This window comes from Streptomyces venezuelae (genome assembly GCF_008642375.1).
GTDB classification, from domain to species: Bacteria; Actinomycetota; Actinomycetes; order Streptomycetales; family Streptomycetaceae; genus Streptomyces; species Streptomyces venezuelae_G.
In genome coordinates this window covers 1,702,177-1,757,573 of sequence record NZ_CP029194.1, presented here as the reverse complement: position 1 = coordinate 1,757,573, position 55,397 = coordinate 1,702,177, and the positions used below count along the sequence as shown (strand labels likewise).

Genomic DNA, 55,397 nt, shown 5'->3' with positions numbered 1-55,397 from the left:
GCCGCCTGCGAGGCCCTCGCGGTCTTCGACGTCCGCGAGGCACTCGGCAGCATCGGCATCCCCGCCCTCGTCCTCGTCGGCTCCGAGGACCAGGTGACCGGCCCCGCCGAGGCCCGCACCCTGGTCGCCGGCATCGCCGACGCCCGGCTCGCCGTCGTCCCCGGTGCCTCCCACCTCGCCCCGGTCGAGCAGCCCGCCGCCGTCACGGACCTGCTCACCGAGCACTTCGCGGGCACCGCCCAGGAGTCCAGCGGCACCCTGACCGTGCCGCCGATGCCCGCCGTCCCGGTCCCCGCCGCCGAGCCCGCCCCCGTGGCCGCGCCCGCCGAGCCCGAGACCGAGAGCCGGCCCGACCCCTACGAGACGGGCCTCGGCCTGCGCCGCGAGGTCCTCGGCGACGCCCATGTGGACCGGGCCCTCGCCGACGATTCCGACGGCGACCTCCAGGCACTCCTCACCCGCTACGCCTGGGGCGAGGTCTGGAGCCGCGAGGGCCTCGACCGGCGCACCCGCAGCGCCGTCACCCTCACGGCCCTCATCGCCGGCGGCCACCACGAGGCGCTCGCCGACCACACCCGGGCCGCCCTCCGTAACGGCCTCTCGCCCGACGAGCTCCGCGAGATCGTGCTCCACACCTCCGTGTACTGCGGCTTCCCGGCCGCCGAGTCCGCGCTGCGCGTGGTCACCCGCGTCATCCGGGAGGAGACGACCCCGCCCGCGTAACCTGGCCGCGTGAAGCTGACGAAGAAGTCCCACGCCTGCGTCCGGCTGGAGAAGGACGGACGGACGCTCGTCCTCGACCCGGGGATGTTCACCGAGGACGACGCGGTCCTCGGGGCCGACGCCCTGCTCGTCACCCACGAGCACCCGGACCACTTCGACGAGAGCCGGCTGCGCGCCGCCCTGGAGGGCAACCCGGCCGCCGAGATCTGGACGCTGCGGAGCGTCGCCGAACAGCTCTCGGCGGCCTTTCCCGGCCGGGTGCACACCGTCGGCCACGGCGACACGTTCACGGCCGCCGGCTTCGACGTCCAGGTCCACGGCGAGCTGCACGCGGTGATCCACCCCGACATCCCGCGCATCACCAACGTGGGCTTCCTCGTCGACGACGGCACCGTCTTCCACCCCGGCGACGCGCTGACCGTCCCGGACCGGCCGGTCGACACCCTGCTGCTGCCCGTCATGGCCCCCTGGAACAAGATCTCCGAGGTCATCGACTACGTCCGCGAGGTCCGGCCGCGCCGGGCGTACGACATCCACGACGTCTACCTCGCCGATGTCGCCCGGCCGATCTACGACCGGCAGATCGGCGCCCTCGGCGGCACCGACCACTCCCGCCTCGCCCCCGGCGCGTCCGCCGAGCTCTGAAGCCGGGCACGGAGACCGGGCACCGGGGCCGAGTGCTGAACCCGCCGACTGTCACACCCCGCCAGTAGGCTTGCGTCCATGCGCATCGCCACCTGGAACGTCAACTCGATCACCGCCCGGCTGCCCCGCCTCCTGGCCTGGCTGGAGAGCACCGGCACCGACGTGCTGTGCATCCAGGAGACCAAGTGCACCGCCGAGCAGTTCCCCACCGAGGAGCTCCGCGCGCTGGGATACGAGTCGGCGGTCAACGCCACCGGCCGGTGGAACGGCGTGGCCCTGGTCTCCCGCGTCGGCCTCGCGGACGTGGTCACCGGCCTGCCCGGCGGCCCGGAGTACGAGGGCGTGGAAGAGCCGCGGGCCATCTCCGCGACCTGCGGCCCGGTCCGCGTCTGGTCGGTCTACGTGCCGAACGGCCGCGAGGTGGCCCACGACCACTACGCGTACAAGCTGCGCTGGCTGGACGCGCTCAAGGCGGCCGTCGCGGACGACGCGGCGGGGGAGCGCCCCTTCGCCGTCCTCGGCGACTACAACATCGCCCCGACCGACGAGGACGTCTGGGACATCGCCGAGTTCGAGGGCCTCACGCACGTCACGGAGCCGGAGCGGGCCGCGCTCGCGGGCCTGCGCGAGGCCGGTCTGACCGACGTGGTCCCGCGCCCCCTCAAGTACGACCACCCGTACACCTACTGGGACTACCGCCAGCTGCGCTTCCCGAAGAACAAGGGCATGCGCATCGACCTGGTGTACGGAAACAAGCCCTTCGCCGAGGCGGTCTCGGACAGCTACGTGGACCGCGAGGAGCGCAAGGGCAAGGGCGCCTCGGACCACGCTCCCGTCGTGGTCGACCTCGACGTCTAGAGCGCCTCGCACACCCGCCGATCGCTCCCCGGGACACTTCGCCGCAGGTGAGGCCCGGGGCGCGCGCCGGGATGATCTCCGCGCGCCGGGTGGTCGACCCGCAGGTGACGGTGCGAGGCTGTTCGGATGAACATTCCGTTTCTGGACCACTGGCGCAAGCGTCATGAGACCTCGGACTCCGAGGGGCCGCTGGCCGCGGCCTTCGACCGTGACCCCGAGGGAGTGGGGGAGCTGCTCTCCGAGTGCGAGCTGCTCCGCGCCCGCGTCGAGGAGTCCGGGGTGGTGCTCGACGACAGCCCCCGCTCCCTCCAGGATCTGGACCAGCTGCCGCCCCGTTGGCGGGACGACCCGGAGGAGCTTCCCTGGATCGGCAACGACGCCGGTCTCTACCTCGGCACCGTGATCGTCCGTAACGTCCCCGGGGCCCGCTGGCAGGTCTGGCCCGGTGGCGGCCCCGTCGTGCGCCTCGCCTCGGGCCGGGAGATCCAGGTCGTCGAGGCCGGTCTCGACTGGGCGATGACCGGTGCGCCGGAGCTGTACCAGGTGTACGCGGAGTCCGCCGAGTACTGACCCGGCGCACCCCCCGACCCCTCCGCAGCCGTGCCGACCGCCACCCTTTTGCAGTAAATACGGCTTATTCCGGTTTCATGCGTGTCGGGCGTGAAGTCCCTTTTTCTGGTGGATAGTTTGCGCTGACCGCGACACCGCTGAGAAACGGGGCAGGGCAGCGTATGGCCGTCGTCGATCCGCTGATCGAACTGCGTGGCGTCAACAAGCACTACGGCGCGCTGCACGTCCTCCAGGACGTGGACCTCACTGTCGGCCGCGGCGAGGTGGTCGTCGTCATCGGTCCCTCCGGCTCCGGGAAGTCCACTCTGTGCCGGGCGATGAACCGGCTGGAGCGCGTCGAGTCGGGCGAGATCGTCGTCGACGGGCAGCCCCTCCCCGACGAGGGCAAGGCACTCGCCCGGCTGCGGGCCGAGGTCGGCATGGTCTTCCAGTCCTTCAACCTCTTCGCGCACAAGACCGTCCTCGCCAACGTCTCCCTCGCGCAGATCAAGGTCCGCAAGCGCAAGAAGGAGGAGGCCGACCGGCGTTCGCGCGAACTCCTCGACCGGGTCGGCCTCGCCGCGCACGCCGAGAAGTACCCGGCGCAGCTCTCCGGTGGCCAGCAGCAGCGCGTGGCGATCGCCCGTGCCCTCGCCATGGACCCCAAGGCCCTCCTCTTCGACGAGCCGACCTCCGCGCTCGACCCCGAGATGATCAACGAAGTCCTCGAGGTCATGCAGCAGCTCGCCCGGGACGGCATGACGATGGTCGTCGTCACCCACGAGATGGGCTTCGCCCGGTCCGCCGCCAACCGGGTCGTCTTCATGGCCGACGGCAGGATCGTCGAGGACCGCACCCCCGAGGAGTTCTTCACGAGCCCGCGCAGCGAGCGCGCCAAGGACTTCCTCTCCAAGATCCTCACGCACTGAGCGGGGCGGAGACCATGCAGCGTACGCACCGGACCCTCGCCGCGCTCGCCCTGCTCCTCGCCACCGCGGCGGCGCTCGGCGGCTGCGGCCGGCCGGGCAGCCCGCCCGTCAAGGGCCCGCAGCCCGACCGACTCCCCGTCTACCAGGTCCAGTCGGACTTCACCCTGCCCGGCTCGAGCACCTGGAACCGGGCGAAGAAGCGCGGCCGGCTCGTCGTCGGCGCCAAGGAGGACCAGCCGTACATGGGCGAGAAGGATCCTGCCACCGGCCGCTACTCCGGCTTCGACATCGAGATCGCCAGGATGATGGCGGCCTCCCTCGGCTTTGAACCGGCCGGCATCGACTTCCGCACGATCGCCTCGGCCAACCGCGAGACCGCCCTGCAGAACGGCCAGATCGACTACTACGTCGGCACCTACACCATCAACGACAACCGCAAGAAGCTCGTCGGCTTCGCCGGCCCCTACTACGAGGCGGGCCAGTCCCTCCTCGTCCGCACCGACGAGCACGACATCGACGGCCCCCAGGACCTCGACGGCAGGACGGTCTGCTCGGCCGCCGGATCCACCCCGTACCAGCGCATCGAGAAGGACTACCCGGAGGCCGAACTCGTCGCCTACGACACCTACTCCGTCTGCGTGGACAACCTCCTGACCTACCAGGTCGACGCCGTCACCACCGACGACACGATCCTCATGGGGTACGCGGCCAAGGTCCCCGACGAACTCAAGGTCGTCGGCGAGCCGTTCTCGAAGGAGCCGTACGGCATCGGCGTCCCGCACGGCGACAACGCCCTGCGCTTCGCCCTCGACGACGCCATCGCCGCCCACGAGAAGAACGGCGACTGGAAGAAGGCCTACGACGCCACCCTCGGCCTCTCCGGGGTCCCCGCCCCGACGCCGCCCGCCATCGACCGTTACCCGGCGAGCTGACCGGAGGAGCCTCCCGACATGGACGTCCTGACCGACAACTTCTCGCTCTACGGCGAGGGCTTCCTCGGCACCGTCGAACTGACCGTCTACGCCTCGGCGCTGGCCCTCGTCCTGGGCTTCGTCATGGCCTCCTTCCGGGTCGCGCCCGTGGGCTCCTTCCGGGTCTTCGGCACGGTCTGGGTCACCGTCCTGCGCAACACCCCGCTGACCCTGCTCTTCTTCGCCGTGATGCTGGGCCTGCCCCGCTTCGGGCTCGTCCTGCCCTTCGAGGTGTTCGCGGTCCTCGCGCTCGGCTGCTACACCTCCGCCTTCGTCTGCGAGGTCCTGCGCTCCGGCATCAACACCGTGCCGCGCGGGCAGGGAGAGGCGGCCCGCAGTCTGGGCATGACCTTCACGCAGACCCTCGGGGCGGTGGTCCTGCCGCAGGCCTTCCGCACGGTCATCCCGCCCATCGGCTCGACCCTGATCGCCCTCGCCAAGAACTCGGCGATCGCCGGGGCGTTCAGCGTCACCGAACTCCTCGGCACCTACAAGACGTTGAGCGAGCTCGGCTACAACATCGTCTGGGCCTTCGTCTGGATCGCCGTCGGATACCTGATCATCACCCTCACCATCAGCGCCCTCTTCCACGTCCTGGAGAAGCGCTGGGGAGTCGCCCGATGACCGAGTCCACCGCCCTCTACGACATCCCCGGACCGCACGCCCGGCGGCGTCACCTCCTCTACGGCCTCGCGTCCACCGTCGTGATCCTCGCCCTGGCCGGCTGGATCCTCTACCTTCTCTTCGACACCGAGCAGTTCACCTCCACCAAGTGGTCGCCCTTCCTGTACGAGGGCATCCAGGAGCTGCTGCTCGAAGGCCTCGGCAACACCCTCAAGGCCTTCGCCTACGCCTCGGTGCTCTCGCTCGCGCTCGGTGCGGTCCTCGCCGCCGGACGCCTCTCCGAGCACCGGGTGCTGCGGTGGACCTCGACGCTCCTCGTCGAGTTCTTCCGCGCGATGCCCGTCCTCGTGATGATCTTCTTCATCTTCGTGGCCCTGAAGGTCCAGCCGCTGCCCGCGCTCGTCGCCGGACTGACCCTCTACAACGGCTCGGTGCTCGCCGAGGTCTTCCGTACCGGCGTCCACGCCGTCGCGCGCGGCCAGGGCGAGGCCGCGTACGCGCTCGGCATGCGCAAGACGCAGGTCATGACGTACGTCCTCGTGCCGCAGGCGGTCCGCGCGATGCTGCCGGCCATCATCAGCCAGCTCGTGGTGGCCCTCAAGGACACCTCGCTCGGCTTCCTCATCACCTACGAGGAGTTCCTGCACGCGGGCAAGCTGATCGCGTCCAACCTCGACTACGACCTGCCGTTCATCCCCGTCGTGCTGGTCATCTCACCGATCTACATCGGGATGTGCATACTGCTCTCCTGGTTCGCCACCTGGGTGGCCCGCCGAGAGCGCCGCAGCCCGAAGACGAAGGCCGTGGACGTCGCGCCGGCCGAACCGGGAACGCTGCTGCCGGGAGCGCAGTAGCTGCTGTGAAGCCCTGCCCGCCCGGCAGCAGCCGGTGATCACTTCTCCCGCAGCGGTACCGACACGTACGACGGGTCGGCCGACGGGGAGGAGAAGGTCAGCTGCGCGCCGGTCGGGTTGTGCTCGATGTAGAGCGCGTCGACGGTGTCGACGACCAGGGCGAGGCGGTGGCCGGCCGGTACGTCGTACGCCGTGGAGAACAGCTCCAGATCGACGGTGAACGGCTGCCCCGGAGTCTTGCCGTGGAAGGTGTACGGGGCGTTGCTGACCAGCTTGCCCACGCCGAGCGGGCCCACGTCGTAGAGGTACGCGACGAGGGTGCCGCTCTCCTTCGTGGAGGTGACCGTGGTGTGCACCTTCGCCGTGCCGCGCACCCGCTGCGGGGTGGCGTACCGCTCGGACTGCCAGACGCCGGCGAAGGCGCGGGGGAGCAGGGGGACGGAGACGGTGGGCGGGGTGCGGAGGAACTGGTCCAGGAGGTTGGTCAGCAGGGTGATCCCGCCGTTGGCGCCCGAGTCCACGTTCGCCCAGATCCGCTGGGTGCCGCCGAGGTCGAACTTCCGCTGGTTCGCGTGGACCGACTTCCAGTCCGGGTAGCCCTCGTAGCCGCTCGTGGAGCGGGACTTGAGCTGGACGGGCTGCTCGCGGTCGATGCCGTTGTCGACGCCCTTGAGGTGGCGGTCGAACCAGCGGTGGGCGCTGGTCCAGGTGTCGTTGGGGAGTCCGAGGATGCCGGTGGCCTCGGCGGTGGCGTGGTCGCCGGGGCGGAACTCCAGCCGCTTGGGGCCGGTGAGCTTCTCGTAGAAGCTCGCGTACTGGTTGGGCGGGAAGATGGTGTCGCCCCAGGCGTTGCCGAGCATGATCGCGGCGCCGTTGGCGTTGATCCGGTCCAGGTAGGTGGCGGGGGACCGCTTGCGGCCCCAGGCGATCATCTCGTCCTCCTTGTCGAGGTTCGACGAGAGGAAGTCGCCCAGGATCTCCTTGAGTTCGGGGCCTGGCCGCCCGGTCAGGTAGCCGGCGCCGCCGAGCAGGGCGGCGGCCTGGAGGTGCTGGGTGCGGCCGCTGTAGATCGACTCGATGAGGTCGGCCCAGCCACTGAGGGCGGCGACGGCCTTGATCCGGGGGTCGTGCGCGGCGGCGAGCAGGCTGATCCCGGCGCCGTACGAGACCCCCGCCATGCCCACGTGGCCGGCGTCGGCCGGGGTGTTCGCCAGGGCCCAGTCGATGACCTTCGAGGCGTCGGCGACGTCCTTCGGTCCGGCGGTCTCGATCTCGCCGCCGGACTGCCAGAAGCCGCGGGAGTTGTAACTCACCACGACGTAACCGGAGTCGGCGAGCTTCTGGGCCTGGGCGAGGTACTCGATCTGGGGCATGGCCCAGCTCGTGGGCAGCACGATCAGGGGAAGGCGGGCCGAGGGGCCGGCGCCGGCGGGGGTGACGACGTTCGCCTTGAGGACGGTGCCGCCCTCCCCGGCGATGTCGACGAAACGGATGCCGGTGTCCGCGGCCTGGGCGGCGGGGGCCAGGCCGAGGGCCGTCCCGGCCACGAGAGCGGCCGAGACGGCGAGTGCCAGGGATGTGCGCACGGGTCACTCCTCACTGGGGGCACTGATGGGGGGCAGTGAAAGTGACCCGACGGTAGCCGTGGGGCCGTACCCGGGGTAACCGGTGAGTAAGTTACGTGCGGGTAACGATTGGGGTCGGGGTGGGGGCCTCCGCGTCCAGGAGGGCGACGGCTGCCAGGAAGTCGGCGTGGGCCTCCTCGTACCGCCCGACGGCCACGAGGAACGTCGAGCGGTCGGTCAGCGCGCGGACGCGCGCGCCCGGGTCCGCCGCCCGGCGACGGGCGCGCGCCACACCCCCGTCGCAGAGCCGACGGAGCGACTCCTCGAATTCCCGGGGGCGGCGAAGCCGGAAGAGTGCCGACCGGAGCGTCAGCCGGCGGTGGTCGAGTGGCGGGGTGTCGAGTGCCGGGTCGCCGCCCTCCGCCGCGCGTGCGGGGAGGCCGTCGAAGTGCGCCTTGAGGGTGTCGTTCGACCAGTCGCGGAGCTTATGGCCGAGTGGCGGCCCCGGCGCCTCCCGGGACCCGGCCGGCTCGACGGCCCGGCCCGACAGGGCGAGCAGGGTCGCCCACCGCGCGAGGAGGTCGCCAGGATCGCTCGAGCCGCCGTCCCGTGCGAGCCGGGCCAGGAGCGCGAGGACCTCCCGCCGGTCCGCGTCCGCCTCGGTACCGCGCCCGGCGGCGTCGAGCATCCTGGAGCGGTGGACCAGCGCCCACACCTGGAGGGCCCGTGGAGCCGAGCCCTCCTCGGCCTCGCGCCGGGGGCCGTCCACGGGCCGGGCGCGCACCTCCAGGGCCTCCTGGTGCCGCCCTGCGGCATCCAGCGCGGCGGACCACGCCACCAGGTCATCGGAGGAAGGCCCGGACCGCGCGGCCCGGGCGTCCAGCGCGCAGACGTCCGCCGCCTCGCTGTGCCGCCCCTCCTCGGCCGGAACCGCCGCCAGCCGGCCCCCGAACCCGTTCCTCGCCGCACCCCGAAGATCCAGACCGTGCCGCGCCACCGCGGCCAACTCCTCGCACACCGCCGGCCCTTCGGCGCGCAGTCCGAGGGCGAACAGCGCTTGCTGGTACGAGTGCAGGGGCCGAGCAGAGGAGCCTCGCCCCCTGCTGCTCGGAGGTGTCGAGGGCCCGTGCGGCCTCCACCTGCTCGGCGTGCACCACGATCCGAAGGTCCGGACGGTCCCGGAACCCCGGCTCGTAGCAGTACGAGGCCAGCGCCTGCACCAGCTTCGGGAGACAGGCGGCCGGGCTCACCTTCGCCAGTACGCGGTACGCCGGCGATTCCGGGAGCCGGGGACGGGCCGGACAAGGCCGGACGACTGCGCGATCAGTCCTACGAAGACCGCCCCTGAGCTGTCATGATGGACACGTCATCATCATCACCCTTGGACCACTCCTGACGGGAGGCGCGGTGGGGGACGCGAGCGAGGTGCCGGACGTCTTCGACCCGCGGATCTACGCCGCCGGGATCCCGCACGACCGCTTCCGCGCGCTGCGCGACCTCGCGCCCGTCGCCCGACAGGCGGAGCCGGAGATCCTGGGGTGGCCCGCCGGACCCGGATTCTGGGCCGTCACGCGGCACGCCGACGTCGTCCGGGTGCTCAAGGACTCCCGTACGTACTCCTCGTCCCTCGGCGCCACGCAGATCCGGGACCCCGACCCCGCCGACCTGCCGTTCATCCGTCGCATGATGCTCAATCAGGACCCGCCCGAACACGGCCGGTTGCGACGGGTCGTCAGCCGGGCCTTCACTCCGGGCCGCATCGAGCGGTTCGCTCTCACCGCACGGGAGCGGGCCCGGACACTCCTCGCGGAAGCCGTCGCGGTCGCGGAGGGTGCCGGTGGCGAGGCCGACCTCGTCCGGACCGTCACCGACGACTACGCCCTGCTCAACCTCACCGACCTGCTCGGCGTCCCCGCGAGCGACCGGGGACTGCTCCACGCCTGGACCGAACGCGTCATCGCCTACCAGGACCCCGACGAGCCGCCCGTCCTCGACGCCGAGGGACGGCCGGTCAACCCCCGGTCGCCCGCGATGCTCGCCGAGATGTTCGGGTACGCCCAGGAGCTCGCCGCGTACAAGCGTGCGCACCCCGCCGACGACGTGATGACCTCGCTCGCCACCTCCGAACTCGCCGACGCCGAACTGGAGATGTTCTTCTTCCTGCTGACGGTCGCCGGCAACGACACCGTCCGCAGCGCCGCCCCCGGCGGACTCCTCGCTCTCGCCGAACACCCCGGGGAGCAGGCCCGCCTGTGGGACGGGAAGGTCCCCATGGAGACGGCCGTCGACGAACTCCTGCGCGTGCACCCGCCCGTGCTGTCCTTCCGCCGGACGGCCGCCCAGGACACCGTGCTCGCGGGGCGGGCGGTCCGGTCGGGCGACAAGGTCGTCGTCTTCCATGCCTCCGCCAACCACGACGAGCGGGTCTTCGCCGCACCCCACCGCCTCGACCTCGGCCGGAGCCCGAACCCGCACGTCTCCTTCGGCGACGGACCGCACGTCTGCCTCGGCGCCCACTTCGCCCGGCTTCAGCTCCGGGTGCTGTACGAGGAGGCGCGCGAAGCCTGCGGAGGCGTGGAGCTCGCCGGGCCGCCCCGCAGGCTGGTGTCCAACTTCATCAACGGGATCAAGTCGCTGCCGGTGCGGCTGAAGGAGCCGACAGCGCGACCCGCGTGACGTCGGCGACGAGCTCCACGACGTCGGGGCCGTAGGCCTGCGAGTTGACCACCTTCAGGAGCAGTGCGAAGGAGCCGTCCGACCCGTACTTGCCGGCCAGTTCCTTGTGGTGGCGGGCCAGATGTCTCGCCGCGGCCTGATTGGTGACCGCGGCCTGGCCGCAGAGCAGGAACACGGGACGGACGCCCTCGCCGCGGGTGAGGCGGGCGAGGACGACGTACTCCCTCACGCCCCACTCCGGGCGGTAGCCCTCGCCCGCCACGGTGATCATCCCCCGGTCCTCGCTCGGTTCCTGCTCGACGTTCATCGTGAGTCCCGGCAGCAGGTTCGGCAGATGGGCTGCCATGCGCCGGTTGGAGTAGGGGCCGCCGATGCAGAACTCCGCTATCTCGCCCAGACCCTGACGGGCCGTGTCGTGCTGCACGATGCGGGGGCGTGCCCCGCAGTCCTTGACCAGCGCCGACAGTTCGAGCAGCGCCGAGACATCGGTAGCGTGCACGCCGCGCTCGCTGCCGGCCAGACGGTTCACCACGAGCAGGCACTCCGAGCCGGAGGGCAGGCCGAAGAAGGCCTGCTTGCGGCGGAGCCCCCGCCGCCAGAGGTACGTGCGGGCCAGCCATCCCAAGGAGGCGCTGACCCCGGTCGCCAGGACCCCGAGCACGATGTTCCGCACGTCTTCGTTCATGGGCGCGCATGCTATCGGCCGGACCGGCCCCTTGTTCGAGGCGGTCCTGACGGGAGGGGCGGAAGGAAGTTACGCTGCGCGGACGGTCGTTGACTGGAGGTTGCGCATGCGTCGATCCGCCGCCCGGAAGGTCTCCGTTCTCGCTGTCGCGGCGACGGTCCTCTCGATGGGCGCCGCCGCGCCGTCCCCGGCCCCGCCGGGAGCCCCGCCGGGACCGGGCAAGGAACCCGTCGCCGTCGGCCACGGCGGAGCGGTCGCCAGCGTCGACGCCGACGCCTCGGCCGCCGGAATCGAGATCCTCCGCAAGGGCGGCAACGCCGTGGACGCGGCCGTCGCGGTCGCGGCGGCCCTCGGCGTCACCGAGCCGTACTCCGCGGGGATCGGGGGCGGCGGCTACTTCGTGTACTACGACGCCAAGAGCCGTACGGTCCACACCGTCGACGGCCGGGAGACGGCACCCCGCTCCGCCGACGCGAACCTCTTCACGGAGAACGGCAAGCCGATCCCCTTCGAGGAGGGCATGACCAGCGGCCTCGGCGTCGGCACCCCCGGCACCCCGGCGACCTGGAAGACCGCCCTCGACGCCTGGGGCAGCAAACGCCTCGCCACCCTCCTCGCGCCCGCCCAGCGGCTCGCCCGCGAGGGATTCACCGTCGATCCCACCTTCCGCGCCCAGACCGCCGCCAACGAGGCCCGCTTCCGCGACTTCCCGGCCTCGTCCGAACTCTTCCTGCCCGGCGGACAACTGCCCGTGGTCGGCTCGGTGTTCAAGAACCCCGACCTGGCCCGTACGTACGAGACGCTCGGCCGCCAGGGCGTCGGCGCGCTCTACCGGGGGCCGCTCGCCCGGGACATCGTCGACACCGTCCGCACGCCCCCGGTCCGGGCGGGCGCCACCCGGACCGTCCGCCCCGGTGACCTGACGGAGCGTGACCTCGGTGCGTACCGCACCGAGTTCCGCAGGCCGACGAAGGTCGCCTACCGCGGACTCGACGTCTACGGCATGGCCCCGTCCTCCTCCGGCGGCACGAGCGTCGGCGAGGCGCTCAACATCCTGGAGGGCACCGACCTCGCCGCCGCCACCCGGGCCGGCTATCTCCACCGGCACATCGAGGCCAGCCGGATCGCCTTCGCCGACCGGGGCCGCTGGGTCGGCGACCCGGCCTTCGAGTCCGTGCCGACCCGCGAACTGCTCTCCCAGCGGTACGCCGACTCCCGCGCCTGCCTGATCCGCGACGACGCCGTCCTGACCAGCCCGCTCGCGCCCGGCGACCCCCGCGACCCCGCACCCTGCGCGAGCGGCGGCACCGCCGCCCCGACCACGTACGAGGGAGAGAACACCACCCATCTGACGGCCGCCGACAAGTGGGGCAACGTCGTCGCCTACACCCTGACCATCGAGTCCACCGGTGGCAGCGGGATCACCGTGCCCGGCCGGGGCTTCCTGCTCAACAACGAGCTGACCGACTTCTCCTTCGCCCCGGCGAACCCGGCCGTGCACGACCCGAACCTGCCCGGCCCCGGCAAGCGCCCGCGCTCCTCGATCTCCCCGACGATCGTCCTCGACGGGCACGACCGGCCCGTCCTCGCCCTCGGCTCGCCGGGTGGCGCGACCATCATCACGACGGTCCTCCAGACCCTCACCGGGGTCGTCGACCGGGGCCTGCCGCTCGTCGAGGCGATCGCCGCGCCCCGCGCCAGCCAGCGCAACCAGGCCACCACCGAACTCGAACCCGGCCTGTGGAACAGCCCGCTGAGGGCCGAGCTGGAGGGCATCGGGCACGCCTTCCGGCAGAACCCGGAGATCGGCGCGGCCACGGGCGTGCAGCGGCTGCCGGACGGACGCTGGGTGGCCGCCGCGGAGAAGGTCCGCAGGGGCGGCGGCTCGGCCATGGTCGTCCGGCCCGCGGGCGGCCGGTAGCGGCCTTCCGGCGGCCGACAGGGGCGCGCGTCCACTCGGCGCGCGTCCATGCGGCGCCCGTCCATGCGGCGCGCGTCCATGCGAGGTGCGTCCCGGCGCCGTGGTCCTGAGGGCGCGCGTCCTACAGGGCCGTGAGCACGCGCGGGCCGTCGTCCGTGATCGCGACCGTGTGCTCGGCGTGGGACGCGCGCGAGCCGTCGAGCGTACGGATCGTCCAGCCGTCCCGCGCCGTGTAGTGGTCGTCCGTACCGCCGCCGATGAGCATCGGCTCGATCGCGAGCACCATGCCGTGCCGCAGCTTCATGCCGCGACCCGGGCGTCCCTCGTTGGGGACGCCCGGGTCCTCGTGCATGGTCCGGCCGATGCCGTGGCCGCCGAAGCCGTCCGGGATGCCGTACCCCGCGCCCCGGCAGACCCGGCCGATCGCGTGCGCGATGTCACCGATCCGGTTGCCGACGACGGCCGCCGCTATGCCCGCCGCCAGCGCCTCCTCCGCCGCGGCGATCAGCCGCGTGTCCTCCGGGCGGGCCCGGCCGACCGTGAAGCTGACGGCGGAGTCGCCCGCCCAGCCGCCCAGGAGCGCCCCGCAGTCGGCGGAGACGAGGTCGCCGTCGGCCAGCCGGGTCCCGTCCGGGATGCCGTGCACGATCGCGTCGTTCACGGAGACGCACACGACCGCCGGGAACGGCACCGGAGCCCAGTCCGGGTGGTAGTCGAGGAAGGGCGAACCGGCCCCAGCCTCCGCCAGCACCTCCCGCGCCGCCCGGTCCAGCTCGGTGAGCGCGACACCGGGCGCCGCCTTCTCCCGTACGGCCGCGAGGGCCCGGGCCACCACCCGCCCCGACTCGCGCATCGCCGCCAGGGACTCGTTCGTCTTGATCTCCACCATGCCAATTACTATACCGGTATTAGAATGGCGTCATGGTGCGCACACCCCTGACCCCCGAAGAGCGCGAGCGCGGCGAACGCCTGGGCCTCCTCCTGCGCTCGGCGCGCGGCGAGCGGTCCATGGTCGAGATCGCGGCCGCGGCCGGCCTGTCCGCCGAGACCCTCCGCAAGATCGAGACCGGGCGGGCCCCTACGCCGGCCTTCTTCACCGTCGCGGCCCTCGCCCGGGTCCTCGGCCTCTCCATGGACGAACTCGTGGTGCTCTGCACCCCGACCCCGGCTCCGGCCCTGGCCCCGGCTCCGGCTCCGCATCCGGGCCCGGTCCCGTCCGCCCACCCGGCTCCGGCCCTGGCCCCGGCCCCGGCCTGACGGGGCCGGGCCTGGCCGGCGCCCGGCCGGGCCGGCGTCTCAGAGGGACACGGCCAGCTGCACCCGGCTGTGGCGCGGGCGCTCGATCTCGTCCAGGAGCGCGAGCGCCAGATCGGCGTGCCCGATCCGGCCCGGCCCCTCGACGACCGTGCCCACGGCCGTCCGGTACGCACCGGTCCGCTCCGCCTCCGCGTTCAGGTCCAGCGGTGGCACCACCATCAGCCAGTCGAGCTCCGCCCCCGCCTCGGCCGACAGCAGCTCGAACTCGGCCACATGCCCCTGGGCGAAGGCGCGCCATGCCTCGGGGAACTCGGGTGCGTCCATGAGCCGCACCCCGGGCGCGGTCTCCAGCGTCGTCGCGATCCCGAGGGTGAGCAGCCGTACCACCCCCGCCTCGGTCAGGCCCGCGACCAGGGCCTTCGCCGCAGCCGTGAAGTACTCCTCCGAGGGCAGGTCCAGACGGGCCGCCGCGTGCACCGCCGCGTCGTGGCCGGCCACGAGCGCCGCTACCGAGGCGGCGTCCGTCGCGTCACCCCGTACGAGCGTGACCCCTTCGCGCTCCAGATCGCGGTACGCGGCCGGGTCGCGGACCACGGCCGTCACCCGGTGGCCCCGGGCCACCGCCTCCGCGACGGCCGCCCGGCCGACCCGCCCGCCGGCGCCGAAGATCGCGATGCTCTTGCTGTGGATGCTGTTGCGGTTGCCGCTGTCGGCCTTGTTGCCGTTCTCGATGTCCATGCCCGGACCGTAGAACGGAGGTACCTGGTTACTTCAACGGTACTGGGCTAGCGTCGGCCCCATGCCTGATCAGCCCACTCCTGCCGCCCCGTTGGACCCCGCCCGCTTCGGCGACCCCGACTGCGCCGCGAGCCCGGCCCAGCCCTTCCGCGTCGGCGACAAGTGGACCGGCATGGTCCTGCGCTGCCTGGAGGACGGCACACCCCGGCGCTTCTCCGAACTGCGCGTGCCCCTGCACTGGATCACACCCAAGGTCCTCACCGAGACCCTCCGCTCCATGGAGCGGAACGGCTTCGTCACCCGGACCGTCCACGACGAGAACCCGCCCCGCGTCGAGTACGCCCTCACCCCCCTCGGGCGCTCCCTCATCGGACCGCTCGACACGGCCTGCGACTGGGCCCGCGCCCACGCCCCCGCCATCACGGAGGCCCGGGCCTCGTACGAGCAGGACAGCCCGGTGGCGTAGTACCGGATGAGGGTCCCGACGGCCGGGGCGAGCGTGGAGCCGTGCACCTTCGTCGGAAGCGCCTCCTCGCCGCTCCGGGCCTGGTCCGGGCCTGGCTACGGTCCGGCTCGTGCCGGTGGAATTTCTGAGTGATGAGCAGGCCGAGGCCTACGGGACGTTCGCTGAGGAGCCGACGAGGCCCGAGCCGGAGCGGTTCTTCTTCCTGGACGACGTGGACCGGGACCTGATCGCCCTGCGGCGGACGGAGCATCACCGGCTCGGGTTCGCGCTCCAGATGTGCACGGTGCGGTACGTCGGCCTGTTCCTGGAGGACCCGCTCGCGGTGCCGTGGCCAGTGATCGAGCACCTGGCCGTGCAGCTCGGCATCGAGGACCCGTCGGTGGTCGAGCGGTACACCGAGCGGCGCCAGACGGTCTGCAAACGCCGCAACGAGGTCGAGCGCACGATCAACCGGCTCAAGAACTCCCGGGCCGTCGCAACCCGCTACGACAAGAGGGCCTTCGTCTTCCACGGCACCATCACCATCGCGGCGATCCGCCTATGGCTCCGACCCTGATCCGCCGGACAGTGCCTAGGAGACCTGGTCCTTACCTGCCCTCCCGCATCGGTACCGCCAGCGGCGTCACCCTCGGCCTCACCGTCAGCATCGGCGGCCTCATCAGCCCCCTGCTGGGACACCTGGCCGACTCCACCTCCCTGAAGACAGCCCTCACCCCCCCTGATCGCCATGCCTGCCCTGAGCTGGCTCCTCTTCCGCGCCCTGCCCGAACCCACCGCCCCCCAAGCCTCAAGCCGACGCACCCGCGCCCGCATCCGCGCGGCAGGACGCGTAGAGCTGCACGGATCAATGTGCATGAACAAGGGCAACCGACGGAACTGACCGACCTGCAGGAACGTGGCTTCCGCCAGGCGCCGATCCCGCGCGGCTGTGTCCGCGATCCCGGGTGATGACCGCTATCGGGAGCCAGCTGTGGTGGAGCGCAGGCAGAGCCGTGATGCCCGGCCGGCCGTCGACCGCGTTTCGTCACCTGGGCAGGCCCATTCCGTCGGTGGCACGCTTCTCCCGCGTGGGCACGAGACGGCCACGACACCTCGCCGCGAGCGGGAATCGGATCGCCACGACCGGAGTTGGTGAGGGAAGTTAGCCGTTTCAGGAGGGGATATGCGAGCGATTCAGGTTTCCGAAGTGGGCGGTCCCGAGGTGCTGCGACTGGTCGACATTGATCAACCGATGCCGGGCCCGGGCCAGGCGGTCGTGGAGGTCGCCGCGTCCGGCGTCAACTTCCTCGACGTATACCACCGCCAGGGCCGGTACACCCTCCCGCTGCCCTTCACCCCGGGCACTGAGGGCGCGGGCACGGTCCTCGAGGTTGGACCCGGCGTCACCCACGTCGCTGTGGGAGACCGGGTCGGCTGGGTGGAGATTCCCGGCACCTATGCCGAGCAGGCCGTCGTGGACTCCTCCCGGCTCGTGCCCCTGCCCGACGGCGTCGACTTCGAGGCCGCCGCCGCCGTGCTGCTGCAGGGCATGACGGCGCACTACCTCGTCAAGGACGCCTACCCGGTCCAGCCAGGCGACACGGTGCTCGTGCACGCTGCTGCCGGCGGCATGGGGCTTGTGCTGACTCAGCTCATCACCCATCTCGGCGGCAGAGTGATCGGCACGACCTCGACACCGGAGAAGGCCGAGCTGGCGCGGCGCGCCGGGGCCGCCGAGGTGATCCTCTACTCTGCAGTGGACGATCTCGCGGCCGAGGTGAAGCGGCTCCATGGCGGCCAGGGCCTGCCTGTCGTCTTCGACGGCGTCGGCAGGGACACCTTCGAGGCGAGCCTCGCCAGCCTGCGAACCCGCGGCCACCTGGTGCTCTTCGGCGCCGCGAGTGGTGCAGTGCCGCCCTTCGACCCCATCCGGCTCGCCCAGGGCGGTTCGCTGACCCTGATCCGGCCAAGCCTCGGGCACTTCATCGACGATCGGTCCGAGCTGCTCCGGCGCGCCGCCGACGTGCTTGAATTGGTGCGCACCAAGGTGCTTGAGACCACCGTGACGGCCCGGTACCCGCTCGCCGAGGTCGCCCAAGCTCACCGCGATCTGGAGGCTCGGCGTACCACCGGCAAGCTACTCGTCATCCCCTAGGGCAACCGACGGAATTGACTGACCAGCAGGAACGTGGCCTCCGCCAGGCGTCGATCCCGCGCGGCTGTGTCCGCGATCCCGGGTGATGACCGCTCACGGGAGCCAGCTGCGGTGCGAGCGCAGGCAGAGCCGAGATGCCCGGCCGGCCGTCGACCGCGTTTCGTCACCTGGGCAGGCCCATTCCGTCGGTGGCACAACAAGGCCCGCACAGCGAAGGAGGGCGTGCCCGCACTCCAGATCGCTTCCCTCATCGGCTGGTTCGGTGAGCTTGTCCGAGATCAACCCGGACACGACCCGCAGCCTCCCACCGCCCGACCCGCCCGACCCGCCCGGACAGTCCGCTGTCAAGCACAGTGGACCCGGGCGGGCGGATCCAGCCGGCCCGGCCTGTCGGTAAACGATCGTTTGACGACACGGAGGCGTCGTGTCCGATGAACCCGTGCAATCCGGGGGTTCGAGGCGGTGCGAATCCCATTAGATCCGATGGTGATCGCTGACAGGGTTTGACGACGGAAAGGGGCCGATCCTCCGTAAGGAAGGGGCCCTTCGGTGGCGAACCTGGTCTACAAGCGGGGATCGACCGACCAGCAGTCCACCGCCCGGCAGAACCTCGTCCTGGCCGAGGCCGGGATCGAGGACCCGGTCGTCTTCGAGGAGGACCCGGGCACCTCCAGCCGCCGCCACCCCCTCCAGCGCCCGAAGTCCGGCGAACTGCTCACCTCCGCGCGGCCGGGCGACACCGTGCACATCTCCGAGATGTTCCGCCTCGTACACGGCAGCGGCCACATCCTCGACGTGCTCGACGTCCTCCACCGCGACCAAGTGGCGCTGCGCATCCACGACGGCGCGTTCTCCGCGATGGACCTCACCGCCCGCCACCCCCGCACCGGCGAGCTGCTGTCCGCCGTGAAGTTCATGGTGCAGACCCTCGCCGCCGCCGGCGAACTCCAACGCGACCTTCAGCGCGAGCTGACCTACGACGGACTGCGCGCCGCCGAGGCCAAGGGCAGCAAAGGCGGACGCGGCCCCGCCGTCCCGGCCGGCAAGACCGCCGACGTGCGCACCGCGCACCTGGAAGGCCGCTCCATCGCCGCCCTCGCCCGCGACCACCGGGTCAGCCGCGGCGCGATCCGCACGGCCGTCGCCGACCTTCTGCCCGACCACACCGCCACCGAGGAGGACGCCCCCGCCCCGGAGTCCCCGGTCACCCTAGACATGCCGGGCGAAGTCGCCGACTTCCTCCGCACGCCGAACTGGAGCCCGCCGAGCGGGCCGCGCTCGACCGAGGGGCGACCGTACGGCGCGGCCAGGGCTACCCCCTGCGCGTCAGCGCCGTCCCCGCCGTGCACCGACAGCTCCCCGCCCGCTGCCAGCCGCTCGACGGCAGCCAGGGTCTCCCGGCCGTCGGAGCCGCCGACCCGCCCCGGTCCGTCGCACCGGACGGCGAGGAGGCCGAACGGCTGGGCGTGGCCGTGGAGTTCCATGCCCGCTACCAGCTCGGCGAGACCGCCCCGAAGTGGCTCTGCGGCGGAAAGGCCGAGCGGACCATGGGCCCGGACGTCGAGGCAGCCCTCAGCCACCTCGAAGGCCGGATTGGGCATGAAGCTCCCGCAGACCGCGAAGCTCGCCCGGAGCCAGCGGCCGAGCGGCACCGACGACCTCTTCGTCGCCTATGAGACCCTCGCCCACGCCTCCGACCCCGGCCCGACCGTGACCCCGGCCTGCGCGTGGCCCGACCCCGGCCCGACCGCGGCCCTGGCCTAGGCTCCCGCCCATGATGCCCGAGGAACTGCGGCGCGGCCGCTACGTGAGCCTGACGACCTTCCGCAAGAACGGCACGGGGGTCGCGACACCCGTCTGGTACGCGGTGGAGGGCTCCGAGCTGTACGCGTGGACCCGTACCGACTCCTGGAAGGTCAAGCGGCTGCGGAACGACCCGCGGGTCGAGGTCGCCGTCTGCGATGTGCGCGGCAACATCGCCGCGGGCGCGACGCGCTTCACCGGCGAGGGCCGGCTGGTCGAGGGGGAGGAGCTGAGCCGGATCCGGGGCCTGCTCTCGCGCAAGTACACCTGGCAGTACTGGCTGACCGACGTGCCGGCCATGATCGTCCGTCTCGGCAAGCGTCCGCACACCGGGATCGTCGTGCGCCTCGGCGCCGGAGAATCCACCGGGTGAGGCACCCGCCCGAAAACGGACCGTAGTCGTCCCGTAACACGACTGCGGTCCAATACCCGCGGACCGGAAGGTTCCAGTCGACGGCGGGGCAGGTGCGGAACGCATGACGGTACATCAACTCCCGGTGGAAGTAGCGAACTTCGCGCAATGGCTGACGGAGCTCGCCTCCCGTCTCCGGCCGGACGCCGGCTGGTACGGCGTCTTCGCCGAACGCGACCCTGAGGGGCTGCGGGCCTGCTTCGACGGCGCGGAGATCCTGCCCTGGGACGTCGTCGAGTCGCTGCTCCAGGACGCCGGGGAGCAGGCCGACGGGCCGCTCGCCGGCCGGGGCCGGGCGCTGCACGCGGCGGCGGCCACCGCCCACGACCGGCGCCCCGGCGGGGCCGCCGCGCTTGCCGAACGCCGCGACCTGATGGAGCACGAACGCCGGTACGCCGAGTCCCGCGCCCGCGAGCTGGGGGATCGGCTCCGCGCCGCCGCCGGGACGGCGGAGGCGGCCGGCCTGGAGAGCGACCTCGCCTGGATCCGCGACGACCACGCCCGCGCCGCCGCCCGCGTCACCGAACTGACCGCGCGACTGGCCCGCCTCGGCGGAACCGCGGGGGCCGCACCTGCCCCGGCGGCGCCCCCGTCCGCCAAGCGCCGCCCCCGGGGCGCCCGGTACGCCTGGCTGGAGGAAAGTGCCGAGGGGGCGACGCCCGCGGTGGCCGTTCCCGCACTGCCGACGGGGGGAGCGGCCCCCCGGGGCGCGCGGTTCGGGGGTGGCGGCGAGTCCGGCGCGGCCGCCGCCCAGGCCCCCGCCCCCTCGGGCGAGACGGCCCCCGCACAGGCCGTGCGTGCCGCCGCCAATGCCGTCTACGCCCTCCAGCGGCTCCGCGCCCAGGGCCGTAGCGGCGAGGCGCACGCCCTGCTCTGCGAGGCGCTCACCGGTCCGCCGGACCGGCTGCCCGCTCTCGCGGCGGAGCTGCACCGGGCCGGGCTGCACGCCGACTGGTCCACCCTGCTCTGGGAGGCGGCCTCGCTGCCGCCCGGCCGGCTCGCAGCCGTCGCCGGGGTCCTCGCCGACGCGGGCCGGGCCGCCGACTGCGACCAGCTGCTCCGGCAGGGCGTGGCCCGCCCCGTGGAGGAGCTCGCCGGGGCGTGCGCCGCGCTGCGCGCCGACGGCCACGACCGCGAGGCGCACGCCCTGCTCACCGCCTTCGTCCGGGTCCGGACCCCCGAGGACGCCGCCCGCCTCGCGGTCGCGGACCCGCGCGGGCTCGTCCCCCGGCTCATCGGCGCGGCCCGCGCGGTGTCCGCCGCGCGGGAGCGCGACCTGCTGCACGCCCTGCGCGTGGCGGGCCTGGCGGGTCTGGCGGGCGCCTGACGGGGAGCGGCGACGGCCGCCCCACCGGCGCTTGTCATTACTTGCGGGTACGTGTCGGTACGTGTCCGACGTGGACCACTCGGGTATGAAACATGATCGACGCCGCCGCTTCGCGACGGTGGTCTTGCTCCGGGGTGTGACGGGGCTTACGTTCTCCTCCTACGCCCCGCGTCTACGGGCGTAGAGGCTCTCTGACGCCGTGCCGAAGGAGCAGCTCATGACCGACGTCGTACGCGCCGCGCTCGTCCAGGCGACCTGGACCGGCGACACCGAATCCATGATCGCCAAACATGAGGAGCACGCCCGGGAGGCCGCCCGGCAGGGCGCCAAGGTGATCGGCTTCCAGGAGGTGTTCAACGCCCCCTACTTCTGCCAGGTCCAGGAGCCCGAGCACTACCGCTGGGCCGAGCCCGTCCCCGACGGCCCGACCGTCAGCCGGATGAAGGCCCTCGCGAGGGAGACGGGGATGGTGATCGTCGTCCCCGTCTTCGAGGTAGAGGGCGAGGGCTTCTACTACAACACCGCGGCCGTCATCGACGCCGACGGCACCTACCTCGGCAAGTACCGCAAGCACCACATCCCGCAGGTCAAGGGCTTCTGGGAGAAGTACTACTTCCGCCCGGGCAACGCCGGCTGGCCGGTCTTCGACACCGCCGTCGGCAAGGTCGGCGTCTACATCTGCTACGACCGTCACTTCCCCGAGGGCTGGCGCCAACTCGGACTCAACGGAGCCCAGTTGGTCTACAACCCCTCGGCCACCTCGCGCGGCCTCTCCTCCTACCTCTGGCAGCTGGAACAGCCCGCAGCCGCCGTCGCCAACGAGTACTTCGTCGCCGCGATCAACCGCGTCGGCCAGGAGGAGTACGGCGACAACGACTTCTACGGCACCAGCTACTTCGTCGACCCGCGCGGCCAGTTCGTCGGCGAGGTCGCCTCCGACAAGACCGAGGAACTCGTCGTCCGCGACCTCGACTTCGGCCTCATCGAGCAGGTGCGGCAGCAATGGGCCTTCTACCGGGACCGCCGCCCCGACGCGTACGACGGGCTGGTGCAGCCGTGAGCAGCCTCTTCGACCGGCACAAGGCCGTCATCCCCGACTGGGTCGCGCTCTACTACAAGGATCCCGTCGAGATCACCCACGGCGAGGGCCGCCACGTCTGGGACGCCGACGGACGCAAGTACCTCGATTTCTTCGGCGGCATCCTCACCACCATGACCGCCCACGCCCTGCCCGAGGTCACCAAGGCCGTCGCCGAGCAGGCCGGGCGGATCATCCACTCGTCCACGCTCTACCTCAACCGGCCCATGGTGGAGCTCGCCGAGCGGATCGCCGGCCTCTCCGGCATCCCCGACGCCCGCGTCTTCTTCGCCACCTCGGGCACCGAGGCCAACGACACGGCCCTGCTCCTGGCCACCGCGTACCGCCGCTCGAACCAGATCCTGGCGATGCGCAACAGCTACCACGGCCGCTCCTTCTCCACCGTCGGCATCACCGGCAACCGCGCCTGGTCGCCGACCGGCCTCTCCCCGCTCCAGACGCTGTACGTGCACGGCGGCGTCCGCACCCGTGGCCCCTATGCCCAGTACAGCGACGAGCGGTTCATCGAGGCCTGCGTCGCCGATCTCGAAGACCTCCTCGGCCACACCCGGGACGTCGCCGCCCTCATCGCCGAACCCGTCCAGGGCGTCGGCGGCTTCACCTCCCCGCCCGACGGCCTGTACGCCGCCTTCCGGCGCGTCCTCGACCGGCACGGCATCCTCTGGATCGCCGACGAGGTGCAGACCGGCTGGGGCCGCACCGGCGACCACTTCTGGGGCTGGCAGGCCCACGGCCAGGCCGGACCGCCCGACATCCTCACCTTCGCCAAGGGCATCGGGAACGGCATGTCCGTCGGCGGCGTCGTCGCCCGCGCCGAGATCATGAACTGCATCGACGCCAACTCCATCTCCACCTTCGGCGGTTCGCCGATCACCATGGCCGCGGGCCTGGCCAACCTCTCCCACCTCCTGGAGCACGACCTCCAGGGGAACGCCCGCCGCGTCGGAGGCCTCCTCATCGAGCGCGTGCGGGCCGCGGCGGCCGGTGTGGACGCCGTGCGGGAGGTACGGGGCCGCGGCCTCATGATCGGCATCGAACTCACCGAGCCGGGCACCGACCGCGCCGACCCGGAGGCGGCCTCCGCCGTCCTGGAGGCGGCCCGGGAGCGCGGCCTGCTCATCGGCAAGGGCGGCGGCCACAACACCAGCACCCTGCGCATCGCCCCACCGCTCTCGCTCACCGTCGCCGAGGCCGAGGAAGGCGCCGCGATCCTCGAAGAGGCGCTCGGAGTCCTGTAGTCCACCCTTTCTCAGGCAGGAGAGTCCCGTGAGCACCCGTACCCTCGTCCGGGGCGGTCTCGTCGTCACCGCCGCCGACGAACTCCACGCCGACGTGCTGATCGAGGACGGCCGGATCGTCGCCCTCGCCGCCCACGGTTCGGACGTGGCGGCCGGCTGGACCGCCGACCGGACCATCGACGCCACCGACCGCTACGTGCTGCCCGGCGGCGTCGACGCCCACACCCACATGGAGCTGCCCTTCGGCGGCACCGCCGCCTCCGACACCTTCGAGACCGGCACCCGCGCCGCCGCCTGGGGCGGCACCACCACCATCGTCGACTTCGCCGTCCAGACCGTCGGTCAGAGCCTGCGCGAGGGACTCGACACCTGGTACGCCAAGGCCGACGGCAACTGCGCGATCGACTACGGCTTCCACATGATCCTCTCCGACGTGAACGAGCACACGCTCAAGGAGATGGACCGCCTCGTCCAGGAGGGCGTGAGCTCGTTCAAGCTCTTCATGGCATACCCGGGCGTCTTCTACTCGGACGACGGCCGGATCCTGCGCGCCATGCAGCGCTCCGCCGACAACGGCGGGCTGATCATGATGCACGCCGAGAACGGCATCGCCATCGACGTCCTCGTCGAGCAGGCGCTCGCCCGCGGCGAGACCGACCCCCGCTACCACGGGGAGGTCCGCAAGGTCCTCCTCGAGGCCGAGGCCACCCACCGCGCGATCCAGCTCGCCCGGGTCGCCGGCGCACCGCTCTACGTCGTCCACGTCTCCGCCGAGGAGGCGGTCGCCGAGATCGCGGCCGCCCGCGACAAGGGGCTGCCCGTCTTCGGCGAGACCTGCCCGCAGTACCTCTTCCTCTCCACCGACAACCTCGCGGAGCCGGACTTCGAGGGCGCCAAGTACGTGTGCAGCACCCCGCTGCGTCCGAAGGAGCACCAGGCGGCGCTCTGGCGCGGCCTGCGGACCAACGACCTCCAGGTGGTCTCCACCGACCACTGTCCCTTCTGCTTCGTCGGCCAGAAGGAGCTGGGCCGGGGGGACTTCTCGAAGATCCCCAACGGTCTGCCCGGCGTGGAGAACCGCATGGACCTCCTCCACCAGGCCGTCGTCGACGGGCACATCACGCGGCGCCGCTGGATCGAGATCGCCTGCGCGACCCCGGCCCGGATGTTCGGCCTCTACCCGCAGAAGGGCACCATCGCGCCCGGCGCGGACGCGGACGTCGTCATCTACGACCCGCACGCCACCCAGGTGCTGTCGGCCGAGACCCACCACATGAACGTCGACTACTCGGCGTACGAGGGGAGGACGGTCACCGGCCAGGTGGAGACGGTCCTGTCGCGCGGCGAGGTCGTCATCGACCAGCGCAAGTACGTCGGCCGCGCCGGCCACGGCACGTTCGTGCCCCGCTCCACCTGCCAGTACCTGGGCTGAACCACCCCGGAACCTCACCGCACCGACTTGAACTTGGAGGTCCCCGCGTGGACTTCGGACTCGTCCTGCAGACCGACCCGCCCGCCTCGCAGGTCGTCGGCCTGATGCGCCGGGCGGAGCGCAACGGCTTCCGCTACGGCTGGACCTTCGACTCCGCCGTGCTGTGGCAGGAGCCGTTCGTCATCTACAGCCAGATCCTCGCCAACACCACGAAGCTGCACGTCGGCACGATGGTGACCAACCCGGGGACGCGGACCTGGGAGGTGACGGCCTCCACCTTCGCCACCCTCAACGACATGTACGGCAACCGGACCGTCTGCGGCATCGGCCGCGGCGACTCCGCCATGCGCGTCGCCGGCCGCAAACCCAACACCCTGGCCCGTCTCGGCGAGGCCATCGAGGTCATCCGCGATCTGGCGGAGGGCCGCGAGGCGGAGGTGGACGGCAATCCGGTCCGCATCCCCTGGATCAAGAACGGCAAGCTGCCGGTCTGGATGGCCGCGTACGGACCCAGGGCCCTGGCCCTCGCGGGCCAGAAGGCCGACGGCTTCATCCTCCAGCTCGCCGACCCCTTCCTGACCGAGTGGATGGTCAAGGCGGTGCGGCAGGCCGCCGCCGACGCGGGCCGCGACCCCGACGCGCTCACGATCTGCGTCGCCGCCCCCGCCTACGTCACGGCCGACTACTCGCCCCAGGCCCTGGCGCACGCCCGGGACCAGTGCCGCTGGTTCGGCGGCATGGTCGGCAACCACGTCGCCGACCTGGTGTCCAAGTACGGGGAGCACTCCTCGATGGTCCCCGAGGAGCTGACGGCGTACATCAAGGACCGGCAGGGCTACGACTACTCCCACCACGGCCGCGCCGACAACCCCGACACCACGTTCGTCCCCGACGAGATCGTCGACCGCTTCTGCCTCCTCGGCCCCGCCGAGGCCCACATCGACAAGCTCCGCCATCTCAAGGACCTGGGCGTCGACCAGTTCGCCGTCTACGACATGCACGACAACCGCGAGGGCACCATCGACGCCTACGGCGCCGAGATCATCCCCGCCTTCCGCTGACGGCCGGCGCGGGCGCCAGGCGTTCGAGGGCGGAACGGACCGGAGCCCAGGAAACGGTCAGTAAGATCTTGCCGGTCGTACGGCCCGTCTCGCCCAGGGCGTGGGCCCCGGCCGCGTCGGCGAGCGGGAAGACGGCCTCGATGTGGGCGCGCAGGGAACCGGCGGCGGCCAGCTCGGCGACGGCGTTCATGCCGGCGTGGTCGGCCTCGACGAGGAGGTTCTCGACGCGGACCTCGCGGGCCGCGGCCTTCGCGACCTCGTCGGGGTCGGTGCACGGCAGGAGGGCGTACCGCCGCACCTTCCGGGGCGCCGCCGATCCGGCGAGGTGAGCCCGGCTCGGCCCGCCCCCCCGCCGCCCGCCCGCGGACGGCGAAGGCGTGGTGACGGGCCGACCGGGAGTTCACCGAGGTGCCGGCTGCAGCCAGGGTCGTCGTCCCGGTCCGGTCGGGTGCGAGCCGGTGACACCCATGACCACCGAGTACAGACTGGTCTCCGCGGTGATGAAGAGGCGGTTGCGCTTGGCGCCGCCCCAGGAGATGTTGGCGACCGCTTCGGGGACGTTCAGGCGGCCGATCAGGGTGCCGTCGGGGTCGTAGCAGTGCACTCCGTCGTCCATCGCGGCGGCCCAGAGCCGGCCGCCGTCGTCGAAGCGGAGGTTGTCGAAGCGGGCCCTGCCACGGGCCCCGGCCTCGGCGAAGACCTTGCCCTCGGACAGGGTGCCGTCGTCGCGCACGTCGAAGACCCGGATGAAGCCGGCCCGGGTGTCGGAGACGAACAGCTGTCGCTCGTCGGCCGAGAAGACCAGGCCGTTCGGCGCGCCGAAGCAGTCAGCGACCAGGCGCACTTCGCCCGTCGCCGGGTCGATCCGGTAGACGTTGTTGGAGCCGATCTCGCTCTCCGCGCGGTACCCCTCGTAATCGCTGGTGATGCCGAAGTCCGGGTCGGAGAACCAGATCGAGCCGTCGGACTTCACCGTCGCGTCGTTCGGGCTGTTCAGGCGCTTGCCCTGCCAGTGCTCGGCCAGCACGGTGAGGGTGCCGTCGTGTTCGGTCCGGGTCACCCGGCGGTTTCCCTGCTCACAGGTGATCAGCCGGCCCTCGCGGTCGAGGGTGTTGCCGTTGGTGTGCCCTGCGGAGCGGCGGAAGACGCCGACCGAGCCGGTCTCCTCGTCCCACCGCAGCATCCGGTCGTTGGGGATGTCGCTCCAGACCACCTGGCGCCAGGCCGGCACGTAGATCGGCCCCTCGGCCCAGCGGCAGCCGGTGAACAGGACCTCCAGCGCTTCGTCACCGTTCATGCACCTCCCGGTACGGAACCGGTCGTCCAGCATCTCGTACAGCCCCGGGCGCTCGCCGCTCATGGAGTCCACTCCTCACGAATCCTGCCACGTACCGAATCTGAATCGGCATCAGGTGCATGTTGCAAGATGAGGTACTGTTCTGGCCAGTCGATTCCGAATGGAGAGTTGTGGATCACATCGATCGGGCCCTGCTGGCCCAGCTCCAGCAGGACGCCACCCAGCCCTACGCCGCGCTCGGTCAGGCCGTCGGCCTGTCGGCCGGTGCCGCCCACGAGCGGGTACGGAAGCTGCGCGAGCGCGGCGTCATCCGGCGCACCACGGTCGAGGTGGACCCCGCCGCCGTGGGCAGCGCCGTCCTGGCCTACGTCATGGTCGACTCGACGTCCTGGATGGGTGATTCGGCGCAGGACTTCGCCGCACTCCCCGAGATCCTGGAGGCGCACGTCATCGCCGGCAGCGCCTCCGTGCTGGTGAAGGTCAGGACCGCGACCACCGAGCAGCTGCAGGATGTGCTGCGCCGCATCTACGCCATCGACGGCGTAAGCGGAACGCAGGCCACGGTGGTCCTGGAGACCTTCTTCGAGCGGCCGCTCTCACCGCTGACCGCCGACCGGCCGTGACCACCCCCGCCCGGACGCCCGCCCCCCGGACACGAGCGACATCCGGACTCTGGACGGGCCCGGTCGCCGCTCCCGCCGTCGAGTTCGGTGGCAACCGAGGACTACCCCGCGCGTCACGTCGAGTGGGACAATCGGTCACCCACTCCTTCTCCTTGGCCACAATCAGTTCTTGACAGTGCGCCATGGAGCCCTACCGGTATGGCACCCCCCTCGCCCTTCCCCGGGCGACACCTCGTTCCGTCCTCCCCGCCGAACGAAGGGTTCCTCCGTATGACCGCAACCGTCCCCCCGGGAAGACCGGGAAGTCCTTCCGGACCCGCCGCCGTCGACGGCCGGATCGAACTCGCACCCGGCACCGCTCCCGCGGACCCCCGCTTCGTCAACGACGACCTGCTCCCCGTCCCCGTCGCCGAGCGCCGCTGGACCACCTACAACTTCGCCGCCCTCTGGGTCGGCATGGCCCACAACATCCCCTCCTGGATGCTCGCCTCCGGTCTCGTCGCCCTCGGCATGGACTGGAAGCAGGCCGTCCTCACCATCGCCCTCGCCAATGTCATCGTCCTGCTGCCGATGCTCCTCACCGGGCACGCCGGACCCAAGTACGGCATCCCCTTCCCCGTCCTCGCCCGCGCCTCCTTCGGCCTGCGCGGCGCCAACCTGCCCGCCCTCATCCGGGCCGGCGTCGCCTGCGCGTGGTTCGGCATCCAGACCTGGATAGGCGGCCAGGGCGTCTTCATCCTCCTGGACAAGGTCTTCGGCGGGAACTGGGCCGAGGCGTCGAGGATCGGCGGCCAGCCGTGGACCCTCTGGCTCTGCTTCGTCCTCTTCTGGGCCCTCGAACTGGCCATCATCTACCGGGGCATGGACGCCCTCCGCCGCTTCGAGAACTGGGCCGCGCCGTTCGTGATCGTCGGCGCGCTCGCCCTTCTCGTCTGGATCACGGTCAAGGCCGGCGGCCTCGGCCCGCTCCTCGACCAGCCCTCCCGGCTCGGCTGGGGCGCGGACTTCTGGCCGGTCTTCTTCCCGGCCCTCATGGGCATGATCGCCTTCTGGGCGACGCTCAGCCTCAACATCCCCGACTTCACACGCTTCGGGGCGGGGCAGCGGGCCCAGGTGTGGGGCCAGACCCTCGGCCTGCCCACCACCATGACCCTGTTCGCGCTGCTCTCGGTGCTCGTCACCTCCGGCTCGCAGGCCGTGTACGGCGCGCCCGTCTGGGATCCGGTGGCGCTCGCCGCCAAGGCCGACAACGTCTTCGGCCTGCTCTTCGCCCTGGTGACCGTCGTCGTCGCCACCCTGTCGGTCAACATCGCGGCGAACGTCGTCTCCCCGGCCTACGACCTCGCCAACCTGGCGCCGAAGTTCGTCGACTTCCGTACGGGCGCGCTGATCACCGGGGTCGTCGGCGTCCTCATCATGCCCTGGAAGCTCACGGCCACCCCCGAGCTCTACATCTTCACCTGGCTCGGTCTGGTCGGCGGCCTCCTCGGCACGGTGGCCGGCATCCTGATCGCCGACTACTGGCTCGTCCGCCGCACCGCCCTCGACCTCGAAGGGCTGTACCGGGCCGACGGACCGTACTGGTACCGGGGCGGCTGGAACCCGGCGGCCGCCCTCGCGTTCGCGGTCGGCGGCGTCCTCGCCGTCGGCGGCTCCCACTCGGCCCCGGGTACCGGCCCCTTCCCCGAGGACGGTCTCGTCCCGCTCCTCGAGCCGCTCGCCGACTACGGCTGGGCCGTGGGCCTCGCCGCCTCCCTGCTCCTCTACACCGCCCTCATGAGGAGGCGGGGCGCTGCCCCGTCGTCCGCCCGATCCAGCTGAGATAGGACCAGACACGGGTGTTCACGGCAGGGGTGTCGGTCGCGCACCCCTTCCCGTAGGAGACCAGGCCGACCAGGTACGGCTTCCGCCCGACCTTGCGGACCAGGGGGCCGCCGGAGTCGTACAGGCAGGTGTCCCGCCCCGGCGCGTAGGTGCAGATCTGCGGGGAGGCGACGTGCGACATGCCCCGGTCCACACAGGTCGGGTTGCTCATCGTGCCGAGGACCACGGTGCGCAGGACGTCGGAGGTCCGGCCGCCGAACGAGGTGGCGCCCCAGCCGGGCACCTCGACCTGCGTGTGGTCGAAGGTGCCGTGGGAGTACGGGGCGGGCAGCCCGACCGGGCTCACGCCGCGGTTGTACGCGACCGGTTCGGCCAGCCGGACGAGCGCGATGTCGTTCGCCTGGGTCGCCGGGTCGTAGTCGGGGTGCACGACGAACCGTTCCGGCGTCGCCATGAGGGTGTACGGGCTGTCCTCCCCGGTCGTCAGGTCGTGGTCGCCGAGGAGGACGCCCACCCGCGCGGTGCTGCTGTAGGAGCCGGTCAGGCAGTGGGCGGCGGTCAGCACGTACCGGTCGCCGACGAGCGCCCCGCCGCACATCACCCGCTGCTCGGCGAGGTCCACGAGCCCCGCCATGAACGGGTACTGGTGCGGCGTCGCCTCCTGCCCTCCGACGATCGCCTGCGCCGGGACGGGGCCGAGCGGGCTCAAGGCCAGCACCGCCCCTGTGACCGTGGCCATGAGCCTTCTCATCCGTCCCACGAGATCTCCGAACTGTCCGGCGGCGGTTTCCCGGGGCCGGCGGCGGCATGCGGAGACGTTTCCTCTGCCCGTCACCACGGCCTGTTCCGGCCCGTCCGGACTTCAACGATCAAGGCGGGACGCGGTCACCGCTCCGCGTCGGGGGCCCAGCCCGGGACGTGCGCGGCCACCGCCGCGTCCCAGCCCGCGGGTCCGCCGGGGAAGGGCCAGGCGCGGGTCACGGCCGGGGTCTGGTCGATCGACCGGAGCGTGTTCGCGAACTGTCGGCTCACGTGCGCGACGCGGGTCGGGCCGAGCGGTCCGTCCAGAGCGGCCACCCGGCGCTCGTACTCCGCCACGGGCCGTTCCGCCCAGAGCGCGATCCGGGCGGCGTCCATGGCCCGGGAGAGGAGCAGGACCCGAGGGCGGCCGCCCTCCGCGAGCGCCGCCGTCAGCCGGTCGTGGCCGTCGAGGACGACGGGGGAGTTGAGCCCGCTGATCCACCACCCGAACACCGGCGGCAGGACCCCCTCCCGGTACTGGCGGCGGTACGCCTTCACCCGGGGCGCCTCCCGGTGCGACAGGGCCCGCAGCGGCAGCAGGTCCCGCGCGTCCTCGTCGGGGTCGCCGTACCCGAACCACGTGAGGTGGCCCCGGTCCGGGTCGTGGGCGAGAAGTTTCGGCCAATTGCGGTCCACGAACCAGCGGTCCGCGTCCGGGGCGAGATGCCACTCGCCCTCGTGGAGCGGCCCGTCGTCCGCCGCGCGCAGCGCCGCACCGCCGTGCGCGGCCCAGCGCTCCGTCCACTCCTCCGAGCCGGGCTCCGCGAACTCGGCGACTGTGCGGGCCAGTTCCGCCCGCAAGGGCGCCAGCGGCGAGACGTACCGGCCCGTCCGCGCGTAGTGCAGCCCGTACCAGGTGACCCGCTGCCGGGCGAACAGCACGGGAACCCCGCCCTGCATCAGCACCAGCCGCCGCCCGTCGGCGCTCTCCATCCGCAGGCCGGGCTTCACGGGACCCTCGACACGCATCAGCATGCCGACAGCCTAGGCAGCCGGCACCAAGGGCGTTACGGCACCCGGGCCGTCCACTCCGCCGTGCCGAACTTCGTCTCAGCCAGCTCCTTCGCCCGCGTCAGCTCGTCCTCCGTGAGACCGCCCTCCGACAGGCCGTACCGGCCGCGGAAGGAGGCGACCATCCGCTCGATCACGGCCTCGCGCGGCAGCCCCGTCTGCCGCCGCAGCGGGTCCACCCGCTTCTTCGCGCTCCTCGTGCCCTTGTCGGAGAGCTTCTCGCGGCCGATCCGCAGCACCTCCGTCATCCGGTCCGCGTCGATGTCGTACGCCATCGTCACGTGGTGCAGGACCGCTCCGCCGCCCCCGACCATCCGCTTCTGCGCCGCGCCCGCGATCTTCCCCGCGTCCGTCGCGATGTCGTTCAGCGGCTGGTACCAGGCCTTGATCCCCATGTCGCCGAGCGCGCCGAGCACCCAGTCGTCGAGGTAGGCGTAACTGTCCGCGAAGGAGAGCCCCTGCACGAGTGCGTCGGGCACGGAGAGCGAGTACGTGATCGTGTTGCCCGGCTCGATGAACATCGCGCCGCCGCCGCTGATCCGGCGCACCACCTGGATCCCGTGCCGCTCCGCGGCCACCGGGTCGACCTCGTTGCGCAGGGACTGGAAGCTGCCGATCACCACCGCCGGCGCCCCCCACTCCCAGATGCGCAGCGTGGGCGGACGGCGCCCGGCCGCCACCTCGGCCGTCAGGACCTCGTCGAGGGCCATGTGCAGGGCGGGCGGGCGCGGCGGCTCGTGGATCAGCTGCCAGTCGTAGTCGGTCCAGTCCGTTGCGTGCGCGAGGGCCCGCCGGACCGCCACCCCGACGCCCTCGGCGGTCAGCCCGAACATCTGCGTGTCCGGCGGGAGGGCCGCGTCGATCCGGGCCGCGAGCCCGGCGGCGTCCGTGTCGGCCGGAGCGCCCTCCAGGGCCCGGTCGATCGCCAGGATCGCCTCGTCGGGCTCCAGGAAGAAGTCACCCGCGACCCGGACGTTGCGCAGGGCGCCGTCCTCGGTGTCGAGGTCGACGACCACCAGCTTGCCGCCGGGGACCTTGTACTCGCCGTGGAACGCGCCGTGCACGGAACCTCCCTGTCGGTAAGGGGTGAACTCGGCCAAAGGGTACTCCTCAGGAGAACAGCGGGTGACAAGCGCGGCATTCCGGTTGTCAGCGCCCCGTGCTTAGCTGGAGGCATGATCGAAGACTTCCTTGAGCACATCCTCGGCGGCCGTACGACCGAGGTGGAGGAGGCGGTCCGCAAGGCGGCCGCCGCCGAGATCATGCCGCGCTTCCGGCAGCTCGCCGCCCACGAGGTCCTGGAGAAGAGCGGGCCGCACGACCTGGTCACCGTCGCCGACCGGTCCGCCGAAGCCCACCTCACCGCCTCGCTGACCGCGCTGCTGCCCGGCTCGGTCGTCGTCGGCGAGGAGGCCGTCGCCGAGGACCCCGCGGTGTACGAGGCGGTGCGCGGCGACGCCCCCGTCTGGATCGTCGACCCGGTCGACGGCACCCGCCAGTTCGTGAACGGCGACCCCGCCTTCTGCACGCTCGTCGCCCTCGCCGTCCGCGGCGAGCTCCTCGCCTCCTGGACCTTCGCCCCGGCGCTGGACGAGATGGCGGTCGCCGTACGAGGCCGCGGCGCCACGCTCAACGGGCAGCCGATACGGTCGGGTTCGCCGGCTGCCGGCGCCGTCCTTGAGGTCGCGGCCTCCCACCCCGACTACACCACCCCGGACCAGAAGAAGGCCCTGCTCGGCCTCCGGGTCGAGGGCGTGGCGCCGCGCCCGTGCGGCTCGGCCGGACTCGAGTACCTGTCCGTGGCCCGCGGCACGCTCGACGCCACCGCCTTCTCCTGGGAGTACGCCTGGGACCACGCGGCCGGACTGCTTCTCGTCGCCGAGGCGGGCGGCGCGCAGACGACGATCGCGGGGGAGCCGTTCCGGATCATCGGAGGGAACGCGCTGCCGTTCACCGCGGCCAGGGACGCGGCGACCGCCGAGCGGATCCGGCGTCTCCTCGGGGGCGTGTGAGGCGGCGGCGACCACCGGCCTATCCTGAGAGCCCTGGCCATCGGCTGACGAAGGAGTCCGAAGGTGACGAACGAGACGTCGATGCTCGATGCCGTCGTCGTGGGGGCGGGGCCCAACGGACTCACCGCGGCCGTGGAGTTGGCCCGGCGCGGCTTCTCCGTCGCCGTCTTCGAGGCGAAGTCCACGGTGGGCGGCGGCGCCAGGACCGAGGAGCTCACCCTTCCCGGTTTCCGCCACGACCCCTGCTCCGCCGTGCACCCCCTCGGCGCCGGCTCGCCCGTCTTCAAGACGATGCCGTTGCAGCGGTACGGCCTGGAGTGGCTCCACCCCGAACTGCCCATGGCCCACCCGTGGGACGACGGCACCGCCGCCGTCCTCGCCCGCTCCGTCGCCGAGACCGCCGCCTCCTTCGGACCGCGCGACGCCGGCGCGTACCGCCGGCTCGTCGCCCCCTACCTCGGCAAGTGGGACACCCTCGCACGGGACTTCATGCAGCTGCCGCTCACCGCACTGCCCCGCGACCCCCTCACCCTCGCCCGCTTCGGAATCGACGGACTGCCGCCCGCCACCTGGCTCATGCGCCGCTTCCAGGACGAGAAGGCCCGCGCGCTCTTCGCCGGCCTGGTCGGCCATGTCATCGCCCCGCTCGGCGGCTTCGCCACCGGAGCCGTCGGTCTCGTCTTCGCGCTCGCCGCGCACGCGGGCGGCTGGCCGATGCCCCGGGGCGGCTCGCAGTCGATCTCCGACGCCCTCGCCGCGTACCTGAAGGACCTCGGCGGCGCGGTCCACACCGACTTCGAGGTGAAGCGGCTCGACGACCTGCCGCCCGCCCGCGCCTATGTGTTCGACACCTCGCCCACCGCTCTCGCCCGGATCGCCGGCTTCGGCGGGCACTACGACCACTACCGGTACGGCGCCAGCGCCTTCAAGATCGACTACGCGCTCGACGGCCCCGTGCCCTGGACCGCCGAGGAAGCCCGGCGCGCCGGCACCGTCCAGGTCGGCCCCACCGCCGGCGAGATCGACACCGCCCTGCACCAGGCCTCCTCCGGCACCGCCCCCGACGCCCCCTTCCTCATCACCGCACAGCCCAGCCTCGTCGACCCCTCCCGCGCCCCCGAGGGGAAGCACGTCTTCTGGGCCTACGGACACGTGCCGAACGGCTGGCGCGGCGACCTCACCGACGCCATCGAGCGGCAGATCGAGCGCTTCGCACCCGGCTTCCGCGACCGCGTCCTCGCCCGCGCCACCGCCGGACCCGCCGAACTCGCCGAGCGCAACGCCAACTACATCGGCGGCGACATCGCCTGCGGAGCCGCCCGAGGACTCCAGCTCGTGCTGCGCCCCACCCTCTCGCTCCACCCCTACGCGACCCCGCACCCGGCCGTCTTCCTCTGCTCCTCCGCCACCCCGCCCGGCCCCGGAGTCCACGGCATGTCAGGGCACAACGCGGCGAAGGCTGTCTGGCGACGGCTGCGAAAATAGACTGCCCCCATGGCCAAGTACTTCGACGTGCACCCCGACAACCCCCAGCCGCGCACCATCGGCTCGGTGGCGGACAGCATCCGGAACGGGGCGCTCGTCGCGTACCCGACCGACTCCTGCTACGCCCTCGGCAGCCGACTGGGCAGCCGCGACGGCATCAGCCGCATCCGGACGATCCGCGACCTCGACGACCGGCACCACTTCACGCTCATGTGCGAGAACTTCGCCCAGCTGGGCCAGCTCGTCCAGATCGACAACGACGTCTTCCGCGCGATCAAGGCCGCGACCCCGGGGCCGTACACCTTCATCCTGCCCGCCACCAGGGAAGTGCCGCGCCAGCTGCTGCACCCCAAGAAGAAGACGGTCGGCGTCCGCATCCCCGATCACGTCGTCACCCAGGCCCTCCTCGCGGAGCTCGGCGAACCCCTGCTCTCCAGCACCCTGCTCCTGCCCGACGAGGCCGAACCCCTCACCCAGGGCTGGGAGATCAAGGAGCGCCTCGACCACCAGGTGGACGTGGTCGTCGACTCCGGCGACTGCGGCACCGAACCGACCACCGTCGTCGACTTCTCCAGCGGCGAGCCCGAGATCGTCCGGCGCGGCGCGGGGGACACCACGCGGTTCGAGTAGGGACCACCGGAATCGGTCCACCGCTCACGGACCGGCCCTTACGGTCAGGACCGTGAGCGCCTACGGTCGTGCAGGCAACCGCAAGCCGAGCCGAGGAGGACCGATTCCCGTGATCGTCATCGCCCAGGTCAGCGACATCCATGTCGACAGGGGACAGCGCAGCGCCGACCGCACCCGCGCGGTCATGCGGTACCTGGAGGACCTGCCGTACGACCTGGCGGCCGTCCTCGTCACCGGGGACATCGCCGACCACGGGACGGCGGACGAGTACGCCCTCGTCCGGGAGCTGCTGAACTCCCGTCACCCGCTGCTCGTCTGCCCCGGCAACCACGACGACCGCGCCGCCTTCCGGAAGGTCCTCCTCCCCGAGGACGCCGAGGCCCGCCCCTCCGCGCCCGTCAACCAGGTCCTCCGGGGCGAGGGCTTCGTGGTGGCCCTCTGCGACTCCTCGGTGCCGGGCAAGGACGAGGGGTACCTGGAGGACGAGACCCTGGAGTGGCTGGACGGCGTCCTCGCCGCCACCCCGCACGAGATCCCCGTCCTCGTCGCCTTCCACCACCCTCCCGTCCCGCTCCACACCCCGTACGTGGACGAGATCCGGCAGTTCGGCGCGGAGCGGCTCGCCGCCCTCGCCGACCGCCACCCCCACCTCAGGGGCTTCCTCGCGGGCCACGCCCACACGGCGGCGGCCACCACCTTCGCCGGGCGCCCGCTGCTCGTGGCACCCGGCGTCGTCTCCACCATCCGCCTCCCCTGGGAGAACCCGGGCCCGGACTCCCCGCACGTCCACCGCGACCTGCCGCCCGCGCTCGCCTTCCACATCCTCGACGAGGACGGCGGGCTGACCACCCACTACCGGACCGTCACCGTCTGACCCAGTGGGGCGGGCGGAGGGCCACGACGTCCATGTCGTTTTTTCGCCAGCCCGCGAGCCGTCCGTCCCCGATCCTGGAACCATGCACACCGAAACCGAGCGCTGCGTGCGGGCCGTCCAGTCGAAGGACGCCCGCTTCGACGGCGTGTTCTTCACCGCCGTCCGCACCACCCGGATCTACTGCCGGCCCAGCTGCCCGGTCGTCCCGCCCAAGCCCGAGAACATGGAGTTCCACCCCAGCGCCGCGTCCTGCCAGCGCGCCGGGTTCCGGGCATGCAAGCGGTGCCGGCCCGACACCAGCCCCGGCTCGCCGGAGTGGCACGTCAGGGCGGACGCCGTCGCCCGCGCCATGCGCCTCATCCAGGACGGCGTCGTCGACCGGGAGGGTGTCCCCGGACTCGCCCGGCGGCTCGGCTGGTCCACCCGCCAGATCGAGCGCCAGCTCCTCGCCGAGCTCGGCGCCGGACCCCTCGCCCTGGCCCGCGCCCAGCGTGCCCAGACCGCCCGGGTCCTCATCGAGACGACCCCGCTGCCGATGGGCGAGATCGCCTTCGCGGCGGGCTTCTCCTCCATCCGCACCTTCAACGACACCGTCCGCGAGGTCTTCGGCCTCACCCCCGGGGAGCTCCGCACCCGCGCCGCCCGCGCCCGCCCCGAGAAGACCGCGGCCGCCCCCGGGGTCATCAGCCTCCGGCTGCCGTTCCGCGCCCCCCTCGAACCGTCCAACCTCTTCGGCCACCTCGCCGCGACCGCCGTCCCCGGCGTCGAGGAATGGCGTGACGGCGCCTACCGGCGGACGCTGAGCCTCCCGTACGGACACGGCATCGTCGGCCTCACGCCCCGCGCCGACCACATCGCCTGCCGGCTCTTCCTCACCGACCCGCGCGACCTCACCCACGCGATCAGCCGCTGCCGCAGGCTCCTCGACCTCGACGCCGACCCCGTCGCCGTCGACGACCGGCTCCGCACGGACCCGCTGCTCGCCCCGCTCGTCGAAGCGGCGCCCGGCCGCCGCGTGCCCGGAACGGTCGACCCCGCCGAGTTCGCCGTACGGGCCGTCCTCGGCCAGCAGGTCTCCACCGCCGCCGCCCGCACCCACGCGGCCCGCCTGGTCACCGCGTACGGCACGCCCGTCGACGACCCCGAGGGCGGCCTCACCCACCTCTTCCCCGGCTCGCAGGCGCTCGCCGCGCTCGACCCGGAGAGCCTCGCCCTGCCCCGCAGCCGCCGCACCACCCTCCTCACTCTCGTCGAGGCGCTCGCGGACGGCTCGCTCACCCTCGGCCCCGCCGACGACCGCGAGGAGGCCCGCGCCCGGCTCCTCGCCCTGCCCGGCTTCGGCCCCTGGACCACCGAGATCATCGCGATGCGCGCGCTCGGCGACCCCGACGCCTTCCCCCCCGGCGACCTCGGCATCCGCCGCGCCGCCGAAGGCCTCGGCCTGCCCGGCACCCCCGCCGCACTCACCGCCAGGGCCGCCGACTGGCGACCCTGGCGCGCCTACGCCGTCCAGTACCTCTGGGCCACCGACGACCACCCGATCAACCACCTGCCCGCCTGAGGAGCCCCTCGTGCCCACCGTCCAGCACACCGTCGTGGACAGCCCCTACGAGCCGCTGACCCTCGTCGCCGTCGACGGCGTCCTCAGCCGCCTCCACATGACGGGTCAGCGCCACCGCCCGCCGGAGGAGACCTTCGGCGAACCCGACCCCCGCCCCTTCGGCGAGGCGATCCGCCAGCTCGACGCCTACTTCGCCGGGGAGCTCACCGAGTTCGACCTCCCGCTCCACCTGGTCGGCACCCCGTTCCAGCTGCGGGTCTGGGACGAGCTGTGCCGCATCCCGTACGGGGAGACCCGGACGTACGGCGAACTGGCCGAGGCCCTCGGCAACCCCAACGCCTCCCGGGCCGTCGGCCTCGCCAACGGCAAGAACCCGGTGGGCATCGTCGTCCCCTGCCACCGCGTGGTCGGCTCGGGCGGCAGCCTCACGGGCTACGGTGGCGGCCTCGACCGCAAGCAGCGCCTGCTCGCCCTGGAGGCGGGGGCGCAGGCACCCGCCGCCCTCTTCTAGGAACGCGTCTACCGGAGCCGGTCGAGCAGCGCGGGCAGCGCCGTACCGATCGGCTCCCGTACGACCTCGTCGGCGACGGGGTCGTACGGAGTGGGCTCGGCGTTCACGATGATCAGCCGGGCGCCGTGCTCGGCCGCGATCCCCGCGAGGGAGGCCGCAGGCTGGACCTGGAGGCTGCTGCCGACCGCGACGAACACCTCCGTGGCCTTGGCGATCGACATCGCCTGGCCGAGCAGCACCGGATCGAGCCGCTGTCCGAACATGACCGTCGCCGACTTCAGGATCCCGCCGCACACCCGGCAGTCCGGGTCGTCCTCACCGGCCCGCACCCGGTCCAGCGCCTCCGCCATCGACGAACGGGCGTGGCAGGCCGTGCACACCACCGACCGCGCCGAGCCGTGGAGTTCGAGGACCTTCCGCTCCGACACCCCGGCGGCCTGGTGCAGTCCGTCCACGTTCTGCGTGATCACCCGTAGCGCGTTGCCGCTCGTCCGCTCGTACTCCGCGATCGCGCGGTGCGCCACGTTCGGCTCGGCCTTCAGGACCGGACCGTCGAGCCGCATCCGCCACGAGCGGCGGCGGATCTCCGGGTCGGCCATGTACGGCCCGTAGGTGACGAGCCGCTCGGCCTCGGGGTCCTTCCGCCACACGCCGTTGGGCCCCCGGTAGTCGGGGATGCCCGAGTCCGTCGAGATACCGGCTCCGGTGAGAATTGCGACCATCGTCATACGCCCAAACTAGGCACTGCCGAACCGCCCCGCGAACGGGTTTTCCGGTGCTGCCTTCCCGGCATGGCCAAGGTGAACATCGCGCTCGACGCCGAACTCGTCGTGGAAGTCATGGTCCTCGCAGGGGTCGGCAACCCCCAGGACGCCGTGGAGGCCGTCGTCCGTGACTACATCGCGCGGGGACACCGCACCGAGGCCCGGGTCGCCGGCCGCGACGAACCGCACCGCACCGGCGAACTCCTGCCGCCCGAGCCCCCGCAGGGCTGACGGGGCGGCACGGGGTCCCGATTCAGCCGCGCGCGGGGTGACCGTTCTCCAGCTCCACCGGCCCCCGGGCGCCCGCCAGGACGTCCAGCGCGGCGAGGACGCGCCGGCCCAGGCTGCCCGGCAGGTGGGCGGTGACCTCCTCGCGGCCGATCAGCTTCCAGGAGAGCAGCTCCTCCTCCTGGAGCCGGATCTCCGCGAACCGCTCCTCGGCCAGCACCCCGCCGTCGTACACGTACGCCACGACCGGCGGCCGCGCCGTGCCGTGCGACCAGTCCAGGGCGAGCAGCGGGCCGAGCTCCACATCGAGGCCGATCTCCTCCGCCGTCTCCCGTCGGGCGGCCTGCCGGGGCGTCTCGCCGCCGTCCGACTCGATCGTGCCGCCGGGCAGGGTCCAGCCCTCGCGGTAGTTGGGCTCCACGACGAGGACCCGGCCCTCCGGGTCCCGGAAGAGAGCGGCGGCGCCGGCCAGCACACGGGGGAGGCCGGCGATGTACGTGGCGTAGTCGGTAGTGGTCATTGCGTCAGCGTAGGGCCTGTCCGGCGGATCACGGCCAGCCGCAGCGTCCGCTCGGCCAGTTCACCGATCCGCACGCCGTCGTAGCCGAAGACCGCGCTGCTCACCCGGTCCCGCAACGGCTCCGACCACTGCGGCGGGATCGCCGCCGCCCCGCACATCACGCCCGCGACCGAACCCGCCGTCGCGCCGTTGGAGTCAGTGTCCAGGCCGCCGCGCACGGTCAGCGCGATCGTGCGGGTGAAGTCCCCCTCGCCGTACAGGAGCCCGGCGGTCAGGACCGCCGCGTTCGGGACGGTGTGGATCCAGCCGAGCCCCGCCGTCCGCTCCGCCAGCTCGTCGAGCGTCTCGGACCAGCCGAGCCCCGCTTCGTACAGGGCGATCGTGCCCCGCACGGTCCTGGCGAGCCGGCTGCTCGCCGGGATCCGCTCCAGACCCGCCTCCAGGACCGACCGGACGTCGGGCGCGGTGAAGGCGGCGGCGATCAGCGCAGCCGCCCACATCGCCCCGTACACGCCGTTCCCCGTGTGCGAGAGGACCGCGTCCCGACGGGCCAGCGAGGCCGCCCGCCGCGGATCCCCCGGACACGTCCAGCCGTAGACGTCGGCCCTGATCAGCGCGCCGATCCACTCCTGGTACGGATTGTCGTACGTCGCGGTCAGCGGCGGCCGCAGCCCGTTCGCGAGGTTGCGGTAGGCGACCCGCTCGGCCGTGAAGGTCTGGAGGTACGGCAGCCGCAGCAGCCACTCCTCGCCGACCTGCTCGGTCGTGAAGGCGAAGCCGCGCGTCTCCAGGAGGTGCAGCCCGAGGACCGACCAGTCGACGTCGTCGTCCCGGCAGCTCCCGTCGATCCCGCCGCGCACGCACCGGGGCCACTCGGGGCGCAGCTCGAAACCGGTCGCCCCGGGCGGCGGGGGCGGCAGGTAGTCGGTCAGCGGGAGCGCGTCGGTGAGCCGGAGGTACGCGTCGATGTGCTCCCGCGTCCAGTGGTCGCCGCGCTCCACGGGCTTGCCCAGCATGTTCCCGGCGATGCGGCCCGTCCAGCCGCCCAGGATCCGGTCGGCCAGTTCTCCGTGAGCGAGTGCCACGTCAGCCCTCGCCCTCGGGGGGTTCGCCGTCGGCACGGGCCTTCGCGGCCCGGCGGAGCCGGTGGTGACGGTCCCCGGCCTGCTCCGTCATCGCCTCGCCGACCAGCGTCCGCACCGCGTCCCGCAGCCCGTGCAGCGCGTGATGCCGGACGGGGCCCGCGCCCGGGTCCTCCCGCAGCTCCTTCAGGAGCGCGAAACACAGCGCGAGCATGACCACCACGAACGGCAGCGCCACCAGGATCGTCGCCGTCTGGAGCGAGTTCAGCCCGCCGACGACGAGCAGCACCGCCGCCACCGCCGCCATGAGCACGCCCCAGGTCACCACGAGCCAGGTCGGCGGGTGGAGCGAGCCACGGCTCGTCAGCGAGCCCATGACCAGCGAGGCCGAGTCCGCGCTCGTGACGAAGTACGTCATCACCAGGATCATCGCGATCACCGAGGTGACCGTGCCGATCGGCAGCGCCTCCAACATCGCGAACAGCGAGGCCTCCGCCCCGTCCTTCAGCGCCGCCGCCAGGTCCGCCGCGCCCGTCGACTGCAGCCGGATCGCCGTGCCGCCCATGACGCAGAACCACACCACGGTCGCGCCGGAGGGCACGAGCAGGACCCCCATCAGGAACTCGCGGATCGTCCGGCCGCGCGAGATGCGGGCGATGAAGGTGCCGACGAACGGCGCCCAGGACAGCCACCACGCCCAGTAGAAGATCGTCCACACACCCAGCCAGCCGGCGTCGGTGAAGGCGCCGGTCCGGCTCGCCATCGGCAGCAGCTGGTGCAGATAGCCGCCGACCGAGGCCGGGATCGTGTCCAGGATGTAGACGGTCGGGCCGAGCAGGAAGACGAAGAGCATCAGACAGGCGGCGAGGACGATGTTCAGCGTGGAGAGCCACTTCACGCCCTTGTGGAGCCCCGAGAACGCCGACAGGACGAAGGCCGCCGACAGCGACACGATGACGATCAGCTGGGTGGAGGTCGAGGGCTCCACGCCCATCGTCAGGTTCAGGCCCTCGGCCACCTGGAGCGCGCCGAGCCCCAGGCTCGTCGCCGTACCGAAGACGGTCGCGAAGACCGCGAGCAGGTCGATCGCCTTGCCCGGCCAGGAGTTCGCCCGGCGCTCGCCCAGCAGCGGCACGAAGGCGGAGCTGAGCCGGTTGCCGCGGCCCTTGCGGAAGCCCGCGTACGCCAGGGCGAGGCCCGCGATGCCGTAGATCGCCCACGGGGTGAGCGTCCAGTGGAAGAACGAGTACTCCATCGCGGTACGGGCCGCCGCGCCGGACCCGGCAGGGACCCCGCTCGCCGGGGGAGGGCTGAGGAAATGCGTGAGCGGCTCCCCGACCCCGTAGAACATCAGACCGATGCCCATGCCGGCGCTGAACATCATCGCGATCCACGCGAGGTTCGTGAACTCGGGCTCCGAGTCGTCCGCGCCCAGCCTGATCCGGCCGAAACGGCTCAGCGCGATCACGACGCACAGCACGAGGAAGGTGTCCGCCGCGATCACGAAGAGCCAGGCGAAATTGGACAGCACCCACCGGAGCGCGGTGGACGACGCGCCGTCGAAGGAGTCCTCGCCCAGAGCCGCCCAGGCGACGACCGCCACGACGGCCGCGACCCCGATCCCGATGACCTTGCTGTCGGGCGCGTGCTGATCAGGCGGGGTACGTTCGATCGGTTGAGGCGGTTCTGTAGTCATGTGAACCCACTATGGTGCGGAATATCGCCTTATCAGGGGGTGGCACGCCGTCTGGCGGTACGGATAGGGTCTGCCCTGGCGCGACTGCACGTTCGAAAGCAAGGGATGCAAGGTGACGGACGGAGCAGCAACTCAGGTCGCTCACGTGCTCGTGGCGGCTGACAAGTTCAAGGGTTCGCTCACGGCCGTACAGGTCGCGGAGCGGGTCACAGCAGGACTGCGACGGGTCGTCCCCGAGCTGACGGTGGAGACCCTGCCCGTCGCCGACGGCGGCGACGGCACGGTCGCGGCCGCGGTCGCGGCCGGGTTCGAGCGCCGCGAGGTGCGTGTGACGGGACCGCTCGGCGAGCAGGTCACCGCGGCCTACGCGCTGCGCGGCACCACGGCGGTCGTCGAGATGGCGGAGGCCTCCGGCCTCCAGCTCCTGCCCGCCGGGGTCTTCGCCCCGCTCACCGCGACCACGTACGGCTCCGGTGAACTCCTCCGCGCGGCCCTCGACGCCGGCGCGACCACCATCGTCTTCGGCGTCGGCGGCAGCGCCACCACCGACGGCGGCGCCGGCATGCTCGCCGCGCTCGGCGCCCGGTTCCTCGACGAGGCCGGCGAGCCCGTCGGCCCCGGCGGCGCACCGCTCGCCGACCTCGCCACGGCCGACCTCGGCGGCCTCGACCCCCGCTTCGCGGACGTCGACCTGATCCTCGCGAGCGACGTCGACAACCCGCTCACCGGCCCCAAGGGCGCCCCCGCCGTCTACGGCCCCCAGAAGGGCGCCACCCCGGACGACGTCCGCACCCTGGACGCGGCCCTCGCCCACTTCGCCACCGTCCTGGAGAAGGCCATCGGCCCCAAGGCGGCCGAAGCGGCCGTGGCCCCCGGCGCCGGCGGCGCGGGCGGCATCGGCTACGGCGCGCTCATCCTCGGCGCGAGCTTCCGCCCCGGCATCGAGCTGATGCTGGAGGTCCTCGGCTTCGCCCCCGCCCTGGAGCGGGCCACCCTCGTCATCACCGGCGAGGGCTCCCTGGACGAGCAGACCCTCCACGGCAAGGCCCCGGCGGGCGTCGCCGCGGCGGCCCGCGCGGCCGGCAAGGAGGTCGTCGCGGTCTGCGGCCGCCTGGCCCTGCCCCCCGAGGCCCTCGGCACGGCCGGCATCCGCCGCGCCTACCCCCTCACGGCCCTGGAGCCCGACACCGCCAAGTGCATCGCCAACGCCGGCCCGCTCCTGGAGGACGTCGCGGCGGACATCGCCCGTGACTTCCTGTCGTAGACGTCCGCAGGGCTAGGCGTACGGGCCCGGGCGCCTTTGCCTCCGGGCCCGTACGCGTCGCCCTCACCCCGACGCCGTCAGGCGGAACGCGTCCAGGGCCAAGGTCATCTCCGTGAGATCCCGCGGGCGGGACAGGGACCGTGACGTCAGCTGCTCCAGGCGGCGCAGGCGGTTGAAGACCGTGTTCCGGTGGCAGTACAGGCGGCTCGCCGCCCGCCCCGCCGAACCCTCGCAGTCGAGCCACACGTCCAGCGTCTCCAGGAGGACCGCCCGGTCCGCCGGGTCCAGTTCCAGGAGGCCGCCCAGGACGTCCGAGACCAGCAGGCTCGCCATCTCCGGCTGGCCCACCACCAGCGCCCCCGCCATCCGCCGGTCCAGCCGCACGATCTGCCGGCTCCCCGGCGGGCACGTGCGCAGGGCCAGCTCCGCCAGGCGGCGCGCCCGGCCCAGCTCCGTCAGGCCGACGACGACGGGACTGATCCCGCCCGGCCCCGGGCACCGCCCGTCGAGGAGCTCCGACAGCGCGTCCAGACCGGTCTCCCCGGCCAGCGCCACCACCCCGATCTCGCAGTCCGCGCCCATCCGCCACAGGAAGCGCACGCCCTCGCCCTGCACCTGCCGGTGGAACGGCTCCCGCTCCTCCCGCCGGTCGTAGCGCAGCACCACCACCGCGTACCGCCCCTGCTCCGGCAGGTCCAGACCCGCCGCAGCCCGCGCCACCAGCTCGGGCGCCCGCTGCCCCTGCAGCAGCGCGTCCAGGAGCGCCTGGAGCTGCTCGTCGGTACGGCGGCGCAGCTCCGCCTCCCTCGACCGGTACGCCTCCGACGCCGTGTCCGCCTGCGCGTCCACCGCCGACCACACCGTCGTCGCCGACTGCATCAGCGCCGCCAGCTGCGCCGCGTCCGCCCCCGCGCCCTCGATCAGCGCGTCCCACACGAGATGCCCGGCATGCCGGTACGCGTGCACGACCAGCTCCAGCGGCATGCCCTGCGCGGCCCGCCGTCTGCCCATCTCCTCCGCGTGTTCGAGGTCCCGCCGGGGCGAGTTCCGGGGCGCCGAGATCATCTCGATCCCGATCCGCATCGCCTCGTGGGCCTCCTGCCAGTGCTGGTCGTACGGCAGGATCCGCCCGTAGGCGGGCTCGTACGCGTGCAGCTCCCTCAGATGCTCGTCCACCAGCTCCGGTACGCGCTCCAGAAGCGCCGTGCACGCCCCCGCGAGCACCTTCCAGTCGTCACCGGTCCGCCGTCTGCGCCGTCCCATGCCCGGAGGATCCACCTCCCCGGGCCCCTCGGCACACCCCTGACGCGCAGCGTTGTGCGCATGCACAGCCCATCGCCGTCCCCGCTGGTCACCGGCAGCGATTCGGCCGCCGGGCGTGGACGGGCGGTCCGGCGCGGTGCTGGGGTGAGCGCCACTGAACGGCCGAGTAACAAAGGCGGCCGGGGAAGGGGATCCATGGGAGGAACCGCACCCGCCCTGGAGGTCAAGGACCTCACGGCGGGATACGGACCGGTGCGCGCGCTGCGCCAGGTGTCGCTGACCGTACCGGCGGGCGCCGTCGTCACCGTCCTGGGCGGCAACGGCGCCGGCAAGTCGACCCTGCTGCGGGCCGTCTCGCGCACCCTGCGGTTCCACGGCGGGTCCGTGGTCTCCGGCACGGTGAGCCGCGACGGCCGGCCCCTCGACGGGCTGCCGCCCGACCGGGTCGTCGCCGCCGGCGTCTCCCAGGTGCCGGAGGGCCGCCAGGTCTTCGCCCGGATGACCGTCGAGGACAACCTGCGCGCCGGAGCCCTCGGCCGCCGCGGCGACCGCGCCGCGAAGGCCGCCGCACTGCGCCGGGTCCACGAGCTCTTCCCGGTCCTCGCCGACCGCGCCCGCCAGCAGGCCGGGCTGCTCTCCGGCGGCGAACAGCAGATGCTCGCTGTCGGCCGCGCCCTGATGGCCGCGCCGGGCCTGCTCCTCCTCGACGAGCCGTCCCTCGGCCTCGCCCCGCTGATGGCCGCCCGGATCGCGGACGCCGTCCGCGAGATCAACGCCCAGGGCACGGCCGTGCTCCTCGTCGAGCAGAACGCGGCGCTCGCCCTGCGCCTCGCCTCCCGCGCGTACGTCCTGGAGGTCGGCGAGGTCACCCTCTCAGGGCCCGCCGCCGAACTCGCCGCCTCCGACGAGGTCCGCCGCCGCTATCTGGGCGTGGTCGACGAGGACGCCGCCGCCGACGCGGCCGACGCCCGCGCCGCGCACCCGGTCCTGTCCCGCTGGGAGGAGACCCGATGACCGACACACCCCCGCCCGGCCCGGCCGGCGGCCCCGACGTCCCCGCACTCGTCGTCGAGGACCTGACCGTACGGTTCGCCGGGCTCACCGCCCTCGACGGCATCGGCTTCACCGTCCGGCCCGGCACCGTCCACGCCCTCATCGGCCCCAACGGCGCCGGCAAGTCCACCTGCTTCAACGTGCTCTCCGGCGTCTACCGGGCCACCACCGGCTCGGTCCGCCTCGGCCCGCACGAACTGACCGCCCTGCCCCCGCACCGGATCGCGGACCTCGGCGTCGGCCGGATCTTCCAGAACCTGGCCCTGCCGCCCCGCGCCACCGTCGAGGACAGCCTGATGCTCGGCCGCCACCGGCTCACCCGCACCGGCTTCCTCGCCGCCGGACTCCGGCTCCCCTCCGCCGCCCGCGAGGAGGCCCGCCACCGGGCCAGGGTCCGGGAGATCGCCGCCTTCGTCGGCCTGGAGAAGCAGCTCGCGCAGCCCGCGGGCTCCCTCCCGTACGGGCAGCAGAAGCTCGCCGAACTCGCCCGCGCCCTCTGCATGGAGCCGAAGCTCCTCCTCCTCGACGAACCCGTCGCCGGCATGACCGCCGACGAGCGGCGTCGTACGGCCTCCGTCATCGCGGGCGTCCGCGACGGCCTCGGCATCTCGGTCCTCCTCGTCGAGCACGACATGGGCCTGGTGATGCGGCTCGCCGACTCCGTCACCGTCCTCGACTTCGGCCGCCGCATCGCCGACGGATCCCCCGGCGACGTCCAGAACGACCCGGCGGTCGTCCGCGCCTACCTCGGAGAGGAGACCGCCGCGTGAGCACCTTCGCCGAGTTCCTGATCAACGGCGTCTCACTGGGCTCGATCTACGCCCTCATCGCCCTCGGCTTCGTGGTCATCTTCCGCGCCACCGAGGTCGTCAACTTCGCCCACGCCTCCCTCCTCCTGGCCGGCGGCTACGTGACCGCCGTGCTCCACGACGAGATCGGCTTCTGGCCCGCGCTGCTCGCCGGTATCGCGGGCGCGGCGGTGGTCGGCGCGGCCGTCGAGTTCTTCGTGATGCGCCGCCACCGGGGTGCCGACCACAGCGTCCTCGCGATCGTCACCATCGGCGTCGACATCCTGCTCGCCACCGAGCTGACGCGGCGGATCGGCACCGACATCCTCGCCCTCGGCGACCCGTGGGGCGATGCCGTCCTCACCGTCGGCCCGGTCACCATCGCCCAGACCCGGATCGCCGCGCTCCTCGTCGCGGCCCTCCTGATCACCGCCTTCCTGCTCGCCTTCCGCTACACGTCCTGGGGCGTCGCCATGCGCGCCGCCGCCGAGAACCAGGAGACCGCCGCCCTCATGGGCATCAGGCTCGGCCGGGTCTCGCTCGGGGCCTGGGCGGTCGCCGGCGCACTCGCCGCCGTCGCCGCGCTCTTCCTCACCGTCTTCCCGACGCCCGGCCTGGAACGGGCCACCTCGCTCGCCGCCCTGAAGGCCTTCCCCGCCGCGATCCTCGGCGGCCTCGACTCCACCACGGGCGCCCTCGTCGGCGGACTCCTCGTCGGCATCACCGAGTCCCTCGCCACCGGCTACCAGAGCGACCTGGCCTTCCTCGGCCGGGGCATCGGCGACCTCGCCCCCTACCTCGTCATGGTCGCGGTGCTGCTGATCCGCCCGGCCGGACTCTTCGGCACGAAGGAGCTCGCCCGTGTCTGAGACCCTCGCCCGGAGCGGCCTGCGGGTCCACACCCCCGCGCTGTACGGCTGGGCCGCGGCCGCCCTCGTCCTCGTCGCGCTCCCGTTCTACCTGGACCGGTTCTGGCTCCAGGCAGGGCTGTTCGCCATGGCCGCGGCCCTCGGTGCCCTCGGCATCAACCTGTTGACCGGTGCCACCGGCCAACTCTCCATGGGGCACGCCTTCTTCCTCGCCGTCGGCGCCTACGGCTACTGCCTCTTCGCCGGTGACGGCACGGACGGACTCGCCGGTCTCGGACTGCCCGGCTGGCTCGCCGCCGTCCTCGCGGTGGCCCTCGCGGGCCTGGCCGGAGGGGTGTTCAGCCCCATCGCGGGCCGGCTGCGCGGCGCGTACCTCGGCATCGCCACCCTCGCCCTGATCTTCATCGGGCAGCACGTGCTCTTCAACGCCCATGACCTCACCGGCGGTTACAACGGCCGCGCCGTCCCGCCCCTCTCCCTCTTCGGCCTCACCTTCGACGACACCGAACTCCTCGTCGCCCAGGTCCCGTTCGGCGCTGTCGAGAAGCTCTGGTACCTGGGCCTCGCCCTCCTCCTCGGCGGGGTGCTCTTCGCCCGCGGAGTCCTCAGGGGCCGCCCGGGGCGCGCCATGAACGCGATCCGGGACCACCGGATCGCCGCCGGGGTCATGGGCATCCCCGTGGCCCGCTACCGCGCCGCCGTCTTCGTCCTCTCCTCGATGTACGCGGGCCTGGCAGGCGTCCTGCTCGCCCTGGTCTTCCAGCGCACCGTGCCGGAGTACTTCGGCATGGCGCTCTCCCTCGAATACCTGGCCATGATCGTCATCGGCGGTCTCGGCTCGGTCGCCGGCGCGGTGGCCGGAGGCGTCTTCGTCTCCCTCCTGCCGCAGCTCCTCACCCGGTACAGCGACGCGCTGCCCCTGGTCTCCGCCCCCGGGACGGGCGGGATCGCACCGGGGGAGGCCTCGCGCTACCTCTACGGCGCGGCCGTCGTCGCGGTGGTGCTGTTCCTGCCCGGCGGCCTGGCCCGCCTCGCCGCGCGAAAACCCCAGAGCCCCACCCCACCCGAGAGCCCCACCACACCCCAGAACCCCACACCCAAGAGCCCCACACCCACCTCTTCTTCCACCGAACCCTCAGGGGAGGCACGATGAACCACCGACGACAGGCCGTGCGGGGCCTGGCCGCCGCGCTCGCCGCACTGGTCGCCCTCACCGCCGCCGGATGCAGCTCGAAGGCCAAGACCGGCGACGGCAAGCAGACCGGCGCGGGCGGGGTGAAGACCGGCGAGGGCGTCACCGACAAGACGATCGCGCTGGGCGCCCTCACCGACATGACCGGCGTGTACGCGACCCTCGGCAAGAGCGTCACCCAGGCCCAGCAGCTGTACGTGAAGCAGGTCAACGCCGCCGGCGGGATCTGCGGCCGGCAGCTGTCGCTCACGGTCCGCGACCACGGCTACGACCCGCAGAAGGCGCTCGCCGCCTACACCGAGCTGGAGCCGAAGGTCGTCGGCTACACCCAGTTCATCGGCTCCCCGTTCGTCGCCGCGGTCAAGCCCCAGGTCGACGGCAAGGACAAGGGGCTCGTCCTGCCCCAGGCCTGGTCCGCCTCGCTGCTCGGCTCCCCGTACATCCGCGTCCTCGGCGCCACGTACGACGTCGAGACGATCAACGCCGTCGACTTCCTGCTCAAGGAGAAGGGCCTGAAGTCCGGAGACAAGCTCGGCCACGTCTACTTCGAGGGCGACTACGGCGAGAACGCCCTGAAGGGCTCGAAGTACGCGGCCGGGAAGGCCGGTCTGACCGTCGTCGAGCAGAAGATCAAGCCCACCGACAACGACATGTCGGCGCAGGTCTCGGCGCTCAAGCAGGCCGGGGTCAAGGCCGTCGTCATCAGCGCGGGCCCCCGCCAGGCGGCCTCGCTCGTCGGCGTCGCCGCGGCCACCGGCCTCAAGGTCCCGGTCGTCGGCAACAACTCGGCGTTCGCGCCGCAGCTCCTGGGCACCCAGGCGGGTCCCGCCCTGGAGAAGATGTACTGGTTCGCCTCGCCGAGCCTGCCCATCGGCGCGGACACCCCGACGGCGAGGAAGCTCGTCGCCGACTACCAGGCCGCCTACCCGGGCGACAGCCTCGACAACGGCATCGTCGCCGGCTGGACCGCGGCCGGCGTCTTCGGCGAGGCGCTGAAGAAGGCCTGCGCGGACAAGGACCTCACCCGCGAGGGCGTCGACAAGGCGCTCCTGAGCCTGAAGGCCCACGACGCGGGCTTCGGCATGACCCACGACCTGGGCGACCCGAAGGCACCTTCCTCCCTTGAGTCCGTCATCATCCAGCCCGACAAGTCCGTCCCCGGCGGCATGCGCACCGTCCGGAAGCCCTTCGTCGCGGAGGCGGCGAAGTCCTACACGCCCTGATCCGTGAACCCGGTCCGCCAGGACGGGCGGGCCGGGGTCCAGCCGAGGGCCCGGGCCCGGGCGTTCACCGCGCCCCGGGCCCAGGGCGTCCGCCCCTCGGCCCGCGCCGGGGCCGGGACACCGAGCACCTCCGCCAGGACCGGCAGCCAGTCGTGACCGGCGGCGGGCTCGTCGTCCACCACGTTGTACGCCCCCGAGGGCCACGCGAGGGCCCGTACGGCCGCGTCGGCGGCATCGGCGACGTGCACGAACGAGCTCACCGAGGCGTCCGCCGCCGTGCTGCCCAGGAACCGGGCCTCCGGGTCCCCGGCCAGCGCGGCGGCCACCGCGCCGTCCGGCGCGTACCAGGTGCCGGGCCCGTAGAGGATCCCGTACCGCAGGACCACGGCCTCGGGGAGCTCGGACACCACGGCCTCCAGGGCCCGCACCCCGGCGACGATCCTCGCCCGGGGCAGCTCCTCCGTCCCGTCGAGCGGTACGGACTCGTCGGCCGGCGCGTCCCCGGGGGCGTACGCCCAGCTGATCGACTGCGCGACGATCCGCCCGACGCCCGCCTCCCGCGCCGCGTCCACGAGGTTCCGGGTGCCCTCGATCCGCACCCGGTTGTTCGCGGCGCCGTCCGCGCCGCCCAGGTCCGTCAGCTGGTGCACCACGGCGTCCGGCGCGGCCTCGGCCACCGCCCGGCGCACCGCCCCGGCATCGAGCACGTCCACCGGGCGCGGACCGCGCCGGGAGATGCCCACGACCTCGTGCCCCGCCGCTTCGAGGCGGGGAACGAGCTGACGACCCACGGCGCCCGTGGCGCCCGCGACCAGTACACGCATGCGCCCCAGCGTAAAAGATCTTCACCTCCCGGAAACATCCCGGTGTGAAGCTCGGGCCATGACTGCACGCATGACCGCGCACATCGAGGAGAACCGCTCCCACCCGGACCTCGCCGCCCTGCTCGGCGCCTACCACCTGGTCAACCAGGCCGAGAAGGGGACGGCCGTGGAGACGGTCGCGGAGCTCCCGGCCGTATACCGCGCCGAGACCGAGGACCCCGCCGCCGCCTTCGCCGCCGACACGGTCCTGCTGGCCACCCCCGCCGGCGCCGACGCCCCGGCCGGCTGCGTCGTCCTCAAGGCGCCCCGCGAGGGCCGACCCCCCGAGATCAAGCGGCTCTGGGTCGCACCCGAGGCCCGGCGGAAGGGCCTCGCGAAGACGCTCATGGCCGAGGCCCTGCGCCGGGCCGCCGCCTCCGGAGCACCCGCCGTGCGCCTCACGGTCTGGTCCTGGCGCGAGGAGCCGCTCGCCCTCTACCGGAGCCTCGGCTTCGCCACCGTCGCCCCCTGGGACGAGCGGCCGGACCTCCTCTGCCTGGAGAAGCCGGTCGACGCCGTCACGCTCCTGTCTCCCGAGGCGGTACGGGCCCACGCCGCCGGCGCTCTTGCCGCGCTCCTCGTGGACGCCGTCGACGGCGGGGCCTCCGTGGGCTTCCTGGCGCCCCTGGAGACGGCCGTGGCGGCCGCCTGGTGGTCGGGCGTCGCCGAGGAGGCCGCGGCGGGCACACGGGACGTCTGGGCCTCCCACGCCCCGGACGGCGGCCTGACCGGTGTCGTGACCCTCGTCCGTACCGGCACCGCCAACGGCCGGCACCGCGGCGAGATCGCCCGGCTCCTCGTCCACAGCTCCGCCCGCGGCCGCGGCCTCGGACGGCGCCTGCTCGACACGGCCGAGGCCCACGCCGCCGCGACCGGCCTCACCCTGCTGGTCCTGGACACCCAGACCGACAGCCCCGCCGAGCGCCTCTACCGGGGAGCGGGCTGGACGGCCGCCGGCGCGATCCCCGACTTCGCCGCAGACCCGGCCGGCACCCTCCGCCCCACCACGCTGTACTACAAGAAGCTCTAGGGCATGCGAAAGGGCCCCGGGAGGCTCGTCGCCTCCCGGGGCCCTTCACGTACCGCTTGTTCGTTCCGCTACCGCAGCTGCGCCGCGCGGGCCTCCCGGCTCTCACGCCGGTTGCCGCGGAAGGTGTTCACCCGGCGGGCCGTCGCGAAGAGGGGGATCACGGCGCCCATCACCACCTGGAGCGCACACCCGGTCTGGAGCAGGAACGCCCCGCCCGGGGCGTCGAACGCCCAGGCGGCCAGCATGCCCATCGCTCCGACGATCCAGCCGAGCATCGCCACCGCGAGGACACCCCGCGGCTTGGGGTACTCGACCCGGCTCACCATCAGCCAGGCCACCCCGATGATCGCGAGGAGCGTCGGGACGAACGGCAGCTCCAGAAGCACGATCGAGACGACCGTCAGCGCGCCGAAGGGGCTCGGCATGCCCTGGAACATGCCGTCCTTCATCGTCACGCACGAGAATCTCGCGAGCCTCAGCACCACGGCGAGCAGCACCGCGACCGCGGCCACCGCCGAGACCTTCTGCTGTGCGCCGTCCGGCACCGCGACCATTCCGTACACGAGGACGAAGTAGGCCGGGGCCAGACCGAAGCTGATGAGGTCCGACAGGTTGTCGAGCTCGGCGCCCATCGGCGAGCTGCGGAGCTTGCGCGCCACGATGCCGTCGAAGAGGTCGAAGATCGCCGCGGCCAGCATCAGGATCACGGCGGTGGCGGCGCTGTTGCGCGCCATGCCGGTCTCCGTGCTGCCGGTGAGGTGCGGGATCAGGATGCCGGTCGTCGTGAAGTAGACCGCCATGAAGCCGCACGTGGCGTTACCGAGCGTGAGGGCGTCCGCTATGGACAGCCTCAACGACAGCGGCATCTCCTCGGCCTCTTCGGCCGCCTCCGCCTCGGCGTCGGCAGCCCATTCGGCAGCGCGTGTGTCGGGATCAATCACGGTCAATGCGAGTCACCCCCGCGGTTGTGGCCTGGCCGACCTCGACGGCGACCTCGACACCCTCCGGGAGGTAGATGTCGACCCGCGAGCCGAAGCGGATCAGACCGATCCGGTCACCCTGCTCGACCTTCGTCCCCTGCGGGATGTACGGCACGATGCGTCGTGCGACGGCACCCGCGATCTGGACCATCTCGATGTCGCCGAGCTCGGTGTCGAAGTGCCAGACAACGCGCTCGTTGTTCTCGCTCTCCTTGTTGAACGCCGGCACGAACCCACCGGGGACGTGCTCCACGGACGTCACGGTGCCGGCCAGCGGCGCGCGGTTGACGTGGACGTTCAGCGGGCTCATGAAGATGGCGACCCGGGTGCGCCCGTCCTTCCACGGCATGATGCTCTGCACCACACCGTCGGCGGGGGAGATGACCCGGCCCTGAGCGATCTCGCGCTCGGGGTCGCGGAAGAACCACAGCATGCCGGCCGCGAGAGCGGTGGTCGGCACGGCGATGGCCGCGGCGCGCTTCGAGTTGCGGGAGCGCACGAGGCTGAGCGCCGCGGTGGCCACGGTCGGCAGAAGCCACGGCGATGCTCCGCGTGCGATGCGTACGCCCTTGAGGCTGTCGCGATGTGCAGAGGTTCGACTGTCGGGCATGGATGACCTTCGTAGCGGATGATGCCGCACTGGCAACGGGGGACGGCGGCTTTCCGGCGATGCTATCGGTTGCGGGGCGCAACTGGGCAAGCCAGGAACCGAGTCGACGGCCGGAAGGCGAACACAGGGTGTGATCTTCTTCGCGGCCGAACCGACTCAAACGCGACAATCAACCCTGGAATCGGTACTCCTCCAGGAGCCGACGACCAATGATCATTTTCTGGATCTCGGCGGTACCTTCACCGATGAGCAGCATCGGCGCCTCGCGGTAGAGACGCTCGATCTCGTACTCCTTGGAGAACCCGTAACCGCCGTGGATGCGGAAGGCATCCTCGACGACCTCCTTGCAGTATTCGGAGGCGAGGTACTTCGCCATCCCTGCTTCGAGGTCGTTTCGTTCCCCGGAGTCCTTTTTGCGTGCTGCGTTCACCATCATGGCATGAGCGGCCTCGACCTTGGTAGCCATCTCGGCAAGCTTGAACTGAATCGCCTGGTGTTCGGCGATCGGCTTGCCGAAAGTGTGACGTTGCTGGGCATAAGAGACACCCAGTTCGAAAGCACGCTGTGCGACACCGCAACCACGCGCCGCCACGTTCACGCGGCCGACTTCCACGCCGTCCATCATTTGGTAAAACCCGCGGCCGGTCGTGCCGCCGAGCACCCGATTGGCCGGAATGCGCAGTCCGTCCATGATGAGCTCGGTCGTGTCGACGCCCTTGTAACCCATCTTGTCGATCTTCCCGGGGATGGTGAGGCCGGGGCGGACCTCTCCGAAGCCGGGCTCCTTCTCGACGAGGAAGGTCGTCATCGACTTGTGGGGGGCGGTGCCCTCCGGGTGTCCTTCGTCACTTCGGACGAGAACGGCGACCAGCGTTGACGTTCCGCCGTTCGTCAGCCACATCTTCTGGCCGTTGAGGACGTACTCGTCGCCGTCCTTGACCGCCTTCGAGGTGATGGCCGACACGTCCGAGCCGAGGCCCGGCTCCGACATCGAGAAGGCGCCGCGCGTCTCGCCGGCCGCCATCCGCGGAAGGAAGTAGTCCTTCTGCTCCTGCGTGCCGTGCTGCTTCAGCATGTACGCGACGATGAAGTGCGTGTTGATGATGCCGGAGACCGACATCCAGCCGCGGGCGATCTCCTCCACGCACAGCGCGTAGGTGAGCAGCGACTCGCCCAGGCCCCCGTACTCCTCGGGGATCATCAGACCGAAGAGGCCGAGCTCCTTGAGCCCGTCGACGATCTGCTGGGGGTACTCGTCGCGGTGCTCCAGCTCGGTGGCGACCGGGATGATCTCCTTGTCGACGAACTCCCGGACGGTCTTGAGGATCTCCTGCTGGACGTCCGTGAGCCCGGCGGTCTGGGCGAGTCGGGCCATG

General features: G+C 72.4%; 56 protein-coding genes and 1 pseudogene (1 of these 57 running past the window's edge). 38 read left to right on the top strand and 19 right to left on the bottom strand.

The window, feature by feature from the left end:
* The 8 genes from DEJ46_RS07800 to DEJ46_RS07765 form a co-directional block, all read left to right on the top strand.
* Window positions 1–723: the 3' portion of an alpha/beta fold hydrolase gene (locus DEJ46_RS07800; protein ID WP_150264818.1), read on the top strand. Its footprint begins 537 nt before the window's first position; only the last 723 of its 1,260 coding nucleotides appear in the window; its start codon lies off the left edge, out of view; its stop codon occupies window positions 721–723.
* 9 nt (window positions 724–732) lie between these two features.
* Window positions 733–1,368, top strand: coding sequence for an MBL fold metallo-hydrolase (locus DEJ46_RS07795; RefSeq protein ID WP_150264817.1), 636 nt, complete (start codon window positions 733–735; stop codon window positions 1,366–1,368).
* A gap of 78 nt (window positions 1,369–1,446) precedes the next feature.
* The gene (locus tag DEJ46_RS07790) at window positions 1,447–2,226 is read left to right on the top strand and encodes an exodeoxyribonuclease III (RefSeq protein ID WP_150264816.1); all 780 of its coding nucleotides are present in this window, start codon (window positions 1,447–1,449) and stop codon (window positions 2,224–2,226) included.
* A 126-nt stretch (window positions 2,227–2,352) separates the two neighbouring features.
* Window positions 2,353–2,796 carry a DUF6278 family protein gene (locus DEJ46_RS07785; RefSeq protein ID WP_150264815.1) on the top strand — a complete coding sequence of 148 codons (444 nt, stop codon included), beginning with the start codon at window positions 2,353–2,355 and terminating at the stop codon, window positions 2,794–2,796.
* A gap of 161 nt (window positions 2,797–2,957) precedes the next feature.
* Window positions 2,958–3,704, top strand: a complete 747-nt coding sequence (locus DEJ46_RS07780) for an amino acid ABC transporter ATP-binding protein (RefSeq protein WP_150264814.1) — start codon at window positions 2,958–2,960, stop codon at window positions 3,702–3,704.
* A 14-nt stretch (window positions 3,705–3,718) separates the two neighbouring features.
* Window positions 3,719–4,636: a glutamate ABC transporter substrate-binding protein gene (locus tag DEJ46_RS07775; RefSeq protein WP_150264813.1), complete on the top strand. Its 918-nt coding sequence runs from the start codon at window positions 3,719–3,721 to the stop codon at window positions 4,634–4,636.
* An 18-nt stretch (window positions 4,637–4,654) separates the two neighbouring features.
* On the top strand, window positions 4,655–5,299 hold the full coding sequence (locus DEJ46_RS07770) for an amino acid ABC transporter permease (RefSeq protein WP_150264812.1): 645 nt from the start codon (window positions 4,655–4,657) through the stop codon (window positions 5,297–5,299).
* Window positions 5,296–6,153: an amino acid ABC transporter permease gene (locus DEJ46_RS07765; RefSeq protein ID WP_150264811.1), complete on the top strand. Its 858-nt coding sequence runs from the start codon at window positions 5,296–5,298 to the stop codon at window positions 6,151–6,153. Before DEJ46_RS07770 ends, DEJ46_RS07765 begins: the two co-directional genes overlap by 4 nt.
* Window positions 6,154–6,191: 38 nt before the next feature.
* Here DEJ46_RS07765 and DEJ46_RS07760 read toward each other — a convergent pair whose 3' ends face one another.
* Together DEJ46_RS07760 and DEJ46_RS07755 are read right to left on the bottom strand one after the other, a co-directional pair.
* On the bottom strand, window positions 6,192–7,739 hold the full coding sequence (locus DEJ46_RS07760; RefSeq protein ID WP_150264810.1) for a CocE/NonD family hydrolase: 1,548 nt from the start codon (window positions 7,737–7,739) through the stop codon (window positions 6,192–6,194).
* A gap of 91 nt (window positions 7,740–7,830) precedes the next feature.
* On the bottom strand, window positions 7,831–8,715 hold the full coding sequence (locus DEJ46_RS07755) for a hypothetical protein (RefSeq protein WP_150264809.1): 885 nt from the start codon (window positions 8,713–8,715) through the stop codon (window positions 7,831–7,833).
* A gap of 410 nt (window positions 8,716–9,125) precedes the next feature.
* On the opposite strand from DEJ46_RS07755, the gene DEJ46_RS07750 reads away from it, so the two are divergent.
* Window positions 9,126–10,394: a cytochrome P450 gene (locus tag DEJ46_RS07750; protein WP_150264808.1), complete on the top strand. Its 1,269-nt coding sequence runs from the start codon at window positions 9,126–9,128 to the stop codon at window positions 10,392–10,394.
* Here DEJ46_RS07750 and DEJ46_RS07745 read toward each other — a convergent pair.
* Window positions 10,345–11,079 (bottom strand): hypothetical protein, encoded by a 735-nt coding sequence (locus DEJ46_RS07745; RefSeq protein WP_150264807.1) that lies wholly within the window; start codon window positions 11,077–11,079, stop codon window positions 10,345–10,347. The two genes, DEJ46_RS07750 and DEJ46_RS07745, sit on opposite strands and share 50 nt — an antisense overlap.
* A gap of 106 nt (window positions 11,080–11,185) precedes the next feature.
* Here DEJ46_RS07745 and ggt point away from each other — a divergent pair, with 106 nt between their 5' ends.
* Window positions 11,186–13,000, top strand: coding sequence for a gamma-glutamyltransferase (gene ggt / locus DEJ46_RS07740; RefSeq protein ID WP_150264806.1), 1,815 nt, complete (start codon window positions 11,186–11,188; stop codon window positions 12,998–13,000).
* A 121-nt stretch (window positions 13,001–13,121) separates the two neighbouring features.
* On the opposite strand, the gene map is transcribed toward ggt, so the two are convergent.
* Window positions 13,122–13,889 (bottom strand): type I methionyl aminopeptidase, encoded by a 768-nt coding sequence (map, locus tag DEJ46_RS07735; protein WP_150264805.1) that lies wholly within the window; start codon window positions 13,887–13,889, stop codon window positions 13,122–13,124.
* A 32-nt stretch (window positions 13,890–13,921) separates the two neighbouring features.
* Here map and DEJ46_RS07730 point away from each other — a divergent pair, with 32 nt between their 5' ends.
* Window positions 13,922–14,257 carry a helix-turn-helix domain-containing protein gene (locus DEJ46_RS07730; RefSeq protein WP_150264804.1) on the top strand — a complete coding sequence of 112 codons (336 nt, stop codon included), beginning with the start codon at window positions 13,922–13,924 and terminating at the stop codon, window positions 14,255–14,257.
* Window positions 14,258–14,296: 39 nt separating this feature from the next.
* On the opposite strand, the gene DEJ46_RS07725 is transcribed toward DEJ46_RS07730, so the two are convergent.
* Entirely contained in the window at window positions 14,297–14,995 is a 699-nt protein-coding gene (locus DEJ46_RS07725; RefSeq protein WP_150264803.1) for an NAD(P)-dependent oxidoreductase, read from the bottom strand.
* Between the two features lie 61 nt (window positions 14,996–15,056).
* On the opposite strand from DEJ46_RS07725, the gene DEJ46_RS07720 reads away from it, so the two are divergent.
* The 11 genes and pseudogenes from DEJ46_RS07720 (at window position 15,057) to DEJ46_RS07665 (ending at window position 25,967) form a co-directional block, all read left to right on the top strand.
* A complete protein-coding gene (locus tag DEJ46_RS07720; RefSeq protein WP_150264802.1) occupies window positions 15,057–15,461 on the top strand; it encodes a winged helix-turn-helix transcriptional regulator in 405 nt (134 codons plus the stop codon).
* A 109-nt stretch (window positions 15,462–15,570) separates the two neighbouring features.
* Entirely contained in the window at window positions 15,571–16,017 is a 447-nt protein-coding gene (locus DEJ46_RS40875) for a DUF4158 domain-containing protein (RefSeq protein WP_150264801.1), read from the top strand.
* A gap of 32 nt (window positions 16,018–16,049) precedes the next feature.
* Window positions 16,050–16,294: pseudogene (locus DEJ46_RS39760) on the top strand (MFS transporter); the annotation flags it as partial.
* 329 nt (window positions 16,295–16,623) lie between these two features.
* Window positions 16,624–17,595 (top strand): quinone oxidoreductase family protein, encoded by a 972-nt coding sequence (locus tag DEJ46_RS07705; protein ID WP_150264800.1) that lies wholly within the window; start codon window positions 16,624–16,626, stop codon window positions 17,593–17,595.
* Window positions 17,596–18,144: 549 nt separating this feature from the next.
* Window positions 18,145–19,359 carry a recombinase family protein gene (locus DEJ46_RS07700; protein WP_223834555.1) on the top strand — a complete coding sequence of 405 codons (1,215 nt, stop codon included), beginning with the start codon at window positions 18,145–18,147 and terminating at the stop codon, window positions 19,357–19,359.
* Between the two features lie 10 nt (window positions 19,360–19,369).
* Window positions 19,370–19,771 carry a PPOX class F420-dependent oxidoreductase gene (locus DEJ46_RS07690; RefSeq protein ID WP_150264799.1) on the top strand — a complete coding sequence of 134 codons (402 nt, stop codon included), beginning with the start codon at window positions 19,370–19,372 and terminating at the stop codon, window positions 19,769–19,771.
* Window positions 19,772–19,874: 103 nt separating this feature from the next.
* Window positions 19,875–21,137 carry a UL36 very large tegument protein gene (locus DEJ46_RS07685; protein WP_150264798.1) on the top strand — a complete coding sequence of 421 codons (1,263 nt, stop codon included), beginning with the start codon at window positions 19,875–19,877 and terminating at the stop codon, window positions 21,135–21,137.
* A gap of 217 nt (window positions 21,138–21,354) precedes the next feature.
* Window positions 21,355–22,197 (top strand): nitrilase-related carbon-nitrogen hydrolase, encoded by an 843-nt coding sequence (locus tag DEJ46_RS07680; RefSeq protein WP_150264797.1) that lies wholly within the window; start codon window positions 21,355–21,357, stop codon window positions 22,195–22,197.
* Window positions 22,194–23,474 carry an aspartate aminotransferase family protein gene (locus tag DEJ46_RS07675; protein WP_150264796.1) on the top strand — a complete coding sequence of 427 codons (1,281 nt, stop codon included), beginning with the start codon at window positions 22,194–22,196 and terminating at the stop codon, window positions 23,472–23,474. The genes DEJ46_RS07680 and DEJ46_RS07675 overlap by 4 nt, the downstream gene beginning before the upstream one ends.
* 28 nt (window positions 23,475–23,502) lie before the next feature.
* Window positions 23,503–24,906 (top strand): dihydropyrimidinase, encoded by a 1,404-nt coding sequence (hydA, locus tag DEJ46_RS07670; RefSeq protein ID WP_150264795.1) that lies wholly within the window; start codon window positions 23,503–23,505, stop codon window positions 24,904–24,906.
* A gap of 47 nt (window positions 24,907–24,953) precedes the next feature.
* On the top strand, window positions 24,954–25,967 hold the full coding sequence (locus DEJ46_RS07665; RefSeq protein WP_150264794.1) for a TIGR03842 family LLM class F420-dependent oxidoreductase: 1,014 nt from the start codon (window positions 24,954–24,956) through the stop codon (window positions 25,965–25,967).
* On the opposite strand, the gene DEJ46_RS07660 is transcribed toward DEJ46_RS07665, so the two are convergent.
* Entirely contained in the window at window positions 25,948–26,265 is a 318-nt protein-coding gene (locus DEJ46_RS07660) for a zinc-binding dehydrogenase (RefSeq protein WP_411757728.1), read from the bottom strand. The two genes, DEJ46_RS07665 and DEJ46_RS07660, sit on opposite strands and share 20 nt — an antisense overlap.
* A 102-nt stretch (window positions 26,266–26,367) precedes the next feature.
* Window positions 26,368–27,327, bottom strand: coding sequence for an SMP-30/gluconolactonase/LRE family protein (locus tag DEJ46_RS07655; protein WP_150264793.1), 960 nt, complete (start codon window positions 27,325–27,327; stop codon window positions 26,368–26,370).
* 107 nt (window positions 27,328–27,434) lie between these two features.
* On the opposite strand from DEJ46_RS07655, the gene DEJ46_RS07650 reads away from it, so the two are divergent.
* Complete coding sequence (locus DEJ46_RS07650) at window positions 27,435–27,887, top strand: Lrp/AsnC family transcriptional regulator (RefSeq protein ID WP_150264792.1); 453 nt, start codon at window positions 27,435–27,437, stop codon at window positions 27,885–27,887.
* 270 nt (window positions 27,888–28,157) lie between these two features.
* Window positions 28,158–29,708 (top strand): NCS1 family nucleobase:cation symporter-1, encoded by a 1,551-nt coding sequence (locus tag DEJ46_RS07645; RefSeq protein ID WP_150264791.1) that lies wholly within the window; start codon window positions 28,158–28,160, stop codon window positions 29,706–29,708.
* On the opposite strand, the gene DEJ46_RS07640 is transcribed toward DEJ46_RS07645, so the two are convergent.
* From DEJ46_RS07640 to DEJ46_RS07630, 3 genes are all read right to left on the bottom strand, one after another.
* Complete coding sequence (locus tag DEJ46_RS07640) at window positions 29,662–30,450, bottom strand: serine protease (RefSeq protein ID WP_150264790.1); 789 nt, start codon at window positions 30,448–30,450, stop codon at window positions 29,662–29,664. The genes DEJ46_RS07645 and DEJ46_RS07640 overlap by 47 nt on opposite strands.
* A gap of 146 nt (window positions 30,451–30,596) precedes the next feature.
* A complete protein-coding gene (locus DEJ46_RS07635; RefSeq protein ID WP_150264789.1) occupies window positions 30,597–31,487 on the bottom strand; it encodes a hypothetical protein in 891 nt (296 codons plus the stop codon).
* Between the two features lie 32 nt (window positions 31,488–31,519).
* The gene (locus DEJ46_RS07630; protein ID WP_150264788.1) at window positions 31,520–32,587 is read right to left on the bottom strand and encodes a biotin/lipoate A/B protein ligase family protein; all 1,068 of its coding nucleotides are present in this window, start codon (window positions 32,585–32,587) and stop codon (window positions 31,520–31,522) included.
* Window positions 32,588–32,698: 111 nt separating this feature from the next.
* Between DEJ46_RS07630 and DEJ46_RS07625 the strand changes: the two genes are divergently transcribed.
* From DEJ46_RS07625 to DEJ46_RS07600, 6 genes are all read left to right on the top strand, one after another.
* Window positions 32,699–33,535: an inositol monophosphatase family protein gene (locus DEJ46_RS07625; protein WP_150264787.1), complete on the top strand. Its 837-nt coding sequence runs from the start codon at window positions 32,699–32,701 to the stop codon at window positions 33,533–33,535.
* A gap of 81 nt (window positions 33,536–33,616) precedes the next feature.
* A complete protein-coding gene (locus tag DEJ46_RS07620; protein ID WP_150274213.1) occupies window positions 33,617–35,020 on the top strand; it encodes a phytoene desaturase family protein in 1,404 nt (467 codons plus the stop codon).
* 9 nt (window positions 35,021–35,029) lie between these two features.
* Complete coding sequence (locus DEJ46_RS07615; protein ID WP_150264786.1) at window positions 35,030–35,650, top strand: L-threonylcarbamoyladenylate synthase; 621 nt, start codon at window positions 35,030–35,032, stop codon at window positions 35,648–35,650.
* Window positions 35,651–35,759: 109 nt separating this feature from the next.
* On the top strand, window positions 35,760–36,524 hold the full coding sequence (locus DEJ46_RS07610; RefSeq protein WP_150264785.1) for a metallophosphoesterase: 765 nt from the start codon (window positions 35,760–35,762) through the stop codon (window positions 36,522–36,524).
* An 82-nt stretch (window positions 36,525–36,606) separates the two neighbouring features.
* Window positions 36,607–38,085, top strand: coding sequence for a DNA-3-methyladenine glycosylase 2 (locus tag DEJ46_RS07605; protein ID WP_150264784.1), 1,479 nt, complete (start codon window positions 36,607–36,609; stop codon window positions 38,083–38,085).
* A gap of 10 nt (window positions 38,086–38,095) precedes the next feature.
* On the top strand, window positions 38,096–38,596 hold the full coding sequence (locus DEJ46_RS07600) for a methylated-DNA--[protein]-cysteine S-methyltransferase (RefSeq protein ID WP_150264783.1): 501 nt from the start codon (window positions 38,096–38,098) through the stop codon (window positions 38,594–38,596).
* Between the two features lie 8 nt (window positions 38,597–38,604).
* Here DEJ46_RS07600 and DEJ46_RS07595 read toward each other — a convergent pair whose 3' ends face one another.
* Window positions 38,605–39,324 (bottom strand): SIR2 family NAD-dependent protein deacylase, encoded by a 720-nt coding sequence (locus DEJ46_RS07595; protein WP_150264782.1) that lies wholly within the window; start codon window positions 39,322–39,324, stop codon window positions 38,605–38,607.
* A 63-nt stretch (window positions 39,325–39,387) separates the two neighbouring features.
* On the opposite strand from DEJ46_RS07595, the gene DEJ46_RS07590 reads away from it, so the two are divergent.
* On the top strand, window positions 39,388–39,591 hold the full coding sequence (locus DEJ46_RS07590; RefSeq protein WP_150264781.1) for a type II toxin-antitoxin system VapB family antitoxin: 204 nt from the start codon (window positions 39,388–39,390) through the stop codon (window positions 39,589–39,591).
* A 22-nt stretch (window positions 39,592–39,613) separates the two neighbouring features.
* Here DEJ46_RS07590 and DEJ46_RS07585 read toward each other — a convergent pair whose 3' ends face one another.
* From DEJ46_RS07585 to DEJ46_RS07575, 3 genes are read right to left on the bottom strand one after another with little or no spacing between them, the layout of a single operon-like run.
* Window positions 39,614–40,108 (bottom strand): NUDIX domain-containing protein, encoded by a 495-nt coding sequence (locus DEJ46_RS07585; protein ID WP_150264780.1) that lies wholly within the window; start codon window positions 40,106–40,108, stop codon window positions 39,614–39,616.
* Complete coding sequence (locus tag DEJ46_RS07580) at window positions 40,105–41,193, bottom strand: ADP-ribosylglycohydrolase family protein (RefSeq protein ID WP_150264779.1); 1,089 nt, start codon at window positions 41,191–41,193, stop codon at window positions 40,105–40,107. The genes DEJ46_RS07585 and DEJ46_RS07580 overlap by 4 nt, the downstream gene beginning before the upstream one ends.
* A 1-nt stretch (window position 41,194) precedes the next feature.
* Window positions 41,195–42,886 (bottom strand): BCCT family transporter, encoded by a 1,692-nt coding sequence (locus tag DEJ46_RS07575; protein WP_150264778.1) that lies wholly within the window; start codon window positions 42,884–42,886, stop codon window positions 41,195–41,197.
* A gap of 112 nt (window positions 42,887–42,998) precedes the next feature.
* Here DEJ46_RS07575 and DEJ46_RS07570 point away from each other — a divergent pair, with 112 nt between their 5' ends.
* Entirely contained in the window at window positions 42,999–44,150 is a 1,152-nt protein-coding gene (locus DEJ46_RS07570; protein ID WP_150264777.1) for a glycerate kinase, read from the top strand.
* Between the two features lie 63 nt (window positions 44,151–44,213).
* Here DEJ46_RS07570 and DEJ46_RS07565 read toward each other — a convergent pair whose 3' ends face one another.
* Window positions 44,214–45,413, bottom strand: coding sequence for a PucR family transcriptional regulator (locus tag DEJ46_RS07565; RefSeq protein ID WP_150264776.1), 1,200 nt, complete (start codon window positions 45,411–45,413; stop codon window positions 44,214–44,216).
* 195 nt (window positions 45,414–45,608) lie between these two features.
* On the opposite strand from DEJ46_RS07565, the gene DEJ46_RS07560 reads away from it, so the two are divergent.
* The 5 genes from DEJ46_RS07560 to DEJ46_RS07540 are packed head-to-tail and all read left to right on the top strand — an operon-like array spanning window position 45,609 to window position 50,538.
* Window positions 45,609–46,427 (top strand): ABC transporter ATP-binding protein, encoded by an 819-nt coding sequence (locus tag DEJ46_RS07560; protein ID WP_150264775.1) that lies wholly within the window; start codon window positions 45,609–45,611, stop codon window positions 46,425–46,427.
* A complete protein-coding gene (locus DEJ46_RS07555; protein WP_150264774.1) occupies window positions 46,424–47,236 on the top strand; it encodes an ABC transporter ATP-binding protein in 813 nt (270 codons plus the stop codon). Before DEJ46_RS07560 ends, DEJ46_RS07555 begins: the two co-directional genes overlap by 4 nt.
* The gene (locus tag DEJ46_RS07550) at window positions 47,233–48,123 is read left to right on the top strand and encodes a branched-chain amino acid ABC transporter permease (protein ID WP_055640585.1); all 891 of its coding nucleotides are present in this window, start codon (window positions 47,233–47,235) and stop codon (window positions 48,121–48,123) included. The genes DEJ46_RS07555 and DEJ46_RS07550 overlap by 4 nt, the downstream gene beginning before the upstream one ends.
* The gene (locus DEJ46_RS07545; protein WP_150264773.1) at window positions 48,116–49,276 is read left to right on the top strand and encodes a branched-chain amino acid ABC transporter permease; all 1,161 of its coding nucleotides are present in this window, start codon (window positions 48,116–48,118) and stop codon (window positions 49,274–49,276) included. Before DEJ46_RS07550 ends, DEJ46_RS07545 begins: the two co-directional genes overlap by 8 nt.
* Window positions 49,273–50,538 (top strand): ABC transporter substrate-binding protein, encoded by a 1,266-nt coding sequence (locus tag DEJ46_RS07540; RefSeq protein ID WP_150264772.1) that lies wholly within the window; start codon window positions 49,273–49,275, stop codon window positions 50,536–50,538. Before DEJ46_RS07545 ends, DEJ46_RS07540 begins: the two co-directional genes overlap by 4 nt.
* Here DEJ46_RS07540 and DEJ46_RS07535 read toward each other — a convergent pair.
* Complete coding sequence (locus DEJ46_RS07535) at window positions 50,526–51,362, bottom strand: NAD-dependent epimerase/dehydratase family protein (protein WP_150264771.1); 837 nt, start codon at window positions 51,360–51,362, stop codon at window positions 50,526–50,528. The two genes, DEJ46_RS07540 and DEJ46_RS07535, sit on opposite strands and share 13 nt — an antisense overlap.
* A 58-nt stretch (window positions 51,363–51,420) precedes the next feature.
* Here DEJ46_RS07535 and DEJ46_RS40720 point away from each other — a divergent pair, with 58 nt between their 5' ends.
* On the top strand, window positions 51,421–52,431 hold the full coding sequence (locus DEJ46_RS40720) for a GNAT family N-acetyltransferase (protein ID WP_317852172.1): 1,011 nt from the start codon (window positions 51,421–51,423) through the stop codon (window positions 52,429–52,431).
* A 68-nt stretch (window positions 52,432–52,499) separates the two neighbouring features.
* On the opposite strand, the gene pssA is transcribed toward DEJ46_RS40720, so the two are convergent.
* The 3 genes from pssA to DEJ46_RS07515 form a co-directional block, all read right to left on the bottom strand.
* The gene (gene pssA, locus DEJ46_RS07525; RefSeq protein WP_150274210.1) at window positions 52,500–53,372 is read right to left on the bottom strand and encodes a CDP-diacylglycerol--serine O-phosphatidyltransferase; all 873 of its coding nucleotides are present in this window, start codon (window positions 53,370–53,372) and stop codon (window positions 52,500–52,502) included.
* Window positions 53,365–54,021, bottom strand: coding sequence for a phosphatidylserine decarboxylase (locus tag DEJ46_RS07520; RefSeq protein ID WP_150264770.1), 657 nt, complete (start codon window positions 54,019–54,021; stop codon window positions 53,365–53,367). Before DEJ46_RS07520 ends, pssA begins: the two co-directional genes overlap by 8 nt.
* A gap of 169 nt (window positions 54,022–54,190) precedes the next feature.
* On the bottom strand, window positions 54,191–55,396 hold the full coding sequence (locus tag DEJ46_RS07515) for an acyl-CoA dehydrogenase family protein (RefSeq protein WP_150264769.1): 1,206 nt from the start codon (window positions 55,394–55,396) through the stop codon (window positions 54,191–54,193).
* Window position 55,397: the final 1 nt, after the last annotated feature.

Bases quoted from the DNA above. Each gene is read 5' to 3' on its own strand.
- DEJ46_RS07790 (WP_150264816.1), top strand. From the start codon at position 1,447: ATGCGCATCGCCACCTGGAACGTCAACTCGATCACCGCCCGGCTGCCC.
- DEJ46_RS07785 (WP_150264815.1), top strand. From the start codon at position 2,353: ATGAACATTCCGTTTCTGGACCACTGGCGCAAGCGTCATGAGACCTCG.
- DEJ46_RS07780 (WP_150264814.1), top strand. From the start codon at position 2,958: ATGGCCGTCGTCGATCCGCTGATCGAACTGCGTGGCGTCAACAAGCAC.
- DEJ46_RS07775 (WP_150264813.1), top strand. From the start codon at position 3,719: ATGCAGCGTACGCACCGGACCCTCGCCGCGCTCGCCCTGCTCCTCGCC.
- DEJ46_RS07770 (WP_150264812.1), top strand. From the start codon at position 4,655: ATGGACGTCCTGACCGACAACTTCTCGCTCTACGGCGAGGGCTTCCTC.
- DEJ46_RS07765 (WP_150264811.1), top strand. From the start codon at position 5,296: ATGACCGAGTCCACCGCCCTCTACGACATCCCCGGACCGCACGCCCGG.
- DEJ46_RS07745 (WP_150264807.1), bottom strand. From the start codon at position 11,079: ATGAACGAAGACGTGCGGAACATCGTGCTCGGGGTCCTGGCGACCGGG.
- ggt (WP_150264806.1), top strand. From the start codon at position 11,186: ATGCGTCGATCCGCCGCCCGGAAGGTCTCCGTTCTCGCTGTCGCGGCG.
- map (WP_150264805.1), bottom strand. From the start codon at position 13,889: ATGGTGGAGATCAAGACGAACGAGTCCCTGGCGGCGATGCGCGAGTCG.
- DEJ46_RS07730 (WP_150264804.1), top strand. From the start codon at position 13,922: ATGGTGCGCACACCCCTGACCCCCGAAGAGCGCGAGCGCGGCGAACGC.
- DEJ46_RS07725 (WP_150264803.1), bottom strand. From the start codon at position 14,995: ATGGACATCGAGAACGGCAACAAGGCCGACAGCGGCAACCGCAACAGC.
- DEJ46_RS07720 (WP_150264802.1), top strand. From the start codon at position 15,057: ATGCCTGATCAGCCCACTCCTGCCGCCCCGTTGGACCCCGCCCGCTTC.
- DEJ46_RS07705 (WP_150264800.1), top strand. From the start codon at position 16,624: ATGCGAGCGATTCAGGTTTCCGAAGTGGGCGGTCCCGAGGTGCTGCGA.
- DEJ46_RS07690 (WP_150264799.1), top strand. From the start codon at position 19,370: ATGATGCCCGAGGAACTGCGGCGCGGCCGCTACGTGAGCCTGACGACC.
- DEJ46_RS07685 (WP_150264798.1), top strand. From the start codon at position 19,875: ATGACGGTACATCAACTCCCGGTGGAAGTAGCGAACTTCGCGCAATGG.
- DEJ46_RS07680 (WP_150264797.1), top strand. From the start codon at position 21,355: ATGACCGACGTCGTACGCGCCGCGCTCGTCCAGGCGACCTGGACCGGC.
- DEJ46_RS07655 (WP_150264793.1), bottom strand. From the start codon at position 27,327: ATGAGCGGCGAGCGCCCGGGGCTGTACGAGATGCTGGACGACCGGTTC.
- DEJ46_RS07645 (WP_150264791.1), top strand. From the start codon at position 28,158: ATGACCGCAACCGTCCCCCCGGGAAGACCGGGAAGTCCTTCCGGACCC.
- DEJ46_RS07640 (WP_150264790.1), bottom strand. From the start codon at position 30,450: ATGGCCACGGTCACAGGGGCGGTGCTGGCCTTGAGCCCGCTCGGCCCC.
- DEJ46_RS07635 (WP_150264789.1), bottom strand. From the start codon at position 31,487: ATGCTGATGCGTGTCGAGGGTCCCGTGAAGCCCGGCCTGCGGATGGAG.
- DEJ46_RS07625 (WP_150264787.1), top strand. From the start codon at position 32,699: ATGATCGAAGACTTCCTTGAGCACATCCTCGGCGGCCGTACGACCGAG.
- DEJ46_RS07620 (WP_150274213.1), top strand. From the start codon at position 33,617: ATGCTCGATGCCGTCGTCGTGGGGGCGGGGCCCAACGGACTCACCGCG.
- DEJ46_RS07615 (WP_150264786.1), top strand. From the start codon at position 35,030: ATGGCCAAGTACTTCGACGTGCACCCCGACAACCCCCAGCCGCGCACC.
- DEJ46_RS07605 (WP_150264784.1), top strand. From the start codon at position 36,607: ATGCACACCGAAACCGAGCGCTGCGTGCGGGCCGTCCAGTCGAAGGAC.
- DEJ46_RS07595 (WP_150264782.1), bottom strand. From the start codon at position 39,324: ATGACGATGGTCGCAATTCTCACCGGAGCCGGTATCTCGACGGACTCG.
- DEJ46_RS07590 (WP_150264781.1), top strand. From the start codon at position 39,388: ATGGCCAAGGTGAACATCGCGCTCGACGCCGAACTCGTCGTGGAAGTC.
- DEJ46_RS07585 (WP_150264780.1), bottom strand. From the start codon at position 40,108: ATGACCACTACCGACTACGCCACGTACATCGCCGGCCTCCCCCGTGTG.
- DEJ46_RS07575 (WP_150264778.1), bottom strand. From the start codon at position 42,886: ATGACTACAGAACCGCCTCAACCGATCGAACGTACCCCGCCTGATCAG.
- DEJ46_RS07565 (WP_150264776.1), bottom strand. From the start codon at position 45,413: ATGGGACGGCGCAGACGGCGGACCGGTGACGACTGGAAGGTGCTCGCG.
- DEJ46_RS07560 (WP_150264775.1), top strand. From the start codon at position 45,609: ATGGGAGGAACCGCACCCGCCCTGGAGGTCAAGGACCTCACGGCGGGA.
- DEJ46_RS07555 (WP_150264774.1), top strand. From the start codon at position 46,424: ATGACCGACACACCCCCGCCCGGCCCGGCCGGCGGCCCCGACGTCCCC.
- DEJ46_RS07540 (WP_150264772.1), top strand. From the start codon at position 49,273: ATGAACCACCGACGACAGGCCGTGCGGGGCCTGGCCGCCGCGCTCGCC.
- DEJ46_RS07535 (WP_150264771.1), bottom strand. From the start codon at position 51,362: ATGCGTGTACTGGTCGCGGGCGCCACGGGCGCCGTGGGTCGTCAGCTC.
- DEJ46_RS40720 (WP_317852172.1), top strand. From the start codon at position 51,421: ATGACTGCACGCATGACCGCGCACATCGAGGAGAACCGCTCCCACCCG.
- DEJ46_RS07520 (WP_150264770.1), bottom strand. From the start codon at position 54,021: ATGCCCGACAGTCGAACCTCTGCACATCGCGACAGCCTCAAGGGCGTA.
- DEJ46_RS07515 (WP_150264769.1), bottom strand. From the start codon at position 55,396: ATGGCCCGACTCGCCCAGACCGCCGGGCTCACGGACGTCCAGCAGGAG.